Genomic DNA, 57,671 nt, shown 5'->3' with positions numbered 1-57,671 from the left:
TTTTTTTGATTTTTAAAGCTTAATAGCAGCTCCATTTAAGCGAGGGGATAGTAATTTTCATACATCTCAGTAACCAGAAGTATTGTTTTACAATGCAGAAAATTATTGAATCGTTTTGACTGCGTCCTGAAGTTTTTTATCTGACCATACCTCTGGTGTGGTTGGTGCTTTGCCTTTTTGTAACGTAGTGCCCATTCCCGGCTTTGAAATAATCACTCGTCCATGCTCATTCTCTACGACGATTGGGTGCTCACTGTCTAATAAAATGACATCAATCGTATCTTCGTCGTAGAGGTTTCCACCCCAAAAATCGGTGCCTCGTATGCCAATAGAACCCATTGGTGTTTTAATCTTAAAGTTTGGATTGGTCACTTTGGTTATTTCTCCCGTAACTATCCGAAACGCGCCAGAGATAAACTCAAAGCTAGCATCTGAGCTTTGCTGATACTCAAATTGATTAACAACAAATTGCGTTTGTTCTCCTAAGGACAAAATGGTTCCCTCCGAGAATCTCACTTGTGCGCGTGCGTTCTTACCCGTATGCAGAGCGTCCTCGATAAATATAGGGGATTTACGCGTGAGATTACGATGTTGACTGTCTGACTGAGCTGTGACCTGTTTTTTGGCAAGCATGACTTTTGCCACCTGATTATCTGCAAAACTGTACGTGCTTAAAATAAGCAAACTCAGTAACAAGGCTTTCATTAATCAACTCCAGAGGTTTTATATAAAAATAGAAGCAGAATCGCCGAGTGTCGAATGGTGTTGGAAGGATAAGGTTAATTCAAAATATCTAATCACAAAGTGGCTGACAGTGCGTCAGCACTATGAACAACACATCAGAACAGGTAATGAATTTGTGCAAGTGAGAGCAACTTCCGTTTATGCCAGTGAGCCCTTGGCGATCATGCGATCTGGGTCGTTACATTGGGCAACAATGCAGCTAAATAAAGCTCCGTATTTTACTAAATCTTTGTTACAGCAGCTAGGCCACTTTTATTTACCAGAGCCCGGTGTTCAAAATCATACGATTAAGGTTTTGAGTAGTGATAAATCGGGTGTTTTCAGTCTGGGTGGCGATTTGGCGAAATTAACAAACTGTGTAAAGCAACAAAATGAGCCTTGGCTCCGAGATTATGCTTTTAACTACATGACCTTGCTACATCGTATTTTGGCAGGTTCTCGGCATAATCTAACCAGCATCGTGTTGGTACAGGGCAGGGCTTATGGAGCTGGAATGGAAGTTGCTCTTTGTGCTGATTGTGTTGTTGCAGAAGAAGGGGCGGAATTTTTCTATCCACCTGTTGCCTTTAATCATGGGCTAGAGCACTTGCTGGTATCAAAGTTAAAGCACAAGGCGTCACGGTGTGCGTTGATGGAAGTCATGTATTCTAATTCGCGTTTTAGTGCTCGTGATTTATATGAACTGGGACTGGTCGACGTTTTGACAGAGTGTGGTAAGGGAGAGCAGAGCGTACGTAGTCTAGTTCAGCGGGCACAGGCCTGCGATATTGGTCATACAGTATTACAAAAATATCGACACCGAAAAGAAACACACTCTGTCAGTCAATTTGGCTCATTGGCAGAGGCTTGGGTTAAAAAAGCCGTCAAGGTTGACGAGAATCAGCAAAAATACCTGCGTAGACTTGGGCGCGTAAGGTATTGAATATAATACATGGCGATGAAGGCCGTATACGCGCAAGGAAGGGGTAGCGGCCTCATTTTTAGACAGACATTGAGAGAGTTTACTCAGTTGTCTGCTTGCGGTGTTTTTTAATGGCTTTGGCAATACGTTTAGCGGCGCGTTGCATTGTTTTTCGATTTGGATGTAAACCATCATCCATAGGTTCAAAGCCACGCCATATATCTAGAAAAATGGCATCAGGTACTTCATTTTTAAGGCGATTTAGCCTCAATTCTGAAAAAGTATCATAGTTATCTTTACTTATGATCCATGGCCAATTAAACCGTTGTCTAAGGGTTTCCCAATCAATGGCATCATAATCCGGCGCCTTAGAAAAAATAGGTGTGATCCCAGCAGCTAACGCTCTGTTGGCAACATTGACGAAGGTATCTATATAAGTGTGCATTTGTTCTAAAGTACATTCCGAAGTTTCAGACATTGGAATACCAAATGCGTCAGGGTGGTTGCAATCATTACCTCGAACAATAACGATGTATCGGGCGGATATTTCTCCTGAAAAAGAGGTCACTCTACTCAGTGCTTTAGTAAACTGCTTTTCATAGCCTTCCCAGCCGGGCCCCACACACTCAGGACCCGGAAAACACGTTAACCTATCAAATGTGGTTGCACCGGCTTGCCCTTCGTTGATGAGATGGCCAGACAGGCGAGGCTCTCTAATTAAGGCATTTCCAAGAGAAAGGTAGCGACCGGAATTAATGGCGATACCGTTGAGTGGTGCTTGTAGATTGTCAAAATAGGGCATTTTTGCATTGGCAAAAGAAGCGCCTATCAAAAGCAGTGGCGCTTCTTCCGATTTAGGTGCGGCATGCAAGTTTGATGTAAAAGATAAGCTGAGTCCCAACAACAGGGGTTTTATAGTTTGAGAAGTGAACATGATAATCCTTTTTGGTTTAGTTGTAGCCACTACACGTTAGGTGATGTGAATAAGTGAGTAAGTAAGACTTTGGTAGATTTATGAAAAGTGTTGTGATGAATGTAAAGCCGGTTTAACTGTATTCAAGAAGCAAAAAAGCGCCTTACGACGCTTTGGTAAACCTAAAAGTACTATTTTACACCACCGCAAGTCCAACCCATACCGCATGTCTTTGCTTCTCTATGGGTAAAGAACGGACAACCCCGGTCGTATTCTGTTTCACGACCAGGTCTACCACCAGCAATAGCGGGCGTTGCGTTTAAGTCAAGAGATTGATTATTAGAAAGATTTTTAATTTGTGACTTATTTAATTTTAATTTCATTTTAATTTCCTTTTATGTTCCTAGAGACTATAAATTAGCCACTGTTGTGAATATTGTCAACAATATATTGTATGCAAAATAAGTGTTCACCAAGCTAGTACTCATATTTATTCACGCTCCAATCCGATTAGTCGCACAGGAAAGCAAACTAAACAGCAATTATTTTTCACATCTGCCTGGCTCACGCGTTGTATGAGTAATAGTCCTCAATTTCATTAACACCATGTATAAATCGTAAATTCTGCACAGTATTGGTTTGAAAAGTCAGAGTAAATGAGTGTTGCTAGATGTTTAAGTATTTATTGGTGGTGTCAGGTAATAGCAATGATAAAAATTCTTAACGAAAGTACGGTTTTCAACTTACTGCTAGATAAAGGTGTTTTAGTTGTGCCAACCGCAGGGCCACTAGAGGTCGCATCTCAGGGAATGGTTTGTCATGGTGAGATAGCTGTTCAAGATGATATCGAAAAGTTTCTGACGAAAAAGGTCAATATGTCACCGTATATTAATGGTGCATATGCGGCAGGCGGTACCGTAACGTTCAGCGCTATCAATGACATTGTTTTATCGGAAGTTACTTTCAAAGGCGGGGCGCCAATTGTTCTCAAAGGAGACATTGTGTGTGCATTAAGTGTGATACCTGCACTCAATCCACAAGGAGTACCAGATCCTGGCCCACCTACTGAGCTCACTGTTAAATTTGAACCAACACAACCTATTGTTATTTCTAAATAATATGTGCTTTTTAAACGAGTGCATCAGGGGCATGTTCCCTTATATAAGTGGGTCATGAAAGGGTATCTGATGAATAATGTAAAACGTCGAATTTGTTTTTGCCTAGCGATTGTGGCGACAGTGCTTTCTGGTTGCTATAAAGAGGGGTTAATTAGAGGGAGCAATGAACTTTTGCTCAATGGCAGTCTTTTGAAAGGGCCATTGGCAAATGCTTTAATTACCATTAGTGATGTTAATCACTTAACTATCTGGCAAGGACAAAGCAATGAGCTAGCACAGTTCGAAAGCCAATTCAGCGTTCATGAAAATAGCTTATTTCATATCAAAATAGACCTCTTAGATAATACCACCATGGTATGCGATACCGCTGAGTGCTATGACCGTAACGGAAATTTAATCGCTAACTACCAAGAAATTGTGCCCGCGTCAGAACTGACAGGGTTGAGGCTCAGTCATTTGTCATCGTCCAACACCCAGCGTAATTCACTGCAAGTAAACGCGTTGACAACGTTAGTTTATGACCGGCTCGTCAATCAATTACAGGATGGTGTGAACCAAAGTGGGGTTGATTCGGCCTCACTTCAAGCAAGCCGATTAGTTTTGACCGCGCTGAACTTGAGCGAGGGTGATATCAACCTTTTGGACAGTACTTTGTCAGATGTTGAAAAGATAAGTGACTCTTCAGATCAAGCAATGACGACCTTAAGTCTCGTAAATGCGTCAATTGCAGAAAACATTACGCTAATAACCCCTTTGTCTTCAGCGATCAGCCAATTTGTTTCTGAGCCTGATAATCACCAAGTCCAAGATACTTTGTCTGACCTTAAAACGTCAGTTATGGCAAGTGCAGTTAAGCTTGCGCAAAGTGGGTTGGTCGAGGGCGTGCCAGCAACGGTAGAAGAGTCATTACATGAGGCGCAAATAAACACAATTGATTTTGAGTTGCTGCAAAGACAAAGTACCGAGCTACAGATGAAAATTCAGGCTGCCAACGCGGTGGCTTCTGTAACGGGGGCGACAGGTGCGAATGGCTAAAAAAAATCGAATTTCACGGCTAAGAAACGTGTATTGTCTCTCGCTAAGCTTAGTGGCGCTAATTTTCAGTTTGGACGTTGAAGCTCAACCGTTATTTGCGCTTAAGGAGAAACAAACCAGCAGCCAGCCTTGGTATAAAAAAGTAAATTACTTCGGCATTGTTTCAACTCGCAACCAGACTCTGTCTTTGTCGAAGTCACCGACAAATATAGCAATTGAAAGTGATAAATTTGATGGCGATTCACATACCCTCGAGGGTCGGTTTGCTTTGGGTGGTAAGTTATTTTCTCATGCGTCTATCTATGGGGAATTAACCTTGGATCAGACGGCGTTAAAAGGAAGAATAACGCGTAAAGGAGCAGCACACTTTTCTGATTCGGTCGATTATCGTAGATACAAATCAAGGTTTGAGCTTTTTTATGAATATGCACTGCCCCATGGATTCTCGAGCGGTGTAGATCTGTATTTTGGTTCTGAAAGATATCAATATCGAGAAAGTCATGTAACAGATAGAGAGTTTGGAGGTGCATTTTTACTGAGCCATGTATGGCATTTTCGCAGCGCTCACCTAGATTTTGACTATGTCATGAGTTATCGAAAACTCAATTTTGGCAGTGCTTCTCTGAACGACACAAGTCAGGTTAACCACGCATTGCTGGTTGAATATGGCTATCATTTTACTGAACATCTCAGCGGTTATTTTGGTGGGCGGTATTCAGTTTTTCCAAATCATAATAAACAGAGTTATTGGGGCAGTAGTGCACAGTTAGCTTTAATGTCAGAGATAGAGTATCGCTTAAATGCCAGCTCGGTATTGGCCTTCAAACTGGAAAAATTATGGCTGAGCAAAAGTCGCTACACCCATACGGTATCAGCCCAATACGAGTATAGATTTGGCAGTAAAAAAACTAAAAGGCGCAAAAGGAAATACAAAACGCCCAATTTGTTAATAAGGTAATTAGCCTTGGAAAACAAAGTAAATCTAAAAGTAGCAGTGTTTGGTGGCGCAGGGATTGGCCTTTTATTTGGTGTTGTTATGGGAACCAGCGTGACACCAACTGTGAGTATTTTACTTGGCACATTGACCACCATTTTAGGGGCAATTTTGGGGCTAAACGACCGTTACTTTAACGATGCGAAAGCTGCGCGGATCGGCGCATTTGGTATTGCATGTGTCATCGGCGCATATATAGGGATTTATGTACGGTCACATAATTTATTAGCGCCATCACTCGTTGAACTTAAAGCCCAATATGTATCCGCGGGCTATACCGAGCAACAGGCGTTGCAACTACTGACTTTGAAAGAGTTTGGAATGCGATTGGATAGCACATACGCTGGCGATGAAACGTCGGCCAAATCTGAGTTTAGCTTTTCTGAGCAGGCAGCCAATATCGCAAATCAGCACAATAGCTTGTTATTTAGTTCTAGTATCTCGGTGAATGGGTGTGATGAATTATCTTACACAGATAGTAGTTTAGAGCTTGACGAAATCGTTAATAACTTTGAGTTAACAGGCGGAGTGTGGGCGACCGTGAGCGAATCCATTGTTACTGAGTTTGAGGAGTCTGAGCAAAAGAAAATGTTACTGGCGATCCGCTATAGCGTATGTGCACAGCAACAAGATTTACCTTGTATTGGTAATTTACAGCTAACGGATTTGCTGACTTTCACGCAGGTAAAAAGCGTACTTGGGGCTCCTTGGTCACATATTTTCGCGCGATTTGATGAGGGAGGTTTATCGGAAAACAGCAAGTTACGTGGCGTTAAGTTAGTCCATCAAATACTTTGTTCTGGCTGATAATGGTACAGTGATGGGAAAATTGATATGTAGACTACACCTATTGATATGCTTGCTGGTATCGATTCAGACAGCGGCTGATATCAACCCCGAACAGCTGAGCTTGAGTACTGTTAGAGTGGTTGTCAAAAAGCCTAACAATGAAATGAATGTGGCATCGGGATTTTTGTGGCAGAAGCCTCAGTGGGTTGTTACTTCGTTGCATGTACTAGACGCACATGCAAAAAGTCGGATAATTATCGAGTTTGGCAAAAAGAAGCGCTTAGCTAAGGTGTCGCGAGTGTTGCCTGAGGCGGATTTAGTCTTGTTGGAAGTAATGAAGCCACCTAAAGGGTGGTCCCCTCTGACGTATTTCAAGCAATCAAGACCAAAGTATCGTGAGCATGTCACTGCATTGGGCTTTCATCATGGCGCTTTAGCAATGAGCACGAGAGAGCTACTAAAAGGGTACGCAAAACCCGAAATTTTAAAACAGTTTCTGCCACCTAATGCAGTAGAAACACTAAAGAAAACAAATATTCCAGATATTGAGTTTCCGATATATTATTTGGACGGTAGTTTACTTCCAGGCTTTTCAGGTGCACCGGTATTTGACAGGCAAGGCAAATTAGTAGGTATAGGTAATGGAGGTTTGGAAAATGGTGCGGCCAATGTGAGCTGGGTTATCCCGGCAACAAATCTAAGTAAATTGGTTAATTCAAAGCAAAGTACATTACCAAAGGGCTTGTACAAGACTTCAAAGTTATTCACCTTAGATAAAGTAGTACCACTGAAAAACCAACCAACACGTCACCTAGTTTTTAAACCATATGATGTATTAACTTGGCTATTCTCACCTGCCTATGCCGCTTCTGATGAGTGGGACTTTGGTAGTAGCCAATTGGTAGAGCCAAATGCCATTGAGTATCAAAATTTCGAATTTTATAAAATTAAAACGCGCAGTATGGCCGAGCTCATTTTAAGCAGTGCAACTCCCAATGAACTGCGCAGTATTCAACACCTATTCAAAGCAATATTCGGTGAATTTCGAATTGATTTCGAAGCGCCAAAATTTGATATTTACAGTGATGCCTATTTTGGGATCAACATAGTTGTTCCGGCTGGAGCCCAATTATATGTTGATGAGCAAGGGTATTTATTAGCTAAGAGTGCCAACATGTGCAGGCAGTGTTACTACGAGCTGCAGTACCATGCACGTATATTCAGCGATAAAAACCAAGGCGCTTTGGTTGAATCTCCCGTGGCTTTTTTTGGCGAAAAATTAACTCAGCATTGGCAGGAGCTTAATGACGAAGGAGAATTTGTAGAGTATGTTGATTTTCGGCATCTGACTATGTACGGCGGTAAACGATTTGTTGCTAATGCCCTTTACGCAAACTTTAATGAACCGCTGGTGGAGCGCTATGAAGTTAACTATTTGTCGATTGCGACAAACAGAGAAAGCTGGCTGCAAACACAGGCAATTAATAATCGGTTTGATGATGAATATATGCAGCAACTATCGACACATACGGGGCTAAATTGCCAACGCGTTAATTTGTCCAGTGAACAGGTTGAGTTATGTCAATCTCTCGTCTATGCATACACTTTACTTGCGAGTGTGCACTTAACCGGTTTTTCAAACCGTTTTTTCCCAATATAACCCGTTCTAATTCATGGCTATGTTTGTGTCGGATGACAATCCGACAGCTAATAGCCTCTAAGCTCGTTTAAAACATGGAAGGGTTGTTGCTCCATGTAACGACTTTTCACCTTCAATAAAAATTAAATATATAAAAATCATAAAATTAAAAAAAGATCAGATTAATTTTCACAGCTTCTTACCCATGGCGTCATAGCAGTACAAATTAATTAATAACACACATTGGTTGGGACTGATGTGGCGGAGCCGTGGAAACGCTCTTTGTTTTCGAGGCGCAGAGAAAAGGGTGGGTTTGTTCCCATTGATTTGCCACCTGAACTGTGATGACCGAGCAGCTCTGTGCCTCTTTTTCCCAAATTCTTGCCGAACCGGCTAATTAGAATGTAATTATCAACGTAAGGAAATATTATGCCTCAATATAAAACCCCAGACGTCTACGTCCAAGAGAAGTCAACACTGCCACCATCTGTTGCAGAAGTTGCAACCGCTATCCCTGCATTTATCGGTTATACAACTAAGCTAGATGATGAAGGTAACGTTGCTTATATGAATTCCCCTGTGCGCATTACTAGCATGGTTGAGTTTGAAGCTGTTTTTGGTGGTGCATACCAAGAAAGTTTCGCAGTTGCACCAAAAGCTTCAGGCGGCTTTAATGTCACGTCTGATGGTTCAAATTTAGCGGACGCATTCTTCTTTTTACACCAAGCGGTAAGTCATTTCTTTGCCAATGGTGGTGGCGCATGTTATGTGGTCAGTATTGGTCAAGCGAGTTCAACGCTTATTACAAACAGTGAACTTCAAAGTGCGCAAGCAGATCAATTTACCGCTGCAATTGCACTGTTGAATAAAGTTGATGAAGTAACCTTAATCTCTTGTCCAGAAGCCATTGGCCTGAGCACAGTTAAGCACTACGAAGTACAAAACAAAGCACTTGTTCATGCTGAAAAGAGAATGGACCGTTTTGCATTGGTTGACGTTCAAATGCAAGCAGACTCTATGAGCATTGACCCAATTTCTGATGATGCAAAAGCGCTAAGAGCTGGCGCAACGCTAGGTCTAAAATATGGTGCTGCGTACTACCCGTATTTAACAACTACAATGGCACGTACTTATGATGCTAAGCAAGTTGTTGTTAAATCACCATTGACGGCGCAAGTGCTTTGGCCAAAGGACGAAGCGACTCATACATTGGTTTCTTTGAACGCAAATGGTGAGTGGGAAGATATTGCTAAGGATTATTTATCTCCAAATAATGCACAGAGCAATTATGCTGATGAAGCAGTGTACGACCCTGCTGGCAAGCAATACCTGACTGCGGAAACTGTATTTATTGAAGCTGGTGACGGCGCTGCATATTACCGTCTAACTGATGGTAAAGAAGTTGTACTTGTTGAAGGTGAAATCAAAGACAAAGATCAAGGCGGTAGCGTTGTGATCAATGACGTATGTATGCTGTCTGATGTCACTTTACCTACTTTACAACTAGCTGCAATTGGCGACCCTGCTTATCCGTTCTCATCAGCAGATGTATACAACCAAGTAAAAGCTGAACTTGGTAAAAACTACCTAGACCTACCGCCTTCACCTGCTATCGCTGGTGTGATGGCAAAAACTGACAAAGATCGCGGTGTATGGAAAGCGCCAGCTAATGCGGCGCTTGCGCAAGTATTAATGCCAAAGCTGGCTATCGACAATACTGAGCAAGAAAACCTCAACGTAGATGCAACCTCTGGTAAGTCTATCAATGCTATCCGTACATTTGTTGGCAAAGGCACTTTGGTGTGGGGCGCTCGTACGCTTGCTGGTAATGACAACGAGTGGCGTTATGTTTCGGTTCGCCGTTTATTCAACATGGTTGAAGAGTCAGTACAAAAAGCAACGCACTTTGCGGTATTCGAACCGAATACACCGTTCACATGGTTAAAGCTCAAAACCATGATTGAAAGTTACCTAGAAAACCTTTGGCGTTCAGGTGCATTCTTTGGCGAAACGCCAGAGCAAGCATTCTTTGTCAATGTGGGCCTAGGTCAAACCATGACTGAGGACGACATCAATAATGGCTTAATGAATATTGAAATTGGCCTTGCGGCAGTACGCCCAGCTGAATTCATTGTTCTAACTTTCTCTCACAAGAGCCTAGAAGGTTAATAATCAACGCCTTTTTTGGGCAATTAGCTAATCAAACATGTCTATTTGACGCCTTTTTAGTGCGTCAGGTAGACCACAATTATCACTACAGCTTGGCTGTAAATACCGAATTTTTTGGAGTTATTACATGGCTACTACTAAAGCAGATATCGCAGCAGAATATCCAATTCCCGTCTATCGATTTGTTGTCAGCTTCGGCGAAGAAAGCATCCCGTTTTCAGAAGTGTCTGGTCTAGACATTGGTGTTGAAACTATCACTTACAAAGATGGTTATGGGAAAAAGCACATGCCTGGGCAACCAACTGATGTCAACATTACATTGAAGCGTGGTCTAGTTAAGCAGAAGAGCCAATTCTACGATTGGATTTCTTCTATCAGCTTAAATCTAGTCGACAAAAAAGACATCACGATCTCATTAACTAACGAAGACAGATCTCAGCCTATCGTTACTTGGAAAGTGATCAATGCGTTTCCTAAGAAACTCACAGCACCTAGCATCAATGGCGGCTCGAATGAAGCCAGTGTTGAGGCACTAGAAATGATGGCGGACGATATCAAGATCGAATTCCATTAATTTTTAATTTTCTTTTAGGGCACGTAAGTGCCCGCTTAGGTGGCTAATATGTTTCAAGATCCTAGAACACCTATGGTTGGGTATCGATTTTTGGTTGGTATCATGGCCGCCGGTGTGCCAAACCCCATTGATATTTTGTTTAAAGAAGTTAGCGGTCTTAAGATGAACCGCACTATTGAATATACCAATAACCGAGTCAGTATCGCCAACCAAAAACAAGCCAAAACATTAACTCTAAAAAGAGGTGTGTTTCAAGGTGGCAGCCTTTTGATGCTGCAAAACCTAGTTTTTGGCGATGCATGGAACACTTACTTAGTTAAAAACCACATTTTGATCACCACCTTAGATGATAACTACTTACCATCGCAAGCATGGCTTGTACAAAACGCATTTTTAGAAAGCTGGGAGTGGGAGGGGATTGATGCGAGCCGAAATGATGTACTTATTGAGTCTCTCAGTTTTAGTTATCGTGATTTGGTGGCAGTGCCTATTCCTGGCTTGCCAGTGTAAGGAGCCTCAAAGATGGAAATTAAGTGTAATCAAGTGCGGGTTAGGGCACGGATCCGTGCTGATCGCCCCGCCCAACCTGCAGAGCCAAGTTCAGGCGGTATGTCCAATGATGCGCAAAAGCAGGCGCCCCAAGCTGAGCACTTTAGCAATACAGTGAACCGGGTTGAACTGCAAGACTTATTGTGCCAGTTAGAGTCAGACATAAAACGACATATTGAATTTAGATTTGCGCGGCAAGGAAAAGAAAAAAGGCCCTGATTATGAACAAAGCGGACGGTATCAATGCAAGTGGTTTACCCCTTTGCAAAGTGACATTTTATAAAAAAATCGAGCGAGGAAATGGCAATAAATTGGGAGAATTAACCTTACCTTATGATCCCAAGTCACTCAATGTGACTCATCAAAATTACCTAATAGAATCAAAAGCGATTGGTTCTGAAAGTGGCTCAGCTCGCTATCAAAAATCTCCTACGTCAATTTTAACGATTAAGTTTTTGCTAGATGACACGATTATCGAAACGCCTGCGCAACTAGCAATGGGCATAAGTGGAGAGACCACAACTGAAGACAGTATTCAGCAAATGCTGCAGTATGGTCTTGCTGTTCAAGGAGAGACACACTTACCTGCGTTTGTCACTATTATGCCGTTGAACATGGTTCTTAATCATGGCGCAGATGGCGGCTTTCACGGCATGTTCAATGATATTAACGTGATCAGTGAACTGGTTAATGCCAAAGGCAACCGAGTTAAAGCCCAAGTGGAGTGTAACATCTCAGAGTGTTTATCTAACAAAGAAATTAAGCTCAGAACAGGTAAAAGCTCGCCAGATCTTACCCACGAGTTGCAGTTTAAAGATGGCGACAGCTTAGTATCAGAAGTGACATCCATTTACGGTAAAGCAAACTATGTACATCAAGTTGCCAGTGTAAATAGACTGCCTTCGATTCGTACCGCGTCGGTCGGAGAATACGTTATATATCCACCATTGGAGCGCTAACATGGATATTCGATATACGATCTTAGTGGATGGCAGTGAGAAAAAGTTAGAGGTCGGTGTGCGAGAGATTAGCACCCACCGTGGGCTCAATCAGGTTTCTGAGTTGTCGATTGTATTTGAAGATGGAGATATGGCCGAAGAAACCTATACACTGGATCTCAATAAAGACTTTCAGCCTGGTAAGGCTATTGAGGTAAAAGCCGGATTTGGTGAAGACCCACAAATTACGTTATTTGATGGTGTGATAACTGGTGGAAGGATTGGTTATTGCTGTGACCCGTATGTTGAAGTATTTGCTAAAGGTGAAGCAAATAAACTATGTCAATCTAAAATAAGTAAGCTCTACAAACCTGATTCTACCGATACAGATATCATCACTGACTTGCTCAAACCTTGTGCCGGCAAAAAAACCGTAGCAGACAGTAAAATAAAGCACTATCAGTACCTTATGGTTGAAAAAAAACCTTGGGAAGTGGTCATGAATCGGATCTTGACCAACGGTTTCGCACTCTACGAAGAGGAAGGGATCCAAATTGTTGATCTTACAAAGCATAAACCTGCTGCCACTGAGTTTAACGTTGCAATGGACGGGTGTACGGAATTTGAATTATGCCTAGACAATAGTTCTTACGCGCAAAAGGTTGATCACAGTGCTTGGGATATTAAAACGCAAGCCTTGTTATTAGAGACTTATGACTCGGGAGAGAAAAAAGAAGGAGCTGCGGCAGATGTTGTTATTAAATCTCAGATGCCTGTTGATAAGCTAGAGCTCGCAGCCAAAGCCAAAGCTGAGCAAGTTTATCGGTTGTTAGATACCAGCCAAGGTCGTATTCAAGTAGATATGTCCATTGCCACCACTTTACACAGTTTGAAGCTGCTAGATGCAATCAAGGTGTCAGGTGCTGGTGAAAACAACAAAGCAGATTATATAGTGACAGAAATTCATCATCATTTAAGCAACCAAGGCTGGTTTTGTGAATTTACACTGGGCTTATCTTTGACCAAGAGTGGCTGGTCTAAATGGGCTGAGTTGTCATCTACTCCCATGTTGGTAGGCACAGTTGCACCTTTTAAAGAAGATAAAGAGAAGCTGCATCGCATACCTGTCACTTTGAACACGTTAACGACTGAGCCTATTTGGGCAAGGTTGTTGACTACCTATGTAGGCAAAGAAGAGGGCTTATTCTTGCCGCCAAACCCTGACACCGAAGTGCTTGTCGATTTTATTGGTGGAGATGCTAGACACCCAGTTATTGTCGGTGCATGTCACAATCCAGTCGCGCCACCTCCGCTAGGCGGGTACAAAAAAGAATATGATGTTCGGGGGTTATTGTTTAAAGAGCAAGCAACCGCAATTAAGTTCACTTTCAAAGATCCGCACATCATTTTAGAGGGCAGCAAAGAGCACTCAATTTCACTGGGAGACAGCTCAGGTTATGCCTTGTCGCAAAAAGATAAAGCAGGTATGACGGCAAAAACAGATGTGGTTATAAAAACCCCTGATGACAGCCAAATTAAAATGGATAAGAGCATTACCATAGAAAGTGCAAAAGTGGTGGTTGCGACGGATAAGATGGAAATAGGATAACGAGGAGTTTTGTATGGATAATTCATTTCTTGGTCGGGGGTGGAGTTTTCCTCCGAAGTTTACAAACCCAGACGCAGGGCCTGAAATGGCTGAAGATGAAGAATTAGTAAAACAAGCGATTACTGTTGCATTAAATACTCTAAAGGGGGAGCGACCTTATTGGAGTGAGCTGGGTTCTGGTTTGTCTAACTTCGTTTTTGAAGATGCCAGTGAATCAGCGTTGGTGACGCTAAAGCAAGAGATATCTGCGGTGTTATTAAACTACGAACCTAGAATTATCTTAGAAGATATTTCATTCGATATGTCAGACGTTTACGAAGGTGCGCTGTTAATAGAACTGACTTATATGATCCGCAAAACCAATAGCCGAAGCAATATGGTGTTTCCTTTCTACCTTGCAGAGCAGTCAGTTTAAACCCGTTTTTAAACTTTTATTGAACACGTCCTTTTCTTCTTTACTAGCCAAGTATCAAGCAGAACCACGTCGCTTACTATTTAGCAATGGTCAATCAGGCCAAGTAGCGCATAGATGTGCTCATATATAACATTAATAAGGTACTCTCATGACTTTTAAGTCTCGTAGTCAATCACTTGATTCAAAGGAAATAAAGGGGTTAAGTCAAACTGCACGACAGATCCCAGAGCTTTCTAGTGAATTTTTTAACATAGAGCCGCGTACAGTAGAACAGTGGTTAAGTTACTTGTCGACGGTTGCACAGCATACTCAATTTATTGGTCAAGCAACTTGGCAGCCTGTTCAGACTTGGTACAAAGTGATCCCAGAGCCTGCCAAATTTGCGGCATTAGCGAAGCTAATCGTGTCAGACAGTGGCGATGAACTAATTAAGGGTTTAGCAAGTAGACCTGATTTGGCTTTATTGCTCACGTTTGTGGATTTATTGCAGCATACGCAGCAGCAATTTAACGGTTTTGTGCAGCGCCACTTAGATCACTACTATCGTGATGTTTTAGGTTTTGACCTGCTAGATGCGACACCAGATTCGGCGCATGTATTAATCGAACTCAATGAAGTTGATTCCTTGACCCTGCAACCAGGTACACAGTTTGATGGTGGAAAGGACGAGCAAGGACAAGACTTGGTTTACCAACTCTCTGAACCAAGCGCGATTAACCGTGCCGTGGTTGACAATGTCATCACGGTAAACAAAGCAGACAATGACTCAGGTATCAAAATTGGCCGAAATGTTTTGCTGGATACGGAACAAGGGGTAGAGCTTGAAAGTAGCGCAATGACTTTTGGCGATATAGAGCAAGCACACCTGCAGCCCCCCGTGGAAATCGGCTTTAAAATTGCTTCTCAAGATTTATTCTTGAGCAGTGGCAAACGGGTAATCGCACTGCGCTTTTCAACAGATGAGTTTGGTGAAACACCAATTGACTTAACCTTGTGGCTTGAAAGCTTTGACATTCAGGTGAGTACGGAAGACGGGCCTATTCAACTAGACGCGCAGCAAGTGTCTTTGAGTAACAATAATGAGCTGGTTATTCTTGTTGATGAACTGTTTGCGCCAATTGCGCCGGTAAAAGATGTGTTTATAGGTCGCGACAAAGTATTGCCCTACATTGCATTTGTGTTGAAGCAATCCAAGTATGATGCTCTGTATGCGCTTGATTTACAAAAAAGAGATGAGTTACTTGCGCAGTTAACACGCAGTGAGATCCAGGAAATTCAGCTGGCAGTTACGGTATTAGGTGCAGATGGCTTAATTGCGAATAATGGAATTGGTTTTTTGGATACCTCAAAGCCCTTTGAACCGTTTGGCTTTACGCCCCAGCTCGCAGAAAAGTTTGAGTTCACGCACCCCGAATTACTATGTAAACGGGTTACGCGAGCGAGTATCGAGTTTAACTGGGTAGGTAGACCAGAAGATTTTGATGCGCACTATCAGACGTACCTGCTTTACAAAAACGTTGTGACAAAACCTCCTGTCACTGCAACTGACAACAGCGAACCTCTTCCTTGGCCGAAAAACCAAGTGCTGATCTCGCAGTCTGATGTAGCTTATAGCAGTGAGCAAACGAAAAAGGTATCAGACCTTTTTTACAATGATCCGGCATGGCAAGTGTCAGGTGACGACGCGGGTTTTGAGTCATTGTCACTTGATGCTGCACAGCAGAGTGAAGCGCTACCAGAGCTGGTTAATAACGTTGCTACCAACCGCCTAGTATTTACCTATGACGATGATAATGGCGGAGCTGATTACTTATCTTTGCCTTTTAACTTAACTCAAGCGAAACAGTGGCCTAAGTGGTATACATTAGAGCTATCTAATCAGGATTTTGGGCACCCGCAATACACAAAAGTGTCTGAGTACTATGCTTTTCAAAATAGCATGAAGCTAGCTAATTGGGATCCCGACAATGGCGACTTTATTCCAACGCAAGTCCTTGAGCCATATACGCCATTATTAGATTCTGTAAAACTGCATTACCGAACACAAAGTACTTCTCGGGCGCAAAGAAATGCGATTGGCAATGCTATTTGGATAGAGCATATTTCACCAATCGGTCGTCAATTGCAGATTTTAGAAACCCAAAATAGCCTACATTTACTCCCTGAAATTGACGAACTTGGATATTTATACGTTGCGTTTGGTGCATTGCCAACACCAGGCCAGTGCAGTGTTTTGTTCCAGTTAGAGGCGGTGGATGGTTACAATTTTAGCGAGCCGCCGCAGTTTAAATGGGAGTACTACAATCAGGGAAAATGGCATCACTTTAGTCGTGATGATTCTCAGGGAAGTGACCAAGAAGGTAGGATCTTACAAGACAATACGTATGATTTACTTGATTCAGGGATCATCATTTTTTCACTGCCTGAGTTCGATTTAACGGACCAATTTAACCAAGATGGAAAAGTATGGATAAGGGCTGTGATTGACTCAGAAACGCGGGTGGATGACTACATTCAACCGATATATTCAAAATTGAAAGGGGTGTATTCACAGGCTGTACAAATCACCCTTAACTCAACAGAGCATGCGCAGTCTCATTATCTGAAACCTCTCGAAGCGGGCAGCATTGGTAAGTTGACGGTGACAGACCCTTCAATAGCGTCAGTTGTTCAGCCATTTGATAGCTTTGGTGCCAAAGTAAAAGAGGACGATAGCCGCTTGTACCGTAGAGTCAGTGAACGACTGAGACACAGAGATAGGCTTCTTACGGCGTGGGATTATGAACACTTCGTATTACAGGCATTTCCAGAGTTGCATTCAGTGACTGCATATCAAACCAAAGAGGGTGTCAATATAACGGTGATCCCGCTGAACCACGACACTGATATTTTACAACCTAAAGCTCCGCGATATTTGATGCGAAAAATACAGGAGGAAGTGGAAGCCCGCTCTGTTCCAGACCTTAAAGTGCGTGTAGAGGACCCCAAATATGTAGAAGTACAGCTTGAAATCATTATTCAGATCGATCCTAGATTCGATATTCAGACCACAGTCGTTGAACTTAATGCGCTGATTGTCGAGACGTTAACTCCCTGGAACAAACCTGACGCAGAGCTATCGAAAACGATTTTCTTAACCGATGTCGCACAAGCTTTGGAGGCGCACCAAGCAGTGAATATGGTCCAAGTTATCCGTGGTAAGCGCCTAGATGCACAAGCCAAAGAATATGCTCAGATCTCTCCTAACACTTGTTGTCCAGAGGGAAGCAGCCCTTCAGATGGCTGCCGCGAAATACTGGTCCCCACCCGGAACCATAAAATCTCTTTGACCAATGTAGATGGGGATGTTTTTGAAGGGATTGGTAAATGGAAAATTCAACATAACTTTGTTGTGCAGTGATCTCACTTACTTTCACTTGACGCTGAATTGAGAAAATCATTCACAGTTTAAATAATTCGGCGTCTTCTCCCATATCGAATTACTTTCCAAAGGAAAATCATGGAAATCAACGCACTGAAAATTGCTTCAGATGCCTCGCTACATTCTGGGCAGGACCTAGAAGAACTGCGTGCGCAAGGTATTGCGCAGTTGCAAAAGTTAGCGCCGGAAACCTGGAGCGACCACAACGTATTTGACCCAGGCATAACCTTGCTGGAAGTTTTGGCATATGTGTTATCGGATCTCAGTTACAAGCTCAATTATCCAGTGGAAGATTTGCTCAATGCTGAGTACGACGAGCAGTCGACCTTGACACAGTTTCTAACTTCAGAACAGGTGATGTTTAGTCACTGTGTTACTTTGGCTGATTATCGACGTTTGCTATTAGATATACCAGAGATTCAAAACCTCACAATCGACGTTCGCAACGATCGGGTTAATGGAGCAACTGTGCTCGACTTGGTTGTTCAGCCACATCAACATACGCAGGCTTCACATCAGAGCTTACAACAAGAAATCCATAAAACCTTTGCCAAAGCGCGCACAGTCTCGCACCAGCTTGGCAATATTGAGTTTTACCAGCCTGCGCCTGTGTATGTAGGGATGCACTTAGTGCTCAAAGATGCGCACGATTTGGTGCAAGTATTGGCGGATATTCTCACTAAAATTGCATTGGAAATATCGCCAAATCTGCCGCGCTACAATGCACAGCAGTTGTTGGAGCGGGGAATGAACATCGACGATATCTATGTCGGTCCGGCACTCAACAATGGTTTTATTTTGGATACCGATTTAGATAACACGCCAGTTAAAAAGCATCTCTATAGCTCTGATATTTTAGATGCACTTCGTGTACATCCAAACATAGAGCAAATTGAAGAATTTCGCTTCATCGTTGAGCATGGCGGACAGCCTGGGTATGAATATTGGCAGGTTGAAATTCAAGATCTAGACCCAAATTCAACAAACCTTGCGCCTGAGCTGGGCTTTTTGTCAGAACTGTTTTTTGATGGCATTACTTTGATGATTGAAGGCCAAAGCTACACATTAAACAGTGATGAAATAGCGTCGATTAAATCAGCTGTTAGCGAGAATATCATCAGTCAAGGTATGGATCCTTACGCTGAAGAATCAAATAGCTCACAGGCATTTTTACCTTTAAGCCAGTATCACTCATTGCAGCATGAACTACCAAAAACGTATGCAGTGACAGAGTTATCCCTAAGCCGGGAAATAGACTCAGCACAAAAAGCGCAACTACTTCAGTTCAAGGGATATTTGCACTTATTTGACCAGCTTCTAGCGGATCAGCATAAACAGATAGACGTTTTACCGCATATATTAGCTTTACCGCAATATATGCATTTTGAGCGACTTGGTCAGATCATGGACCTAATGCTCGCAAGTGAAGCTTTGTCATCACCTTTGCTCGATGAATTTTGGCAGCGTGTTGCTCTGCTACCACATACCCAGCTAAGCCAAGCTGTAAGCGGCATAAGTGGTATCAACCATTTGGTTAAGATGGCTATGGCAGAGTATCAGGAAAGTGGTTTACAGCAGCAACTTGAAGCTGATTTTTCGATTTCGCAACTGACTCGTTTGAATGACAGCCTAGCGCACTTGCTCGCACGTTTTGCGGTGAAATTACCTAATGCCAACTTACTAAAATACCGTGAAGTATTTGCTTTTTACGTCAATATTCTTGGCAACTGTCATCAGGATCCAAGCCATCAAGAGGATTTGTTGTCTCGACTCGTTTTATTGCGCCAGTACGTAGACAAATGCCGTTTGCTCAATGAGATGGGAATACTTGGCGAAAACCGATGTCGCGGTTTTAACTATTTGTCTAAAACTCCTAAAACAGCGCATCTAGCTAGCCTTGGTCGTTTAATAATGCGCAATCTTGGCTTTTCACATAACGGCCAGATGCCAATGGCAACACATAACCGTGAAAGCTTTTACTTGTTAGAAAGTGACTTACTCGGAAATACACATCAAGGCACTTTGTATTGCATTTTACCTAACTGGACAACGCGTATGCAAAGCGTTGAGTTTAGAGCCTTAGTAGAGAGTCAAATAACTAAGTTCAAACCTTTACATTTAAAAGTCCAGTGTATTTGGTTAGATCGGGAGCAAATGAGCTTATTCGAGCGTTTGTATTTCGGTTGGCTTAATTTCTATGGTCAGGCGCAACGAGAAAGGTTTACAGGTGAATATGAGCATATCTCAAATGTTGCTCAAGATATCGGTGGCTTACTCGAGAAAATAGTGGCTACCGAGCCACAGAATATCATCGAGAACATCATTGAATATGTGCTTGGCAAACCGCAAGGAATGGAAGTGCTCAACACATATTTGGTGCAAATATTGACCGAGTACGCCTGTGAGCCAAAACCAACGGATATTGAAATTGAAGGGCAAACTTATTCGCAGGTACTAAAAGCTGTCGAAATAGTAATTAATGATCACAGTGAGTTATACCCTGATGGTTTCAATGAACATCATGTAATTTACTTGGCAGCGCAGCTTTGTATCGATCACATTTGCACGCCTAATGCATTTGCGCAGCCAAATAGTACCAGGTTTACGGTTGGGTATTCACCCCTGCCATTTCTTAAACCGATTTTACCTGTGTCTTTTTCACAAATTAACTCAAACACCGCGGTGGTTTCGAAATTTATCGTGGCAACCAGCGTGCCAAATCGTATAGATCCTGAAGGAAACGAAGAATGAACAAAACCAGTGACCAAGAAGTGTTAGTCGAATGCGACCAACCATCTGTTGTAACCAAGCGCAGTCGCGCTGAATTAAATGATAAATTTGACGACCTCAAAACACCAACAGGGGATGATTTTGAATCGCTCATTCTATCCAGTTTTAACCAAATAGACGATCCAATTTCTGTTGTTAAGCAAGGTACGATTGACGAAATTGCAGTAACTTCGCCGCTTACGGTTAGCCCTGATGGTCATAAAGAACGTTTACGCGTAGATACGGAAGCGGTCAAGATTAGTCATGATGTCGTGGTGTCGAATGAAGATAGCGAAATCGACGTGCTATCCGCTGATGCACAAAGTGTCACTGTATACGACAAAGTTGCGGTTAACCCCAGCGCAGAAGATGTTTTGCGTGTAACAGGGAATGTGAGAGCAACGCAGGCTCTGAAGTCTCAAACGGCAAATATTAGCCAGCACCTACAAGCGTGTGAATTATCAGTTAGCAAAGGTGCTGTGAACACCTTAGATGCAGGTCTGGATGATGAAGGCAATCCGACTATTACAGCACATGGTCAGGTAGAAGCGAAACAAGACGTTGTAGTTGGTGGGCATACTCAAACCCAATCAATTACAGCGTCAGGGACAGCAGAATTTCAAGGCAGCACGTCTGCGCACATGCTCACAGTGGAAGAGCGTACTGAACTTAATGGCGTGCTAGAAGCGCAAGATGCGATTTTCGATGGGCATGTTGAAGTACCAATGATGGGAGTTGGCCTCGAACAAAATAGTACATCGGCAAAGCTTCACATTGGCAAGCGATCTTCAGATACGACTGATTTATTTCGAGTCGATGACTATAACAAGGATACGACGCCTTTTATCATTAATCCTGAAGGCAAGGTGGGTGTTGGAACTGATACGCCGCAGGCAAGTATGCACATTGCTCAAGATTTACTGGTAGGCCAAGGCGAAGCTCACGCACACATTGAACTAAATAGTAATGGTGATGCTGAGTTTTCCGGTACAGTAACCACTGAAAAGGCAATTAATGTTGGCACTGATATTTCTGTCAGCAGCAATGCTTACATAAGCCAAATGCTTGCCGTTGGCAATGAGACACCCAGTGCAAAAGTAGATATTCAAGCGAATAATGGAGATTTACTTCGTGTAGGTGACAACAGCTCAGCTTTTTTGAAAGTGACAAATACGCCGGGAGCAAAAGAGAGAAATGTGAACATCTTAACGGATGGTTATGTGTCGCAAAATCTCACTGTCGATAAGCAGATAAACGCAGAGACTGCGCAAATCGACGAAGCTTTGACTGCTGGTACAACAAGGGTAAGTGACATCAATGTACAAACTGATGCACAGATCAGTGGACAAACCCATACTCAGAAATTACGAGTAGGTAATCCGCCTAGCACGCCCACGAATGTTGGTGCGCTGATCAATACGACGCTTGATGTTCAAGATCATGCTGAATTCACAACAGTCCATGCAAATAATGACGTAACCATTGATACTAAGCTGACAGCTACGGACGCGGTGGTGAAGCATAATCTAACAGTCGGGGAAGCGACGACGAATGAAACAGCTACTTTTACTGTGAAAAGCACAGCGTCTGAGCGTACGTCGCTGCTAGTCGCTGATCAAGAAGGGAATTCGCTGTTAAATATCAATGATACTAAAACAGTGATGGGCAGTGCACAGCAGCCATATACTTTGCATGTAAAAGGCGACATTGTTACACCACAGCTTAACGTCACGGACCGCGCAGATTTTAGCGAACAAGTGAAAATTGCCTCACAGAGTGTACAAAGCGATTGGACAACGAGCGCCAAATTGGGCGTTTTGGCTCACAACGGCCAGCCTCAAAGTGTTGATATAAGCTATTTCAATGGTCTAAAAACCACTTCGCTTATCAACACGCAGGCAGAGCGAATAGGCTTGTTCAAGCGCAACCCTGAAGAAAGTCTTCACGTTGGTGAGCTGGCATTATTTGACAAGGACATAACGTCACTCTCGGGTGTACATGTTGTCAGTGATAGCAGTGAGAGTGGCGGGTTCAGAGCTACGCTCACGCACACTCAGATTGGTTCGAGTGACAAGTCTGCACTTTTCAATGTCTACGGTGATTCACATCTATTCGGTGAATTTACGATTACTGAGAATGAACTTACAGCAGTTGATTTTGCCAATAGCCAGTTTACATTAACTCAACTGTCAGAAAGCCCGGTATTTAGAATAACCAACATAGCAGAAGATGCAGAAATATTGGCAGCTGCTGGCCAGTTGGCGATAAACCAAACCCTGCCAAACAATGGTGCAAACCTTGCGGTAACAGGCCAGGCAGATATCAATGGTCAACTAAATATTTCAAACGCAGATTTGGCATTACACGTTGATGGTAAAACCAAGTTAATGGGACATGCTGAGCTCAAAAATGGTGTGCATGTAAGCGTTACAAATAACTCTGGGGATATACAAAGGGCAGCGCTTCATGTTGCAGGAAAGTCTCTGTTAGATGGTGAATTACACGTAACCCAAGAAGCTCAGTTTGATTCCCAATTGACAGTAGATGGTGATGCCGAAATCAAGTCAAGTCTCCAAGTTGGTCGCAATACACAAATTAACGAAACTTTGAGTGTCTCTGGCGAACATTATGCTGGTGGCAGTGTTGAGATCGAAGGCACAGAGGGGCGCGATGCACTGACGGTCAACAATGATGCTACGTTTAGAGCTGATGCAAATGTGGGTGGCAACTTGTCATTAGCCCCTTATCAGGCAACGGCAAGATTACATATTTGTGAAACAGATCAACAAGCTATTCGAGTTGATGACCCCAGTGGCAAAGCGCAGCTGGTATTTAGTCATGGCAACCTAGGTCTTGGCGTTGAGAGACCTGACTATGTGCTTGATGTCGGTGAAGATGCTTGTTTTAGAAGAGACTTGTCAGTGCAGGGCCGTGTTGAAGTCGACGACAGTTTACACGTCAATGAATACGCAAGCTTCAGAAGTAATATCAATATTTACGGCACCTCAGAACTTCAAGGTGAAACACGCATTGGTTTGGCGATGCACACCTCGGAAGAGGAAGAGTTATCAACCCGACGTAGTGCGCAAGTGAGTATTGAGCAAAACCATTTTGAGCATGCATTGGCGGTATATCACAAAGGGGTTAACCCAATTGTGTTCCAAAATGGCAAAGTGGGGATCCGCAATGACCAGCCAGATGCGGAGCTAGATATTGTCGGAGATGTGAAAGTTGAAGGTGATATTGAATTAAACGGCGTGTTGCGTGGTACAGGACAGCTAGAGTGCTTAGATGGCGCTAAAATTTTAGGTGATGTTGAGCTTCGTTCTGACTTGACGGTTTATGATGATGCATTATTTAAAGATACGGTGACCATTGAAGGTTTAACTACAATAGAACGTAAGTTGAACTTATTAGCTGATGCCAATTTTGCTAAGAGTTTGCTCATTGGAGAAGAGCTAACTGTAAGCGGTAACGCTTTCTTTAAAGAAGCCGTGCACTTTAGTAAAGATACCACAGTTCGCGGTAGCTTAGTTGTTGAGGGACTCGATGCAGCGAATCAAGTTGTATTCAAGCCTCACGTAGATATCCATAGTCATTTAGCGGTTAAAGGCGAATCAAACTTTGGCAGTGATACTCACGTCAAGGGCAACTCATATGTCAGTGGTTCAATTGAAGCAGCAAAACTAGCCTCGCAACATGGCATTCAAGTTGGTGAATCACTCAATGAGAGTGCCATGGTGGCTATCAATACCAGTGAAGGTGAAGCAGCTCTGAATGTTGCTGTGCGCGGAACTTCAGAATTCATTGTTGACGGAAATGCAAATGTAGGTGTTGGCTGTAAAATGCCGGAGCATAAACTTGATGTAAAAGGTGATGCTCGGGTTTCGGACAATTTAACCGTTGAAGGAGACTTAGTCCTCGCCAATACACTTAATTTAGAGCAAGGCGCAGAAATTATTGGCGACTGCTCTGTACAAGGCAAGGTTTCACCACAGCAATTACAACTCCCTGAAGGCCCACATATCGAGGCGATCTCACCGGATTGCGAGCTTGGTGGAGATACGGCGTCTGACAATGTGCTCGCGACTCAAGCTGCTGTAAAAGCCTATGTTGATGAACATGCATGGCGTTTTGGTCGCGGTAAAAAAGTTGTGGCGATACATAATCAGGAAGAATTTGATGATGTCTTCTCACGAGATTGTTTGAGCAATATGACGATTTTATTGTTCCCTCACAATGGTCATCGCCAGGTTTCAAGAGCTTATAAACTCAAAAAAGCTGTGGAAGTTGGCTCAAACCTAACGATTGTTGGCTTCAACGAGCGGGAAACGCGCATTGTTAAAGCGCATTCAGGTTGTCGCTTCTTAATTCGCGGAGACCGCGATGCAACGGTTAAACATGTAAGTATGCATGGTTTCACTTTTGATGGTGCTATTCATGAAGTTTCTAAAGAGCTTAGCGCCTATGAAGGCAATGGAGGCGCATTCAATCTACGTTACGCCGATCAAATCGAGTTAAACTGTGTAATTGAAAACCATGCGGTTAGTGGTGATGGCGGCGCAATTTATGGTGAAGATGTTACCAACATCGAAGCCAAAAATATCCGTAATTGCAGAGCCGGACGACAAGGTGGTGCTGCATACGGCCTGAGGTATGCCATGATCCATGCACAGTACTGCTCAGCTGAACGGGGTGGGGCAGTTGCTCATTGTGATGATAGCGAAGTGACCGCTTTAAACAACACTGCACAGCTACATGGCGGCGGCGCTTACAAGTGTCAAAACCTGATTTGTAAAGGTTTTTGGCGTCGCAATAATGCGCAACAAGGTGATGGAAACCATATATTCAGCATGGGCTGCTACCACCTTGAGGAGCAAGAGGAGCATCACGGTGAATTCTTATGGCATGCTCTATTCTTAGATAAGCCATTGAACCACTCTCGTTTCTTCTGGCGTAATGACCACGTTTAATCATGAACTTGTCGATTGAACATATCGGGGCTGAGCTTGAGGCCCCATCTCACTTAGTCGACTCAGGGCAGCATAGCATTGCTGACCTTGAGTCGCTATTTAAGAACTGGTTGCATAAGGAGATCAACTGCTTACAAATTGAAATTCCAAACATCAAGACATCTGTTGACTCACTGACTCTCAATGACATTGAGCTAGAGCTACCTGATATTGACTTACAAGCGTTAAAAGATAATCCAAGTGGATATTTCGCCCAAGTATTTAGTCCTGTTTTTTATGCGGCATTGGAACAGCAACTATACAGAAAAATAAATACGTTGGGAGTCGATGATTATGCGTTTGCATCGCCAGTTATCGATCACGTGTTGCAAAAACAACGTGGACATTTGAGTTCACGATTGTGGCAAGAACTAAAACGGGCGTGCGTGTACAGTTTGCACAACCAGCCGAAGATATTTTTAAAACTGCTCAATTCGCCAGAGTGGCCTAGTTTACGAACGCAACTGATACCAGCCCTATGTCAAGAGTCTTCAGATTTTAAAGCGCTGATCGTGGTCGTTTCAGCCGGGGCTATCAGTCAAAAAAGCGCTGGCTTCATTAGTAAACTCTCGGCGCAGGCGCGGATTGATTTATGGGCAGACATTGAATTATTGCACACAGCTTATGTGTTCGATGCCGAAATACCTAAACAACGAATGACGTTGCTTGCAAAAGCATATCAGTTTTATGCTGAGCAGAGCGCATTTGACAAGCGCACGCGCAAAGCTGTGCTTAAAACATTATCGAGCCGAGGAGCGGCTTTGAATGCGCTTACAACTTGGTTCGCCATCAAAGAAAAGTCTCAATTAACGTCTGCTGATTGTAACACTTTGACATGTTTGGCACGTAAAGCCTGTGATAAATCTATGCCCGAATTTATCACGAGTGTTGCAGCGCAACCGTATCAGCAAAGTGTACTCGCAGAGCTGTTGAGTGTGAGTGATGATGTAGCAGATCTAGGTGGAGAGGCTCAGCATCAGCCATTAAGATCAACTGAGTATTTAGTTGCTCAAGTCAGAACTCAGTTAGGCGGTGGATGTAGAAAGACGATCCGCGCTCTTGATGCCTTATTAAAGCTGCTCCAAAAGCATCTTGCACACGCGGATTTGCCGGCTATGAATCAGCTATGTTGGTTCCAGTACTTAGCACAGCATGATATAGACCAATACTTACCTTCGCCTATCCTAAAATCTTTGCAGCGCTTTTTGAACGAAGTATTACCAGAGCAGAAAGAGCAGTATTTACAATTACGAGCGATGGGTCGTGCGTTGACACTGATCGGTCGTGAAAAACGTATACAAAACCAATTGGCTAAACCACAGTATACGCTGCGTTATGCAAAACGAATTTTCGCCTTGTTGTGCCAAATTAAAAATATACCACAACAACTTATTGAAAACTTGAACACCATTTTACTGAATCAACTGGGTTCCAGAGAAGGGGTTGATTTACAGCGAGATATATCTGTATACCTCGAATCTTTATTAGCAATTGAAGCCTGGTTGGTTCGAGCTCGAACAGTCGCTGATCCGCTGCAAAATAAACAGCTAGTCAATGAGCAGCCCATAGTGGCATCGCAGATGCACCAAGGTGCCTTGACGGTCTCAAATAAAACAGAAGCTGACCGTGACACGGCGCAGGAAAAGTCTCGGCTTGCAAGGGCTGCGAATTTAGCACTGAGTAATGTGTGTACAACTGAGCCGTCAGCTCGATTTGTATTTCACAGTGGGCAGTTTGTGTACATGGAAAGTGTGCAACAGGCACAACAGAGACTCACATTGAGCGCTCTTTCATCGCAATTGAATATTCAGGCTAAGTACGAACTGAAACAAAAAATTGCTGGTTTAGGCATTACCGAGCTTGACCAATTTATACAAGAACATACAGCAAGCTTTTTGGTAGAACATACACAGCTCAGTAGCTATCAAAGCGATATGCATGATGATGAAGCAGCTTCAAAAAAACAAAGCCACCCCCTCATTTTGGACCTCGTTCAAATTTGTGCGTCGCTAGTTAAAGAGCTCGATGGGATTTTAAAATTGATCAATTCGGCGCAAACGCAGTGGACTCGGTCAACTCGTCAGGCTGATGATGGGTTTACAGCTAACCACTCAGAATATGTGGTAAAAAATGAAAGCCGAATTAATGCCGGTGTGGATCCCAAGTCAGAAAATGTTACGCAGCGCGTAGCAGTTGACAAATCACCTTCGCCTCATGCACAGCTTGATTTCGCACGCGAGTTGTTAGTGGTCTCACAGTTAAAACGTTATTGCATGGCGTTTCACCAAGCTATCAGTGTAAATAGGACTTTGTTTCAATTGCATGGTACGCATGATGTAACAGTGCAATTGATGGCGTATATCCAAAGCTGGCAAAGTATGTTTACTACATTAGAACAATCGCAACGTGTCACCGCTTTACACCGTGCGTTCACATTGAGCTTAACGGCGTTAAATACGCTTAGGCAAAGAGTTTATGCGTTGAACCCGTATATACAAAGTCAAGCTCAAAAGCACCAAATGTGGTGGTTAACGCTGTTAGATATTGTGCACACACCAGAAGAATTATCCACTAAATTAGCAAAAGAAAATCAACAGGTTGCTGAGCTTGAGACAAACGAAATAGCCTTGACTTCGCATGACAAAGCTAAATCCGTTGATACTGATAGTAGTTCCTCTAATGAGGTACCGTTATTTGATATTGGCGAATTGCAATCGGCTCAATCCTTGACTGAGGCAACAAAGCTGCTCAACACGTACAAAACACGCAACGGAACTGTCGCAACCAAAGTCAACTCGCTGCGCCACAGCATAGCGACGAAGACATATGATATAGCAAAAGAACAAGGCTTTGTCTCGGGCGTTGCTGATGTGGCGCTGGGCGAAAATAAATCACTAAACGCGTCGCTCGGTGACCGTTTTGAAAAAGTGGAAGGGGCCAGAGGGTCACTGCAACAGGACGCGTTAGGTGTCCTTAATGCGGGCGCAGTAGATAAGCATGTGAGCCGCGTCATTGCGAAAATGTCAGAGCAGGCCAATAAACAACAAAATATCATGTTGCGTTTGGGTATTGAATCTCTCAAGACCCATAGCGAACAGGTGGCTTCAGAACTAAAACATCATTACCAACAATCTTCAGAGCAATTGATCAGTGATGACGCTGGTGTGGTACTACTGTGGCCATTTTTTGAAATATTGTTCACAAAGATGTCACTCTTGGATAAGTCTCAATCAGAGCAAGTCACTTTTAAAGATGCGGCAGCCCAGCACAAAGCATATTCACTGCTTTGTTCATTGGCATCGCTAGAGCCAAATAGCACCGAAACCTATGTGATTAATGCTTTACTTGGCCTGCCTATTGAGTACGAATTTGAAGAGGTCGATTCGCTCAATGATGAAGAGCTAGATGAGTTACACACTTTAATTTCCGCAGCAATAGCCCGCTGGGAGGCGTTAAAAGGCATGCCTGTTGAATCGTTCAAGGCTATGTTTTTGCAACGCAGCGGAGAAGTGAAGCTCACAGCTAATGGCGTCAGTGTGGTCGTTGAAAGTAAACCACAAGACGTTCTGCTAATGAAGTTACCATGGGGGTTAGGCATTGTCCAACTACCTTGGTTGGGCAACGATTTAGTCAATATTGAGTGGCAATATGGATTCTAACGTATTTAGCAAAACCTACCTTATCTAAACCGAATAAAACTTAAAACAAGGGCGTATTGGTAGACCTATTTATGCGCCTTAAAACCCAAGACCAATTATCAAATGGGATAGCCAGTAATAAAGCTAACCGAAATTTAAAATGGAGAAGTGTATGCCTGTAAATAATCGTTCAAATCTACGCGCTTTAATTGAAGAACATCAAGTGCGTCAACAGCAGTATCAAGTTGCAGAAAACAAAGTGCAGTCCTACTTGGAGTACAACCGTCATTGTTTGCTCCAACATTTGAATAACTTATTTACAAAGAGGGTATTGCCACATTTAGAGCTAGCTAAGGCATTGCTAATGGAGCAAGGCTATCAAGCAGAAATTGAAGTTGAGAAGCAAACACTGCATGAAGAAAACTCTGCAATTGAGGTGATAACACAGGTATCGTTGCTTTTTTCCGGCAATCCAGACGATCAGGATGTCAGCCTTACACAAAATAGGTTATTGATTTTTACTAGGCCAAATCATGCGTTTATTTATGCAAAATACATTACGGATCTGGTAACAAGCCAAACACAGCCTCTGTTTTTTGCAGATGAATTTTACTATCAAAATATGCCGAATGTAGATGTTCAATTTCCGCATTTTCCGTTTCCTCCAAATTTTGATGATCACAGTGAATTTAAGTCTATGCTCTCGGATTTCTTAAGTATGGTGTTTTTACAAATTAGAGGAAAATTGAGTTAACGAAAAATTTAGTGCAAACCTTGGTTTTTTGTCACAAAGGGATTTCTTCTGCGTCAGTGATTAAAGCAACTAAGGAGAGACATTGTGGCAAATTATCAAGAGGCGTTTGCATATGCTTTTTCGCACCCTAGTGAATACTTGCGGGGCGATTACCCAATATGGCGTTGTTTGACGTTGAAGCCGCTTTTGTTAGCGGAAGGGTTTTCAGACGATGAACAATACACCTTATTTGAAAAGATATATGCACCAGAGCTTTGGCGTCAGTGCAAAGGGGATCAAATTACAGATCAAAAAGTAGCTGGTTTGTTATTACTGATCAATGCCAAAGGCTATTTGGCGACCATGCTTAAAGAGATGCAAAGTTATTTCAATATCACACCCACTAGTCAAATGTGCGAACGAACCCTATATCAATTAAATAGACTGCCCAAAAGTGCATTGCTAGATTGGCTTGATACAGGGTTACAGTATTTTTCACTGGTGCAAAATAAGCGACATGAATCGTATTTTCTCTGTGAGAATGGTTGAAATTTAAATTTATTACCCGATATAGGAAAATAAGATAATATCTGAATTCATAAACGTAGCTACGAGATGTGGGTACTAAAACGAACATTAGGGAAAGCACAATGACAATACAACTCCCCAATATTGGCCAGTTCACCTTTGAACAAGAAGGGCAAGAAGGAGGCCCTTATCACAGCCGTACACTGCATGTTCCTTCTCAAAGTTCAGGCCTCACAATAGGGCGTGGTTTTGATTTAAAACACCGTAGTGCCCAGCAGATAGTCGAGCAGTTATTACAAGCAGGTGTTGCGTTTGACGATGCGCATAAGCTCGCTAAAGCATCTGGCTTACATGGCTCTGAAGCAAAAAAATTTATAGCCGAGCACGGCCTCCAGGGGTTTGAGGTGAGCCCAAAAGAGCAAGTTAATTTGTTCGAACAAACGTATGAAGTGATGGCCAAAGATGTCAAACGCATTTGTGACAAAGCGGACTGTGTAGAAGTCTATGGTCCGGTCGACTGGGTAAATTTACATCACAAAATTAAAGATATCTTAATTGATTTAAGGTATCGAGGTGACTACACACCAGCAACGCGCAAACGGATCCAGCGCTATGTTGCTCAAAACGATCTGCAAGCTTTCAGCAAGGAGATGTCTGATAAAGAACTATGGCACAAAGTGCCAATAGAGCGTTTTAAACAGCGTTTAGCCTATTTAACGACGACTTAAAAAGCTGCTTATGCAGCTTTTTTTGTGAAGATTTTTCTTTTGTATCTCAAGCTGCCAGTGTGGATGTGAGAGAGAAGCTCTGCAAAAGTCGTAAGTGTTCAGACTATCTTAATTTTACCGTAAAAAGTGTCTCATTTACTGTGAGTATTTCCCATATTACTATCAGATTAAAAGTAACTTACCCAATGGGCAAGTTCGATTATTGTATGACTCAGAGAATAGTAATGAGATTCTAAAAATCACTCAAGGCAACAAGGTCATTGCACCACTTGCAAAGCTGGTACACATTCAAGGGTATGCTGATAATGTTTCTGCACTGATACCGTTGGGTTTAGTTATTATTTTTTTATCGCATGGCGGAGAGATGAGCGAAAATAGCAATCAGGTTGACATGTTATCAATAAGCATACTTAGAACTTCGTAAATACGACGTAATTAGAAATGCTACTATGCTTGCCAAATAGCATATTAATCATGAGTAGTGCCGAGGCATTTTATTTTTTCAATTTATTGCTTGAAGGGTGTGAATACCCGTCAATTTCCGGAGTGGAGAGTAAATAAGAATGAAAAGTAATAATACCGGTATTTCTGCGGATCCGCTCTGCCCAAAAAAAGCCGATGATTGAACCTAGCAGTACACATACAGCAGTTATGTGTATAGCTGTGCTTTGGTCAAAAAACTGTATTGATATCAACCCCAAAATACCCATAAAAAATATGGGCGATAAGACGATTTGTAGGTATAGCAGGGAAACTACCACAGAGCCCAAAAAGATCAGGTGCCACTCAAGTACTTTAGTGATCATACTTATAAATATATTCCGAGATTTCATGTATTAGTGCAGCAGTAACAAGAGACGTTATTTTAAATCATTTCTAAGTGGTTTAATACAGGTTAATAATTTGCACTGCAATAGATATTTTTCTATTGGCGTTAACCTAAAAAAATGAGCCAAATAGATGTTTATTGTGTCACTAATTTTTAATAAGAGTTTTGGGAATGCAGCTTAGCTTGCTGTTTGGCACATCTGATTTTTTTGAACAGTGAAAAAATGCAGCAGATTCTAATTAAGGGGTATGTATCTTAGGGCAATAAACTCAGTGCCACAATATATTTTGTGGCACAGCAATGATTGCGCACGCATAGGGTGCCTTTCATCAATTAGCGGTATGTATAATATTGATAAATATATACGCCGCCCGGTGCCCAACCACCTGGGCCAGCGATAGTCCAGCTTGGAGGACAGTTTTGCCAAGGCCTTACTGTTTTTGTTTCCCAAAGAGGCGCTGTTGAATCGTTATGAGCTGCAGTGAGCTTATAGTGACATACCTTATAGGTTGCACTTGAATTGATGTTTTCTGATGCATTGGCTGAATGGCCAAAAGTTACAGCCCCTGCCATTAGAGCTGAAAGCATTAAGGTTTTCTTATTCATCACATTTCCTTGATTATGTTCATTTAGTCGATGAAGATACTTAAATTCAATATGTCTTTAGCTTTGAATTAGACCCCATTACTTAAACACAATCTGAATAAAAAGTGAACGAGTGGAACTTGTTATATTTTCAAGCTGTGCAATAACGTAACAAGTGTAACGGAACGAATCCCTGAATCTGTGGATCATTTGCAGTCTGTGAGCTTCTAATCTATCTAGATTCGAGTTTTTTTCGATGGTGGCTGCGGTTGGAGATTCGATAACGACGGGGATTTATGGATGGTGCACTAAGAATTAACCTATTCTAACCTAATTCGTATCAGTTAAAGCTGCGATGGAAGTGACTTGAAAATGACACTCGGTGGACACATAACAGTAATTTATACAATCAAATTAACGTAAATTAGACTGTAATTTGCACAGCACTTGAAAAACACAAAATAAATCTACTTTATGAGTTGATAAGCGCTGTAAGTTCCCAAATTATTTTGTAATAATGCGTCAGTTAACAAGCTACAAATTCAGAGGAAAGACCTCCTATGGCGGATACAGAGAATCGCCCAACTAACTTCATCAGAAATATCATTGACGGAGATCTGGCAAGTGGCAAACACGCATCTACACATACGCGTTTCCCGCCAGAGCCAAATGGTTTTTTACACATAGGTCATGCAAAGTCTATCTGCCTAAACTTTGGCATTGCTCAAGACTACAAAGGCCTGTGTAACTTACGTTTCGACGATACTAACCCAGAAAAAGAAGATATCGATTACGTAAACTCAATTCAGAACGACGTTAAGTGGTTAGGTTTTGACTGGGATGGTGAGATTTGCTACTCATCAAACTACTTTGACAAGTTATATGGCTATGCGGTAGAGCTGATCGAAAAAGGCCTAGCGTATGTGTGTTTCTTGTCACCAGAGCAGGCGCGTGAATACCGTGGCACACTAACTGAGCCAGGTAAAAATAGTCCGCACAGAGATACATCGGTTGAAGAGAACTTGGCACTTTTTGAAAAAATGAAAAATGGCGAGTTTAAAGAAGGCGAGTGTGTATTACGTGCAAAGATCGACATGGCAAGCTCGTTCATGGTGCTTCGCGATCCGATTATTTATCGCATACGTTTTGTTCACCACCATCAAACAGGTGACAAGTGGTGCATTTATCCAATGTATGACTTTACACACTGTATTTCAGATGCGCTAGAAGGTATTACGCATTCATTGTGTACCCTTGAATTCCAAGACAACCGCCGTCTTTACGACTGGGTATTGGAAAACATAAGCATAGAATGTCAGCCTCAGCAGATCGAGTTTTCACGCTTAAACCTTGAATATACGGTCATGTCGAAGCGTAAGCTTAATGATCTTGTGGAAAACGGCCAAGTTGAAGGGTGGGATGACCCACGTATGCCAACAATTGCCGGTTTACGTCGTCGTGGTTATACGCCTGCATCTATTCGAGAGTTCTGTAAGCGCATCGGTATTACAAAACAAGATAATATGGTTGAAATGGGTATGCTTGAAGCGTGTATCCGTGATGACTTAAATGAGAATGCCCCTCGTGCGATGGCTGTTTTAGATCCAGTGAAGATTGTGATCGAAAACTATGATGCGGATAAAGTAGAAATGTTATCTGCACCCAACCATCCAACTTTAGAGATGGGCGAGCGTGAATTACCATTTACACGTGAAATTTTCATCGAGCGTGAAGACTTCCGTATTGAAGCGAATAAAAAGTTTAAGCGTTTAGTGTTAGGCAAAGAAGTGCGTCTGCGTAATGCCTATGTGATTAAAGCGGAGCGCATTGAAGAAGATGATGCTGGTAATATCACAACGATTTACTGTACATATGATGCAGAGACACTAGGTAAAAACCCAGCAGATGGCCGCAAGGTCAAGGGGGTTATTCACTGGGTGTCGGCTTCTCACTGCATTGAAGCGGAAGTACGTCAATATGATCGTTTATTTAACGTGCCAAATCCAGCGGCTGCAGATGATTTCACTGAAACATTGAACCCAGATTCATTGGTTATCATTGCAAATGCGAAGCTTGAGCCTTCACTGGCCAATGCAAATCCAGAGCAGGGTTTCCAGTTTGAGCGTTTAGGTTATTACAGCCGTGATAACAAGGCTGAAAGCTTAACATTCAACCAAACAGTAGGCCTTCGTGATTCATGGGCTAAGATAGAAAAAGCATAAGGCTTGGTCAAACCAAACTTTATTTTTCATAAAAAAGGTCGACATTTGTCGGCCTTTTTTTCAATATATTCATCAAATTAGTTTTAATAAGTCGCGCCGTGAGCAAACAGTCAATTCACAACTTCTACATTAATGAACAGCAATCGATTTATTTGCTATCTCACCACGATGCGAAAAAACATCGTCAATGGCTAAACATTTGTAAAAAGCAATTGTCGCTACTTGGGTATCAAGATGTCGAGTTGATCGGCTCTGGCGCATTTGGTTTTGTATTTGCTGGTGTTGAAGATAGCGGTGCGCAGTGGGTGTTTAAATTTTCAAGGATCACATTAGCGCAGAGCGTACGAGACAGACTCGAAGACGAAGCTTACATGTTATCTCAAATCAACAACCCTATGGTGCCTGAATTTTTTGCTTTTGAGCGAGTCAAGAAGCAAGGGATTTTAATGATGGCCCGTGCAAAAGGGGAGGATCTCGAGCAAATATCCTTAAAACAAGGGCGCTTAAAACCTCGAGACCTCGTTAATTTAGCGCTAAAACTTCGTAATGTCTTACTAGATTTACGTGAGCGAAAAAATGGTATGTCATTGCAACCTGTCGTTCATGGTGACATCAAGCCATCAAATATTGTTTGGGATCAACAATCAGATGCGTTTTCTTTGGTTGATTGGGGAAGCTCCGTTTACGCACAAATAGATGTGCATGGGGAGCCTGTTGCCAGTAATATTATGGATTTAATGTCGTCGGATATTGCCAGTACGAATGCGCGAATGGGAGATGTATACTTTATTGGCGACGAGCAAATGTCAGGGGCACGCTCTTCACCTCGCTTTGACGAGCAGGGGGTTGCTTCGACGATCTATGCGTTGGCGAGTGCTCAATCGTGCCGTTTTGGCGCGCAAGTCATTCCTGCTGCGAGTTTGGGTCTGCCAATAGAGTTTGCCCGTGTCATTGATGGTATGCTAAGCAAAGATAAAGTCACCAGAGACGCTGCTGGAGATTACTTTATTCGCAATATGCCTGCCATGGCAAAGGTATATCTTCCTGATATTTCTTTACCTCAAGCCAAGCCTTATATTCCATTTTGGACAGTACAGCAATCAGATTTGCCAGACACGGTTGTGTATAGTTCTCGAAAACAGTTTTTGCGCCGAGCAGATCATAATCAGCAGTTACTTGATGTGAATGACGCTCAGCTCGATAGATACTATAAAGAGTTCTTGTTTGATACTGGCGATACTGAAAAGGCATTTTTGGCGTCTATAAGCCGACTAGCAAAATATCCGGTAGTAGGCGGACTGAGCTTTCACTGGCAGCAAGAATCTCTATTTGTTGAGTCTAGTCTGATGTTGCACGACGAGGATTTGCAGGATGCATTTACCGACGCCGTCAACGCGACGGTGATGTTAGCCCAAGGCATAGAGCAAAAGGGGCTGTTTAAATGTTGCTTGTTTGACGCGCGGCAAACTATACAGTTAGAAAGAGATGAAACTGGCGCATATATCTTCGAGCAATTGCCTGAGCTGCAGTACAGTGTAAGCCACGTTGCGGCCTCTGAAGTGACGAGGCCTCATTCTTACTTTGAGGATGGAAAAGACCCCGATGAGCAGCTCCAGTTACCAAAAAAAATAATTCAGTGTGTGTTTGAGCTGAATAAAATTCACCATACGGGGTGTATTATTTTTGAATCACTCAGTGATCGTTTGAAAATACATTACTATTATCGATTACTGGACGCCGAGCAAGAAGCCGCGTTTTCAGCACTGTTGAGAGAAATCATCCAATATACGGTCAGCATTCAAGACTATGGGGTGGCGGGCTTTATGAAGCTTCCATATAAAAACACCCGCGAGTTTGAATTATGTACAACTCAACACGTGCAATATTATCCAAAAAACCCCAAACGCTAAAAACATATTGGACAGCTGAAGTGTGTTTAGTTATCTAGTAGCAAATGAACTAGTATATGACGAATTGTCAATTGAAATTCCGTGATGCATATAGCACCCTGTTACTTAGGAGGGCGCTATGGATAAACAAAAGAGACAGGAGATCTTAACCTTAAGTTGGGGGATCCATGATGACGTAGAGCAAGCCATTGCTCGACATGCAGCGGTAGAAGGGGATGAAAATTGGGTTGATAAACAACGCTTGCTTATCGCCGATATGTCGTTGCATCTATTGCAGACTGCACTTAAGCCAGAGCCGATCAGCCATGAAAAGCTTAAAAATAACTTGAATGCAATTTTAACCTTGTCTGATGACTTTGTTAGCGAAGTTGACCTAAAACGAGTGGCAGATGCCTTATATGGACTGGAAAAACTTTAAGCCAAATAGAGTGGTGAGTGGCTCAAATTGTATTTTTGCATGATGTGAGTCCAGTTAAAGTGGAGTCGTGTTTTTGGCTATATTGAATATAAAGTGTGCAAATCATATTTAATGCAATTGCTACAGATTTAGGTTTGGTTAAATCGTTGAGTTATGTAAATGGATGACTTGTTTAAAAGAGCAAAAAAAAGCCAGCTCTGGGCTGGCTTAATCAAAATTATACAATGTATTTTGTCATCAAGAGTCGTCAGATTCTGAAAACTTTTTACAAGCTTCTGCATCTTCACACTCACCGTAAAGGTATAGTGAGTGGTTAGTTAGCTTGATACCATTGCTCGCTGCAATTTCAAGCTGACGAGTTTCGATCACATCATCTTCAAATTCGATAACCTTACCACACTTCAAACAAACTAAGTGGTCATGGTGAGTGCTACCTGATAATTCAAAAACTGACTTGCCGCCTTCAAAGTGGTGGCGTGTCACAATACCAGCGTCATCAAATTGGTTTAATACACGATATACAGTTGCTAAACCAATCTCTTCGCCTTTATCTAGCAAAATTTTATAAACATCTTCTGCACTGATATGTTGGTTTTCAGGAGACTGTAATATCTCGAGAATTTTTATACGTGGTAAGGTGACTTTTAAGCCCGCCTTTTTAAGCTCTAAGTTGTGATCAGTCATTTAATCTGTCTCAATCTATTATCTTTTACTTCAATTCTTAAGAATAAGCACGACCATTTTCTTAAGAATAACGTGCACGGGCAACAAGTCAAAGCTTGTTTGATTAATTCAGAGAATTAATCTTCTAACTCGCTTAAGCACATTTCATCATGCACTTGCGCGCACCAATCTTTAATGCGCTTCTCAGTTAGCTCTGGCTGACGGTCTTCATCGATGCCTAAACCAACAAAGTGGTTGTCATCAACAAGGGCTTTAGAGGCCTCGAATTCATATCCTTCTGTTGACCAGTGACCAACCACAATTGCGCCACGTTCTGTTACGATGTCATTTACCATACCCATCGCGTCTAAGAAGTACTCAGCGTAATCTTCTTGGTCACCACAACCGAAAATTGCAACTAGCTTACCTTCGAAATCAATTTCTTCCAACTCTGGGAAGAAGTCGTCCCAATCACACTGTGCTTCACCGTAGTACCAAGTAGGGATACCAAATAAAATTAGGTCAAATTCTTCGATGTCTGCTTTGCTGCTTTTAGCAATGTCTTTTACATCAATTAATTTTTTACCAAGTTCTTTTTGGATCAGTTTAGCAACGTGCTCGGTGTTACCCGTATCACTGCCGAAAAAAATACCTACGCTTGCCATTAATTACTTACCTTTATCTATTAATCGCTAATTTCTCTTGCAAGATGGTTTCTATGAGCGCACTACGACTGATATTTTGTTCTTCAGCCATATCACTCAGTGCTTGGTAGAGTTCTGAAGAAACTTTGAACTCTACGCGCTTTAACCCTCTTGCTCTATCTCTTTTAATTTGATTACGCTTATTGATCTTGAGCTGCATTTCCCTAGGTAAGGGATTTGTTTTTGGCCGACCTGGGCGTTTTTCATTCTCAAATAAGTCGATAGTTGTTCTATCTAATTCAGACTTGGCCATTAACCAACACCCGCACCTTGCCAAAACACTTGGATAACTCCTTTGGCTATGAAACCTGAACAACCTAAAAACAACACCAGCCAAACGATGTATCGACCAAATTTAGGCACGTCACCTTTCTTTAAAACGTCCTGAATGGCCATTCCAATAAGAAAGAATATACATGCGAGAGCAAAGTAAAAACCAAGAGTTTCAAACTCATTTATGTATTGACTGATCATCTTTGCACTACTAAAACCTTAAACGGCGGCTACTATAGCATATCTAACGACAATAAATTAAGTTTCGCCGTATAAAAAAATCCGACAATTATTGAATAAAATCAATAATAGAACGATTGACAGCCTCGGGCTTTTCAGCATGCAGCCAATGACCAGCTCCTTGGATGATTTTTGCTCGTGCTTTTGCAAAAGCACTGACAATTGCACCTTTATGTTCTGGCAAAATATAGTCGGAGTTGTTTCCTTTAATAAACAGCGTATCACACAAACAGGTACGAGGTGTATCTATGTTCTCGATAATCTGGGAATAATTTTGTTCAATTATCGGTAAGTTAAAACGCCATTCAAGCGCACCCTGTTCGTTTTTAGCTAAGCTTTTCAACAAAAACTGTCTTACACCAAGCTCTTCAATATACTCAGACATCACTTTGTCTGCTTCGCTTCGACTCGTTGGTGTTTGCTGGCTGACTTGGTTAAGAGCGCGAATAATAGTGTCATGTCTTGAATGGTATTTTACTGGTGCGATATCCAAAACGACCAGCTTTTCTACTTTTTGCTCGTCAAGCATAGCTACTTGCATCGCTACTTTACCACCCATAGAATGGCCAACTAGAGTCGCCTTATTCAGCCCAAAGTGGTTTATCAGAGAGAGTATGTCCTCTGCCATAACTTGATAATTCATGTCATCGCTTTTGAACGATCGACCGTGATTACGAAGATCTACATTTATGACATTGAAATTTGACTCCAATGCTCTAGCAATCACATTTAGGTTTTCAAGGGAGCCAAATAAGCCGTGGAGCAAGATCACAGTTTTGGCGTTATTTTGGTCCAATCCACTTTGTTTAAAATTAAGTAACATACTACCTCCAAGTTTGCGCGGCTATTTTGCCAGTCTTAATTCAAAAATCAAAGCCGTAGAGGAAGAAGAAAAATTTAGATATAATCCCCCCAGATGCGGTAGATGTATAAAATGACAGGACAAGCATGAAAACAATAGAAATAGATGACGAGCTATATCAATACATTGCAAGCAATACGCAGAGTATTGGTGAGAGCGCCTCACAGATCCTGCGTCGTTTATTAGAATTAGAGCCAACTCAAGGCAATTCGGGAATCATTCAAACCGAAGTAAAAGAAGCAGAACCTGTTCAAATTGAGAACAAGGTAGAAGAGAAAATAGAACCAGTACGAGAGTCTGCAAACGTATTTAACATTCTAAATAAAGAAGAACTCGCTATGCAAAAAGGTGTAGTAGGGCGCTTTTTATTTATTTTGGCTGCATTTCACCGTACTCATAAAGCCCAGTTTAATAAGGTTCTTGAAATTAAAGGGCGAGACAGAATTTACTTCGCAACAAGTAAAGAGGCGTTGCTTGAAAGCGGGAGCAGTATGAACCCTAAAAATATCACTGAAAGTGAATATTGGGTCATGACCAATTCAAACACCACGCGTAAGAAAATGATGCTGCACGAAGTTGCGCTAATTTTAGGCTACACTCAGCAGCAAGCAGAAACCGTTCGAGACTACCTATAAGGAAATGTGATGGCAAACCATCCAAACGCAGGCAAAAAAGCTCCTAAGTCACAGCTCGCTAACATACCAAAGCTGGTTTCAGCTTATTATTTAAATGAGCCAGATCTTGAATCTAACCCGGAACAATGTGTTGCATTTGGCACGTCAGGTCACCGCGGGTGTTCGTACAACGTGAAATTTAACGAGTCACATATTTTAGCGATTACTCAAGCTATTTGTGATTATCGAAAGGCCAATAATATATTCGGTCCGCTTTTTCTTGGTAAAGATACACATGCACTTTCTGAAGCCGCTTTCAACTCAGCGATTGAAGTGCTTGTTGCTAATGAAGTACAGGTTATTACTCAAGAAAATGATGATTTCACGCCAACGCCGGTAGTAAGCCATGCTATTGTTTGCCACAATCGCACCCATCCCCATGAGTTGGCGGATGGCATCGTAGTAACTCCTTCGCATAATCCGCCAGAAGACGGTGGTTTTAAGTATAACCCTCCAAATGGAGGACCGGCTGATACCGATGTCACAAACTGGATTGAACAACGTGCGAATCAGTTGTTGCGTGAAGATTTAGTCGAGGTTCAGTTATTTCCTTATGCAAAAGCAAAGCGCTCTGGTTTTATCAAATATGAAGATTTGCTCTCGCCTTACGTTGAAGATTTAGCGAATGTCATAGATTTTGATGCCATATCAAAAGCAAACGTTAGTATTGGCATAGACCCACTAGGTGGTTCTGGGATTAATTTTTGGCCGGTGATTGCTAAGCGATATGGCTTAAATATGACCATTGTGAATGACGAAGTTGACCCTAGGTTTGCGTTTATGCCATTGGATAAAGATGGCAAAATAAGAATGGATTGCTCTTCACCTTTTGCAATGGCTAACTTAATTGCGCTAAAAGATGATTATGATATTGGCATTGGCAATGACCCAGACTATGACCGCCACGGTATTGTTACCAAAGATGGTTTGATGAATCCTAATCACTTTTTAGCTGTGGCAATTGATTATTTGCTACAAAATCGTGATTGGGCTGACGATATTAAAGTGGGCAAAACTTTGGTTTCGAGCGGTATGATTGACAAGGTTGTGCAAAGCCATGGTAATGAAGTGTACGAAGTACCAGTTGGTTTTAAGTGGTTTGTTGATGGACTTAGCGAAAAGTGGCTTGCGTTTGGCGGTGAAGAAAGTGCTGGGGCTTCATTTTTACGAAAGGATGGCGATGTTTGGAATACCGACAAAGATGGCTTTATTTTGGGGCTTTTGGCAGCTGAAATTTTAGCGGTTACAGGTAAGACACCCTCTGAACGATACAAAGAATTAGAGCAAGCGTTTGGTTCACCAAGTTACAAGCGAATCGATGCGCCAGCAAACGATGGGCAAAAAGCCAGATTAAAAGCACTCAGTGTAGATGATGTAAAAGCTGATACACTCGCTGGCGACAAAATTACAGACATTCTCACCCATGCACCTGGCAACGGCGCAGCGATAGGTGGGTTAAAAGTGGTAACAGAATCAGGTTGGTTTGCAGCCAGACCTTCTGGTACGGAAGATATCTATAAAATTTACCTTGAATCATTCAAAGGTGAAGCGCATTTAGCTGAACTTGAAAGTGCTGCGAAAGCACTAGTAGATAGCGTGATTAGCTAATTATCCAATTATTAAAGGCCATTTTAGATGGCCTTTTTCTTTTTTCACTTCTCTCATAAGGTGACAGTATGTACCTTGATACATTAAAAGCAACAGGGGACTTTTTAACCATAACTCGTGAAAATGAGTTTGAATTAGCACCAAGCCAATTTACATTGGAAAACGGTACTGAGGTTAAAGTATTAGACACCGGTGTTATCCAATTTACGCCTCAATGTGAAACACAGAAAGATTTTGTGTTTTCAAGTGCAGTCCACGGAAATGAAACAGCACCAATCGAAATTTGCGACGAGTTGATTAAGCAAATTATCCTCGGTGAACTTGAATTAAAGCAGCGAGTTCTCTTTATTTACGGTAATCCAAAGTCAATTAATATTGGTAAACGTTTTGTCGATGAAAATTTAAACCGTTTATTTAACGGTGCGCATGAAAACAAGTGTGATAACCCAGAACAAGTCCGTGCAGCGAACCTAGAAAAGTATGTACGAGAATTTTTCACCAGTGTTGAAGCTGGTCGTTATCGTGCCCATTATGATTTGCATACAGCGATCCGTGGCTCAAAAAATGAAAAGTTTGCAGTTTATCCTTTCTTACATGGCAAGCCTTGGAAAAAGTCACAATTGCAGTTCTTATTGTCTTGTGGTGTCAATACTGTGTTGATGATGAGCTCGGCAGCCACAACATTCAGCTACTTTTCGTCAAAGCAATTTGAAGCTGACGCGTTCACAGTGGAGCTCGGGCAAGTAAAACCGTTTGGGCAAAATAATATGGCGAGTTTTGAAGCAACAAAGCAAACGCTTAGTGCATTAATTAGCCAAAAAAACGTCAAATATAAAGATTTTGATGCAAAAGAATTTGAGCTGTTTACTGTTCACCGAACGATTAATCGGACATGTGAAGATTTTTCATTCCCTTTCCCTGATTCTGCGGTCAACTTCACTGGATTTGCAAAGGGTGAACTGCTTGCAACTGATGGAAATACTGAGATATTTGCAGAGGTAGAAGGCGAAGCAATTATCTTCCCAAATGCTAAAGTGGCGTTAGGGCAGCGTGCATTATTAACCGTAATCCCTATGGAAGTGAACGAAAACTTTGTTTAACCCACTGAAATAAAAGTTTTTTTGTAACCGTATCGAAATCTTTCCAGAATAAAAATGCAAATTATCGGTTATTCATCTAGGATTAGTTGAATAACCGTTTACGTTAACGTAAAGTGGCAAAAGCTTTAATTTAAGTAATTTGCATTTACCGCACTAATTATTCAAAAATCAATCCGCGGGCTTTATGTCAATGCTATTGGCTGCAAGTATTGCAAATTGGCGATGACAACAAGAGAAGGTAGGTTATGACTAACCCCAATAACATATCGTTAAATATAAGCCATGCACTCGAGTTTATCGATGGTCATGCGCTTAACATCCCAACATTGAAAATTTTAAGTGAGCAGGGAGATATCTTGGATGGCGCAACCAAGCCTGAATTAGATAAAGAAACTGCACTTAAAATATATAGCACGATGAGATTTATCCGTTTGTTGGATGAACGTATGCAGGCTGCTCAGCGCCAAGGCCGGATTAGCTTCTACATGCAGTGTTTAGGCGAAGAGGCGGCAATTACAGCCAGTGCTGCTGCGTTAAAACAAGATGATATGATCATGGCTCAGTACCGTGAGCAAGCAGCCCTCCACTACAGAGGCTTTACACTAGGACAGTTTATGAACCAGCTTTTCTCAAATGAAAAGGATTTGGGTAAGGGCCGCCAAATGCCTGTGCATTATGGCTCGAATGAACTGAATTACCTGACTATCTCATCACCTCTAGGCACGCAAATCCCTCAGGCAACGGGATATGCTTATGGTCAAAAGCTTAAGCATATTGATAAGGAGTCTGGTGAACTTAGCTCCGAAATCGACAACGTAACGATTTGCTATTTCGGTGAAGGCGCTGCTTCTGAAGGTGATTTCCACGCAGGCTTGAATATGGCTGCGGTCCACAAAGCGCCAGTAATATTCTTCGCGCGTAACAATGGTTACGCAATCTCGACTCCTGCAGACGAGCAGTTTAAAGGTGATGGCATTGCCGCTCGTGGTGTAGGCTACGGGATTAAAACAATTCGTGTAGACGGTGCTGATACACTGGCTGTTTACGAAGCAACTAAAAAAGCCCGTGAAATTGCAGTTTCGACAGGCGAGCCTGTATTAATTGAGTCAATTGCTTATCGTTTAGGCGCGCACTCTACATCTGATGACCCTTCAGGTTACCGCACAAAAGATGAAGAAGCTGAATTCAAAAACAGCTGTCCTGTGGCGAGGTTTAAAACTTGGTTGTTGAAGCAAGGTTGGTTAGATGAAAGTGAAGACGAAGCAATTAAAGATAAAATTCGTGAAGAGATCCTAGCCGCGCTGAAAGTAGCTGAAAAAGTACAAAAGCCAGCGCTTGAAGAGCTAGTGTCGGACGTCTACGACACGCCAATTCCAGCATTACAAAAACAATACGAAGAACTCAAAGAGCATATCAAGCAATATCCAGATGCCTATCCAGTGACAGCAGGGAGAATTAAATAATGGCTAAAATGAATATGTTACACGCCATTAATTCGGCGCTAGATATTAGTATGGCAGAACACCCTCAAGCATGTATTTTTGGGGAAGATGTGGGTTACTTTGGTGGTGTATTCCGTGCAACGTCTGGACTGCAAGAAAAATATGGCAAGCACCGTGTGTTTAACACACCGTTGACTGAACAAGGTATTCTAGGGTTTGCCAATGGTCTTGCCGCTTTCGGCGCTCCAGCATTAGCTGAAATTCAATTTGCAGACTATATCTTTCCGGCATTTGACCAGATCGTGAATGAATCAGCAAAATTCCGCTACCGTTCAGGTAATGAGTTCGACGTAGGCAATTTAACAATTCGCACCCCTTATGGTGGTGGCATTGCCGGTGGTTTGTATCATTCACAATCACCTGAAGCATATTTTGCGCATACACCAGGCTTGAAATTAGTTGTACCGCGTAACCCGTATCAAGCTAAAGGTTTATTGAGAGCATGTATCAAAGATGACAATCCGGTGATCTTCTTTGAACCGAAGCGTTTGTATCGCGCATCTGTTGGTGAAGTACCAGAAGAAGATTACAGCATTGAAATCGGCAAGGCTGAAGTGGTTAAAGAGGGCTCTGACATTACTGTACTTGCTTGGGGTGCACAAATGGAAATCATTGAGCAGGCTGCCATTAAAGCAGAAGAAGCTGGAATTAGCTGTGAAATCATCGATCTGCGCTCAATTTTACCGTGGGACGCTGAAACTTTAATTCAGTCAGTTACGAAGACAGGCCGATTGGTTATCAGCCACGAAGCTCCAATAACAAATGGCTTCGGTGCAGAAATTGCGGCGACTATTCAAAAAGAGTGTTTCTTACACTTAGAATCACCCATTGAGCGTGTTTGTGGTTTAGATACACCATATCCTTTAGCACTTGAAAAAGAGTATGTGCCCGATGCACTAAAAGTGTTTGAAGCAATTAAAAAGTCAGTGGAATTTTAAGGATAAGTCATGTCTAAAGAGTTTATTTTACCAGATATCGGCGAAGGCATTGTTGAATGTGAAGTTGTCGAGTGGTTAGTGGCAGTCGGCGAAACAGTTAAAGAAGATCAGCCAATCTGTGATGTTATGACTGACAAAGCCTTAGTACAAATTCCAGCGGTCCATGACGGTGTGATCACACAGCTACATTACGAAAAAGGCGACATCGCAAAAGTGCATGAGCCACTATTTGCAATGAATGTAGCAGGTGAGGCGCCACAAGAAGTGACGAACAATGCCGCTGAAGAGAGTGAGCAGGCAGTAAGCCCACAGGGTGACCACCTTGAAGACTTTATATTGCCAGATATTGGTGAAGGGATAGTTGAGTGTGAAATCGTTGAGTGGCTAGTAAGTGAAGGCGAGTCAATCAAAGAAGACCAAGCAGTTTGCGATGTGATGACTGATAAAGCGCTCGTCCAAATTCCTGCGAAGTATGATGGCGTTGTTGAAAAGCTTTACTACCAAAAGGGTGATATTGCTCAAGTACATAGCCCATTATTCCAAGTTCGTTTGGCGGACTCTGTTGGTGCTACATCAACACCTGCTAAATCAGTAGAAGCTGAGCTTGCTATACATAAACCTCAAGCTGTCGAAACACCTGCAGTTCAGACTCCAGTCGTCAATGGTAAAGCGGTCGCTTCTCCAGCGGTTAGACGCCGCGCCCGTGAAATGGATATTGATATTCGATTGGTTCCAGGCAGTGGCAAGAATGGTCGTGTCTATAAAGAAGACCTTGAGAAATTCCTAAAACAAGGTGCTGTGCCAGCTGTAGCGACAACTGAGCCTAAAAGTCCAGTTGCGCCTGTAGCGACGCCAAGTGTTGGTGGCACACGCGTTGAGCCTATTCGAGGCATGAAAGCTGCGATGGCCAAGCAAATGGTTGCATCTGTTTCTACGATTCCGCATTTTACTTACAGCGACGAAATTGATTTAACAGATTTAATCGCACTGAGGTTGTCTTTAAAAGAGCAGTATGCGAAGCAAGGTATTAAGTTGACTATGATGCCTTTCTTTATCAAAGCATTATCATTGGCTATCAAAGAGTTCCCAATTTTGAATTCTCAAGTGAATGATGACTGCACTGAAATCACCTATTTTGATGACCATAACATTGGTATGGCCGTCGACAGTAAGTTAGGTTTGTTGGTACCAAATATTAAAGGGTGCCAAAACAAGTCGATAGTCGATGTTGCCGAGGCGGTAACGAAGCTTACTGATGCGGCTAGAGAAGGGCGTGTATCTCCAGATGACTTAAAAGGTGGCACGATTTCAATATCTAATATTGGTGCTATCGGTGGTACGACTGCTACGCCAATTATTAACAAGCCAGAAGTGGCAATTGTAGCACTCGGTAAACTGCAACATTTACCAAGGTTTGATGCAAATGGTAACGTAGTATCACGCTCTATTATGCAAGTTAGCTGGTCTGGCGATCACCGTGTTATTGATGGCGGTACGATTGCTCGATTCAATAACTTATGGAAGTCATATTTGGAAGAGCCTGCAAAAATGATGATGGCTATGCGCTAGAATTGTTATTGTAAAGGTCCTTTACAAGCCTCAAAAACTCTGATTTTTGAGGCTTTTTTATGCCAGTAGAGCACTTTTTAGAAATGTAATTTGTTTATCTAAATTGATATGTTCCAACCTTATGTAAAAGCCCGTATAATTCACTCCTTAAAATTTTTACCCGTAGCAATTAAAAAGCCATCCGTTTTGGGCTTGAGAAGTCGTAATGAATCAGACAGACGATAGAAAAGAAATACTTGAATTTAATAAGTTGCAGAAAAAACTGCGCAGAAATGTAGGTAACGCAATTAAAGATTATAACATGATCGAAGAGGGTGATGTTGTAATGGCTTGTATTAGTGGTGGTAAAGATTCTTTTGCCATGCTAGATATCTTACTGAATTTGCAAAAAGCTGCGCCCATTAAATTTGAAGTCATCGCCGTAAACTTGGATCAAAAGCAACCAGGCTTTCCCGAGCATATTTTGCCGGAGTACTTCGAAACCTTGGATATTCCTTATTACATCGTCGATAAAGATACCTACTCAGTAGTGCGCGAGAAGGTACCTGAAGGAAAGACAACCTGCGGTCTTTGCTCTCGTTTACGCCGTGGTACCTTGTATTCATTTGCTGAAAAGATCGGGGCTACAAAGTTGGCGCTCGGCCATCACATGGATGATATTGTTGAGACAATGTTTTTAAACATGTTTCACGGCTCTCGATTAAAAGCAATGCCGCCAAAATTAAGGTCGGACGATGGCAGAAACGTCGTTATCAGGCCTTTAACCTATTGCCGAGAAAAAGACCTGATTAAGTATGCGGAACATAAAGATTTCCCAATCATTCCATGTAATCTGTGCGGTTCTCAGGAAAACTTACAGAGACAGAATATCAAGGCGATGCTTATCGAGTGGGATAAAAAAACACCTGGACGCGTTGACAGCATTTTCAAGTCTCTTCAAAACGTAAGCCCAAGCCAACTGGCAGATACCAATTTGTTTGACTTCGAAAACTTACCCATTGACAGAGAAGCTGAGCGCGATGAATATCAATTTAGTGAAGCGACAGTATCATCTACTAATATTGATGAGTCCTTGTTTATCGATGTAACGAATATCTAATCGGTGCCCCCAGATACAGAAAGACTCAGCATCTGGGTCATTCTGCTTTGGGGTTTTTCATCAGCGTACTGAGCTTGATGTTGAGGTAACTCGGCAGCCACTTTAGCATGATCTCTTTAAATGCCTGACTTTTCGCTACGTCGTTTAATATCCGATCAATTTCATTAATTATCTGCTTTCCAGACTCATTATTAGTGCATCCAACATACCCATATGCAATGGGTTGCACATCTTCAATTAGCAACTGAACCATTTCTTTTTGACCAGTTAATTGGTGTAAATAAAAGTGTTCACTTGGATAGCCTATGACGGCATCTACGCGACCTTTGCTTAACATGTGTGTCAAACTCTCCAACGCATCCTGACCGGGTCGAACAACAACTTGCCCTTTTGGCATTGAGTTAATAATTGCATCTAGTTGCTTTCCATATGAACGTTGCATCATCACGCCAAGTACTAGCTTGTGTTGCTCGATAAACTTTTTAAGTTTGATTTGCTCTAAATCCTTATAGCCCAATGCCTCTAATGTTTTTTTCGCCATGACAATTGTTGGGGAGAGGCCTACAGTGGTGTAATGATTACTAAATTGAATGAACTTTTGACGCTGTGGCGTTTTATGTAAAGAAAGCATACAAAATGTATGTCGCTTATCGCTGAGTGCTCTTATTGCACGACTGGCTGGAAAATATACTTTATTGTCACTGTATGCTGGTAAATATTGATGAAGTAAGTCAATGATCAATTCGTCTCTGCCCGTACCTTCATTGGCATCACTAATCATATAATAGGGCGGGAAGTCAGTGATAATCCAGTCTATGCTTTTACTTTCAGCTGCACAGGTCAACATTATTAATAGTAGCAACGCTTTGCGCACATCAAGCCCTCATGTTGTTGTTACTAATAAAGCTTAGCAACAAACTCCCTTGAATTGCCAATTCAAAACAGATTAATTGGTCATTATAGATGTATATTAATTGTAATTTGTTTTACAAATTATATGTATTTGCTACATTTAGATTCGTACACCAGCCTTAAAGCAAGTTAAAGCGGTGGCCAATGAGTTAATACAAGGATTGGTCTTGTTGTTGAGTATTAAAGAGTGTTCTACAAATCATACTTAAGGTAAAATACAAGGTTGGCGAGTTAAGTTAATTTCAATAATAAGAGAAAACTATGAATACGCTTATCGTCAGTGACATATTTGGACAAACGAAATGTTTAGAGAACTTCGTCAATGAGCTAGATGGAAATACCTCAATATGTTCTCCATACCCGTTTAGACAAGGGCATTTGAATAGAGATGAAGAAAGCGCCTATAAGCAATTTATAGGCTCCGTAGGTCATGATAAATATTTTCAAAAAGTGGTTGAGGCTATCTCAGACAAACAGCCAGATCTGATTATTGGCTTTTCAGCAGGTGCTGTTGCTAGCTGGCGTGCTCTTGCGGCAATGCCTATTAAAAGTACCACTAAACTTATCGCATTCTATCCAGGTCAAATTAGAAACTATTTGCAGCTTCATCCCAGATGTGATGTCGATATTTATTTCCCTTACCAAGAAAAGCATTTTGACATTAAACCTGTGATTCACCACTTGTCAGCAATGCCTGGTATACAATGCTATCGAACGCGGTATGAACATGGTTTTATGAACTCATTGTCTGCCCAATTTAATCCGTCTGCTTTACAGCACTTTACAGCGTTGTGTCAGTACAGTATTGAAGAAGCAATTAAGTTGAAATTAGCCAACCGAAGGATAAAAAGTGGACTAGAATTGACTATGTAAAACTTAATGAAAAGGAGTTATGTATGTCAGATCAGCCCCGTATTCCTTATAGACACTTCCCTGGTAACCCAATTGCTAAACCGCCATGCAGAATGCTTAACGCAATGATGTATGGCTTTTTTGTTAAAGGGGAGTTGGAAACTATTCAAAGTTACGTTGACTCCACGCTCAATAGTGTTCGAAGTGAAGCCATCGCGTTTAGGGCATTGTCATCGTACTGCCTCTTAACATTTACAGATATTGAAAATATTGCCTCAAAAGTACCGCCGTTTAGTGATTATGGCTATATGCAAGAGACGGATATTATCGTTTGGTTGCCTATTGCTCAGATCAATAAACAACAAAATAAAATGACTCATTTGTATTGGTACCCCGCATTTATTACAGTGAACAATATCAATGCATTGGTTAATGGTCGTGAAACTTGGGGGTACAACAAGTATTTGTGTAAGTACCAAATGCCAAGTAGCCAAGATAGGGCCGATCATTTTTCATTGAGCCTAGAGACATTTCAACCTTTTGAGCCAAACAAAAAAATGGCGTGGTATGAATTACTGTCAATCAATCGTGTTGCTGATGATGATACATGGTTTGAAGAAGCTATTGAGATTGGCAAAGAAGTGGCTGATTTGATCCACAGTAGTGTGCATGACTTGGGCGTCAGCATCGACTTTTTCAAACAACTGTTCACCGGTTTTACCAATCCACAACTCGCACAAATATTATTTAAACAGTTTCCCGATGGTTATGCTCAAAATAGCGTTTATAGTGCAGTTGTTCACTCTCCATCCACAGTGAAAAAAGTCCACAAGTTGGGTTTTTTGAAAGATGAATATAAGGTTACTTTTAACCAAGTAGACGCTTTCCCCTTACAAGAAATGTTTGGCATAAAGGTGGGTGAGCAATTCGCTAAGCTACCTTACTTTTTATGCATGGACTTTGATCAAGACGGTGCAAAAGAGATCGTCACGGCAGAGCTATAATACATAGTAAGGGAACAAAATGACTAAAGAACATATTGCTATTTTGGGGGGCGGCGTATCTGCAATGACGGCCGCGGTTTATCTAACCGAAAAAGAAAACTGGCAAGACCTTTATGACATCACAGTTTATCAGCTTGGGTGGCGTTTAGGTGGAAAAGGCGCTAGCGGCAGAAACGCACAATTAGGTGAGCGTATTGAAGAGCATGGCTTGCATGTTTGGTTTGGTGCTTATGTTAATTCGTTTCGTGCGATAGAGACTGTTTACAATGAACTGAATCGGCCATCGACAGTACCTATCCATACTTGGCAGCAAGCACTTAAACCCCACAGCTTTGTAGTGTTGCAAGAGTATATTGATAATCAGTGGGAAACGTGGCCAGTTGACTTCCCCCTAATTGATGGGAACCCAGCCGATGGCACACTTGATTTACATTTTTGGCAATTGATTGAACTGGTCGTTGCTTGGCTGCACAAATGGATTGATGAACTGGAAGAAGCTATTGAGGCGTCTAATCGGCAAACTCGGCTACAGACGCGTAAGCAGCGTGACAGAAGTCTACTACAACATTTGGCGGGTGAAATTTCCGATGCTTTTGACAGTGTGGAAGACAAGGTCAAATCATTCTTTGACAGCGCCATTGATGAGGCTCAGGACATTTTGTCCACACCAAAACTGCTTATATCTCAGTTACATGATTTAATGAGTTTAAGAGCAAAAGACAAAAAATTATCAAATTCCAAAGACCGATTAGTCACTTGGTATATTGTTAGAAAGTTAAAACGCTGGCTGAGATCAGAGGCGCTTGAGTTAATTGATGATAACCCCAATGTTCGACGCGCGTATATATGTGCCGATTTGGCAATTGCAATGACAGTAGGGATGATCAGAGATAGAGTACATGCCAAAGGCTTTGGTGTGCTTAATCAATACGATTTTAAGTACTGGTTGGCGCGAAATGGCGCTGACAAAGAATATGCAGTGGAATCTGCTCCGGTTCGAGGTTTTTACGACCTTGTTTTTGGCTATGTAGATGGTGATTTTGAGCGAGGTGATGTTGAGGCCGGTGTCGCATCTTTGGCGATGTTGCGAATTATGCTTTGCTATAAAGGCGGTGTAATGTGGAAAATGCAAGCTGGCATGGGAGACATCATTTTCTCACCAATTTATGAGTTGCTGAGCGAGCGAGGGGTCAAATTTGAGTTCTTTAATCAGGTCGAACACCTCAAGCCAGGACAAGATGAAAACGGAAATTATGTTGTCGATGAAATTTCGATTATTGAGCAAGTAGAGCTTAAAAATGGCGCGTATCAACCTTTTGTTGATGTCAAAGGCCTACCATGCTGGCCGGCAAAACCTAACCTTGATCAAATTGTCGATGAACAGGCAGAGCTCATTCGCGCAAATAACATTAATTTGGAGTCGTTTTGGAGTGACTGGCCAAGTGTATATGAGCAGCACTATCAAAGACCCTTGCCAAGAAAAACACTCAAACGTATGCGTGACTTCGACAAAGTCGTATTTGGTATTTCGGTTGGTTCTTTGGAGCATCTCTGCCCTGAATTATTGTCACTTGATTACGGGTTTGAACAACAAAGCACAAAAGTAAAAACGGTTGCAACGCAAGCGTTTCAAGTGTGGCTAAATAAAACTGACGAGCAGCTTGGGTTTAACTATACACCGCCAAGTGAAGAGCGACCAATACTCAGTGCTTTTTCACAGCCATTTGATACTTGGGCTGCTATGTCAAACTTATTGGCCGTTGAAGAATGGCCCGCGAGTGGTCCATGCAACATAGCATATTTTTGTAGTGCATTTACATGCGATTATTACCCACCTGAAAGTGAGCACACATTTCCAATAGAGCAAACCGCTAAGGTGAAAGCGAATGCAGTGGAAAAGCTTAATAGAGAAATGAAGCCTTTGTGGCCATCAGCTTATGATGCCACTGGTCAATTTATTTGGGACGTTGTTTATGACCCCGGAAGCGCGCCGACAGAGCAAAGGTTTGATTCACAATATTGGCGTGTCAATGTTGATCCAAGTGAACGCTATGTGTTGTCAGTCACCGGTAGCAGTGACTTTCGCTTAGCCACTGATGGCACAATATTTAAAAACCTATTCATAACAGGTGATTGGATCAAAACAGGAGTCAATGCTGGGTGTGTCGAAGCTGCGGTGATGGCTGGTATGCAAACCTCTAGAGCAATTTGTGGACTACCAAACGAAATCAGCGGAGAAAATGGCTTTGAGCCAGATGGTACTTAAGAGATAATATGAGGTAAGTAACAGAAAAGACCTGCAATTTTATTGGAGGTCTTTTCATTTGGGCTATACTGAGTAGTGCAAGGTGAATACTGCAAAAACTAACGAGAACGGACATGTTTAAACTCTCTGTCATATCAATATCTTTAATGCCTGTACTTTTAAGTTCATATACAACACATGCAACCGATGACTCAATGGAAGTCATTGAGGTATATGCCCAAAAACGTAAACAAAATATCGAGGATGTGAGTGTCTCGATCTCCACTATCAGTGCTGAGCGAATTACACAACAAGGGATCAAAGATGCCACAGAGCTTGGTCATTATGTAGCAAATCTGAAGATCAGCCAAAATGCAGCTGAAGGTACGCCACCAGCAATCAATATCCGAGGTATTGGCCTACTGGACTACAACACAGCAAATACCTCGCCAGTTGCTATGTATGTTGACGGTTTATCTGTTGGTTCTGCAAACAATCAAATTGCAAACTTGTTTGATATTGAACAAGTGGAAGTGCTAAAGGGGCCACAAGGTACTTTGTTTGGCCGAAATAGTACAGGAGGGGCACTACTGGTAAGATCAAAACGCCCTGACGATGGCAATTATGGCTATGTGAAAGTCGGAGCAGGGACAGATGATTGGCGTAGAGCCCAAGGTGCCTATAATGCGACTATTAATGACGAAAGCGCTGTCCGATTTGCCTTTAATCACACGGATTACGAATACACAAGTTACAACTTGTTAGAATCTTCCCCTGAAGCGGGTCTAACGCAAAGCGATCTCAGAGTCAGTTACCTTGGTGAATGGGATAACTGGAGCGCATATATTAAAGGTTATTACGGGCATTGGGATGGTATAGTGCAACCCGTTGGAAATATCGGTATATACAAAGACCCCAATCCTGTAAATCCGATAAAGTGTTCACCAAAAGAAGCTGGAAGTGCAGGGTGTGTTGACAGTTTTGGTTTTAATGATGGCAGCGAAGATTTTTGGGCTGTCAGTGTAAACAACAATTCTCCGCACCTAAGTATATATAAAGGGTGGGGACTTGAGCTCCAGTGGGAAGTGCAGCAAGACGCTTACTTGACCTATTTAAATGGCTTTAATCGACTAGACAGAGACCACGCGTTTAATTGCGATGGTAGTCCAGCGCGTTTATGTGAAGGGGAGCTCGGGCTGAAAAGTGAACTGGTTACAAATGAGCTAAGATATCAAAGCCAGCTAGGCCAAAACCACTGGACATTGGGCATATTCCAACTTGAGGAGCGGATCTATCAAAATAACCACAATGATATTTTGCGAGATTTGAGAGGTGTCTTAGCACCGACCTTAACGACGACATTTTTTTATGACAATGAAATAATATCTAAGTCACTTGCGCTATTTTCTCAGTACGAATGGCGACTCGATAAGAAGCACATGTTCACTATAGGTGCACGATTTTCTGATGAATCCGTAGAGTATGACTCTGTTTCTAGATTAAACTTCATCACTACCCCTGGTGAATTGGATGGCACTATTATTCCGTTTTATACGGTTAAAGGTGAAGTTGAAGATGATGGGATATCAGGAAAGCTTGCATGGAATTACACACCCAAAGACAACTTGTTGATATATTACTCACTTGCTAATGGCACTAAAAGCGGCGGATATAATGGAGGTTTGCTCTCGTCTGCCGAACAGGCAAGGTTAGCTGATTATGGCCCTGAAGAGACTCTAGCGCATGAAGTTGGCTTTAAATTAAATGAAGACGGACTATTTTTCCTCTCTGGTGCGATGTTTTATTATGACTACAAAGACCAGCAAGTGTTTATGAACCAAGCGTCTTCTACGCCAAATGCGCCTCCTTTACAGCTGCTAGAAAATGTAGGTGAGTCAACAATTTATGGAGCAGAGTTAGAGCTCGAATATGTATTTATTGATAACTTAACAACACGTCTGGCAATTGGCTATATTCCAGAAGCAAACTTTGAAGAATTTACAGATCCATTAGGTAATAAATTGACGGACAACCGCCTTCCCTTTACCTCCGAGTGGAATATTGGTGCTGAACTGGCGTATTCATATCCTATAAATAGCGGAGAGTTAAATACGGTGATTGGTGTAGACTATCAATCTGAGTATTACTTTGACCAAAACCAAAATCCTTACGCAATGCAACCAAGTTACGCGCTGTGGAGAGCAAATGTTACGTATCAATATCAAAGCTGGCAATTTGGTCTTTGGGGCAAGAACTTGTTTGATAAAGAATATAGCCACTTAAAATTTGATTTAAGCTCATTTTTAGGAATGCTGGAAGACTTTAAAGGAGAGGGGCAAAGAGTTGGTATCGATGTTACATATAACTTTTAGAGTATTGTTAGCTCATCTTAATGGGTTGTCAGGCCGATAATGTATCGAATTAGATTAATACTTAGTTTTATAGTTTTGTTGATATCGTACTCTGTGAGTGCTCAGCAGTATGTCTATGATGGCATAGAAACGGGGGTTAATTTGCACGACAGGGGCTTGGTCCTTGCCGCAAAAGATGATACTCGTTTCCCCGATTCATTTGAAAATGTAGCAAGCTGGGCTAGTGGGCTTGAAGCGCAACGTGATCGTGCACTATTTTCAGGACGCTATTGGCTTGTCACTAAAATAAAGAATATATCCAACTACGAGCAGCTCGTACTTTATCCGTATAATACAGTATTATCCAATATAGAAACTCGGATCTATTCTAAAAACGATGTAAAGCGTTATTACTCTGGTGGCATGGTACAAAATGAATTTGCGTTTCATTACGGAAATACTATCGAGCTGTTGCCAAATCAAGACTATTACATCGTCACTTTGTTCGAAAGCGACTATTTCTATACTCCGATTAAGCTAGAATTGGTACCTGTTAAAGACTTTAAAGAGCAAGTTGTGATTGATAATTTAATCATGATGATATGCTTTAGCGTTGGTATCGTATTGGGTCTATACAATTTACTTATCTACATCGGCTCAAAAGATTTAACTCACCTATATTATGCGATTTTTGCGGCGACCATGGTGTTTGCATGGAGTCATTTCTTTCATATTTCGGACCAATTATTTGGTTTTTATTCCGCTCACTTACATTGGCTTGGCTTTACATTATCGCCAATAAGCAATGCGTTGTTTTATAATTGTCTGTTGAAACTCAAAGAAAAACACCCAAACCTTTCTTCTGCGTCAATTTGGGTTGGTGTTATCGCAGCTATAGGAACACCATTTAGTATTCTGTTCCCTGGTTTTGGCTTTTTATGGGCGACCATGTCCACGGGGGTCGCATTGTGCCTAGGCGTTTATATCGGGATTTTGCGCATCTCAGAAGGGTTTAAGCCTGCCAGATATTTCATCCTAGCCTATGTATGTATGGCAGTGCCAAATATGATTGGCAATTTTACCAATCTCGGCTTGTTACCACCAATTGCTGTCAATTTGTATTTACTCGGACTCATTGGTGTCGCATTAGATGCAATGTTTTTAGCATTTGCTGTAGCGGATAAGGTCCGCTTGACCAGCGAAGAAAATATTGAGCTGAATAAAAACCTAGAAGCGAAAGTGCTTAAGCGCACTTATGAATTGGAGCAGCTTGCTTCGGAATTGCGTGACGCCAGTGAAGCTAAAAGTCGATTCTTGGCAAATATGAGCCATGAAATTAGAACACCAATGACCTCTATTATAGGTTATGCCGATGGCATCATATTGGGCGACATTAAGCCGCACGAAAGAAATCATGCCATCACTGTTATTTTGCAAAACTCACGACATGTGCTGGGGCTGATAAACGACATTTTAGATATGTCTAAGATTGAGGCTAATCGCCTTGAAGTAGAGCTTATTGAAGCAAACTTGTTTCAATCAATAGCTCATGTTGAGTCTCTACTCGGTAAACAAATACGTGATAAAGGGCTCGAGTTTGAGCTCAATTATCAATTTCCTCTGCCCGATTATGTTGTGATTGACCCGACTAGATTAAGGCAAATATTACTTAATTTAACCTCGAATGCATTGAAGTTTACATCGGTAGGAAAAATTTCAATTGAAGTTAGTTGTAAAGATGAAAGGCTTTACATCAGTGTTAAAGACACTGGAATTGGTATGACGTCAGAAGAGCAAAAAGAATTGTTTAGCGCGTTCTATCAAGCTGACTCCTCAACAACCCGTAAATATGGAGGCACTGGACTTGGGCTAAATATCTCTAAAAGTTTGGCACA

At 42.0% G+C, this 57,671-nt stretch carries 46 protein-coding genes (1 of these 46 running past the window's edge); 35 read left to right on the top strand and 11 right to left on the bottom strand.

The genetic code is table 11. The features are described 5' to 3' along the window. Nucleotides 1-102 precede the first annotated feature (102 nt). On the bottom strand, nt 103-705 hold the full coding sequence (locus QNM18_RS01775) for a FecR family protein (protein WP_284136132.1): 603 nt from the start codon (nt 703-705) through the stop codon (nt 103-105). A gap of 109 nt (nt 706-814) precedes the next feature. Here QNM18_RS01775 and QNM18_RS01770 point away from each other — a divergent pair, with 109 nt between their 5' ends. Further along, on the top strand, nt 815-1,666 hold the full coding sequence (locus tag QNM18_RS01770) for an enoyl-CoA hydratase-related protein (protein WP_284136131.1): 852 nt from the start codon (nt 815-817) through the stop codon (nt 1,664-1,666). Nucleotides 1,667-1,745: 79 nt separating this feature from the next. Here the strand turns inward: QNM18_RS01770 and QNM18_RS01765 are convergent, their stop codons facing one another. Further along, complete coding sequence (locus tag QNM18_RS01765) at nt 1,746-2,579, bottom strand: SGNH/GDSL hydrolase family protein (RefSeq protein ID WP_284136130.1); 834 nt, start codon at nt 2,577-2,579, stop codon at nt 1,746-1,748. Nucleotides 2,580-2,749: 170 nt separating this feature from the next. Beyond that, a complete protein-coding gene (locus QNM18_RS01760; protein ID WP_211013111.1) occupies nt 2,750-2,941 on the bottom strand; it encodes a hypothetical protein in 192 nt (63 codons plus the stop codon). Nucleotides 2,942-3,265: 324 nt separating this feature from the next. Here QNM18_RS01760 and QNM18_RS01755 point away from each other — a divergent pair, with 324 nt between their 5' ends. The 19 genes from QNM18_RS01755 (at nt 3,266) to QNM18_RS01665 (ending at nt 31,216) form a co-directional block, all read left to right on the top strand. Beyond that, a complete protein-coding gene (locus QNM18_RS01755; protein WP_284136129.1) occupies nt 3,266-3,676 on the top strand; it encodes a hypothetical protein in 411 nt (136 codons plus the stop codon). Between the two features lie 69 nt (nt 3,677-3,745). Further along, complete coding sequence (locus QNM18_RS01750) at nt 3,746-4,711, top strand: hypothetical protein (RefSeq protein WP_284136128.1); 966 nt, start codon at nt 3,746-3,748, stop codon at nt 4,709-4,711. Beyond that, nucleotides 4,704-5,669, top strand: coding sequence for a TonB-dependent receptor (locus QNM18_RS01745; protein ID WP_284136127.1), 966 nt, complete (start codon nt 4,704-4,706; stop codon nt 5,667-5,669). Before QNM18_RS01750 ends, QNM18_RS01745 begins: the two co-directional genes overlap by 8 nt. Before the next feature lie 6 nt (nt 5,670-5,675). After that, nucleotides 5,676-6,512, top strand: a complete 837-nt coding sequence (locus QNM18_RS01740; protein WP_284136126.1) for a hypothetical protein — start codon at nt 5,676-5,678, stop codon at nt 6,510-6,512. A 13-nt stretch (nt 6,513-6,525) separates the two neighbouring features. Continuing rightward, nucleotides 6,526-8,154, top strand: coding sequence for a S1 family peptidase (locus QNM18_RS01735; RefSeq protein ID WP_284136125.1), 1,629 nt, complete (start codon nt 6,526-6,528; stop codon nt 8,152-8,154). A 408-nt stretch (nt 8,155-8,562) separates the two neighbouring features. Then, nucleotides 8,563-10,302, top strand: coding sequence for a phage tail sheath family protein (locus tag QNM18_RS01730; protein ID WP_284136124.1), 1,740 nt, complete (start codon nt 8,563-8,565; stop codon nt 10,300-10,302). A 127-nt stretch (nt 10,303-10,429) separates the two neighbouring features. Next, the gene (locus QNM18_RS01725; RefSeq protein ID WP_023399363.1) at nt 10,430-10,876 is read left to right on the top strand and encodes a phage tail protein; all 447 of its coding nucleotides are present in this window, start codon (nt 10,430-10,432) and stop codon (nt 10,874-10,876) included. 48 nt (nt 10,877-10,924) lie between these two features. Further along, nucleotides 10,925-11,386 (top strand): phage tail protein, encoded by a 462-nt coding sequence (locus QNM18_RS01720; RefSeq protein ID WP_023399364.1) that lies wholly within the window; start codon nt 10,925-10,927, stop codon nt 11,384-11,386. Nucleotides 11,387-11,398: 12 nt separating this feature from the next. Next, nucleotides 11,399-11,644 carry a hypothetical protein gene (locus tag QNM18_RS01715; RefSeq protein WP_211013118.1) on the top strand — a complete coding sequence of 82 codons (246 nt, stop codon included), beginning with the start codon at nt 11,399-11,401 and terminating at the stop codon, nt 11,642-11,644. Nucleotides 11,645-11,646: 2 nt separating this feature from the next. Beyond that, nucleotides 11,647-12,384, top strand: a complete 738-nt coding sequence (locus QNM18_RS01710; RefSeq protein WP_211013119.1) for a CIS tube protein — start codon at nt 11,647-11,649, stop codon at nt 12,382-12,384. 1 nt (nt 12,385) lies between these two features. Then, on the top strand, nt 12,386-13,972 hold the full coding sequence (locus QNM18_RS01705) for a phage baseplate assembly protein V (protein WP_284136123.1): 1,587 nt from the start codon (nt 12,386-12,388) through the stop codon (nt 13,970-13,972). Nucleotides 13,973-13,985: 13 nt separating this feature from the next. Next, complete coding sequence (locus tag QNM18_RS01700) at nt 13,986-14,387, top strand: GPW/gp25 family protein (protein WP_284136122.1); 402 nt, start codon at nt 13,986-13,988, stop codon at nt 14,385-14,387. A 148-nt stretch (nt 14,388-14,535) separates the two neighbouring features. Next, the gene (locus QNM18_RS01695; protein ID WP_284136121.1) at nt 14,536-17,787 is read left to right on the top strand and encodes a hypothetical protein; all 3,252 of its coding nucleotides are present in this window, start codon (nt 14,536-14,538) and stop codon (nt 17,785-17,787) included. Nucleotides 17,788-17,886: 99 nt separating this feature from the next. Continuing rightward, nucleotides 17,887-20,559, top strand: coding sequence for a hypothetical protein (locus QNM18_RS01690; RefSeq protein WP_284136120.1), 2,673 nt, complete (start codon nt 17,887-17,889; stop codon nt 20,557-20,559). After that, nucleotides 20,556-25,550 (top strand): hypothetical protein, encoded by a 4,995-nt coding sequence (locus QNM18_RS01685; protein ID WP_284136119.1) that lies wholly within the window; start codon nt 20,556-20,558, stop codon nt 25,548-25,550. The genes QNM18_RS01690 and QNM18_RS01685 overlap by 4 nt, the downstream gene beginning before the upstream one ends. Before the next feature lie 2 nt (nt 25,551-25,552). Next, nucleotides 25,553-29,248 (top strand): contractile injection system tape measure protein, encoded by a 3,696-nt coding sequence (locus tag QNM18_RS01680; RefSeq protein WP_284136118.1) that lies wholly within the window; start codon nt 25,553-25,555, stop codon nt 29,246-29,248. A gap of 151 nt (nt 29,249-29,399) precedes the next feature. After that, entirely contained in the window at nt 29,400-29,981 is a 582-nt protein-coding gene (locus QNM18_RS01675; protein ID WP_023399374.1) for a hypothetical protein, read from the top strand. 84 nt (nt 29,982-30,065) lie between these two features. After that, a complete protein-coding gene (locus QNM18_RS01670; RefSeq protein WP_211013126.1) occupies nt 30,066-30,509 on the top strand; it encodes a hypothetical protein in 444 nt (147 codons plus the stop codon). 101 nt (nt 30,510-30,610) lie between these two features. Next, the gene (locus QNM18_RS01665) at nt 30,611-31,216 is read left to right on the top strand and encodes a lysozyme family protein (RefSeq protein ID WP_284136117.1); all 606 of its coding nucleotides are present in this window, start codon (nt 30,611-30,613) and stop codon (nt 31,214-31,216) included. 494 nt (nt 31,217-31,710) lie between these two features. Here the strand turns inward: QNM18_RS01665 and QNM18_RS01660 are convergent, their stop codons facing one another. Further along, nucleotides 31,711-32,022 (bottom strand): hypothetical protein, encoded by a 312-nt coding sequence (locus tag QNM18_RS01660; RefSeq protein WP_211013128.1) that lies wholly within the window; start codon nt 32,020-32,022, stop codon nt 31,711-31,713. A 356-nt stretch (nt 32,023-32,378) separates the two neighbouring features. Then, on the bottom strand, nt 32,379-32,651 hold the full coding sequence (locus QNM18_RS01655) for a hypothetical protein (protein ID WP_211013129.1): 273 nt from the start codon (nt 32,649-32,651) through the stop codon (nt 32,379-32,381). 539 nt (nt 32,652-33,190) lie between these two features. On the opposite strand from QNM18_RS01655, the gene glnS reads away from it, so the two are divergent. The 3 genes from glnS (at nt 33,191) to QNM18_RS01640 (ending at nt 37,180) form a co-directional block, all read left to right on the top strand. Beyond that, nucleotides 33,191-34,852 carry a glutamine--tRNA ligase gene (glnS, locus tag QNM18_RS01650; RefSeq protein WP_211013130.1) on the top strand — a complete coding sequence of 554 codons (1,662 nt, stop codon included), beginning with the start codon at nt 33,191-33,193 and terminating at the stop codon, nt 34,850-34,852. A 98-nt stretch (nt 34,853-34,950) separates the two neighbouring features. After that, on the top strand, nt 34,951-36,762 hold the full coding sequence (locus QNM18_RS01645) for a protein kinase domain-containing protein (protein WP_284136116.1): 1,812 nt from the start codon (nt 34,951-34,953) through the stop codon (nt 36,760-36,762). Nucleotides 36,763-36,880: 118 nt separating this feature from the next. Then, nucleotides 36,881-37,180 carry a hypothetical protein gene (locus tag QNM18_RS01640; protein ID WP_211013132.1) on the top strand — a complete coding sequence of 100 codons (300 nt, stop codon included), beginning with the start codon at nt 36,881-36,883 and terminating at the stop codon, nt 37,178-37,180. Nucleotides 37,181-37,417: 237 nt separating this feature from the next. Here the strand turns inward: QNM18_RS01640 and fur are convergent, their stop codons facing one another. The 5 genes from fur to QNM18_RS01615 form a co-directional block, all read right to left on the bottom strand. Next, nucleotides 37,418-37,864 carry a ferric iron uptake transcriptional regulator gene (gene fur, locus QNM18_RS01635; RefSeq protein WP_211013133.1) on the bottom strand — a complete coding sequence of 149 codons (447 nt, stop codon included), beginning with the start codon at nt 37,862-37,864 and terminating at the stop codon, nt 37,418-37,420. A 116-nt stretch (nt 37,865-37,980) separates the two neighbouring features. Continuing rightward, complete coding sequence (gene fldA / locus QNM18_RS01630) at nt 37,981-38,508, bottom strand: flavodoxin FldA (protein WP_023399384.1); 528 nt, start codon at nt 38,506-38,508, stop codon at nt 37,981-37,983. Nucleotides 38,509-38,521: 13 nt separating this feature from the next. Next, complete coding sequence (ybfE, locus tag QNM18_RS01625; protein WP_023399385.1) at nt 38,522-38,800, bottom strand: LexA regulated protein; 279 nt, start codon at nt 38,798-38,800, stop codon at nt 38,522-38,524. Next, complete coding sequence (locus QNM18_RS01620) at nt 38,800-39,021, bottom strand: DUF2788 domain-containing protein (protein ID WP_023399386.1); 222 nt, start codon at nt 39,019-39,021, stop codon at nt 38,800-38,802. Before QNM18_RS01620 ends, ybfE begins: the two co-directional genes overlap by 1 nt. An 88-nt stretch (nt 39,022-39,109) precedes the next feature. Next, nucleotides 39,110-39,883 (bottom strand): alpha/beta fold hydrolase, encoded by a 774-nt coding sequence (locus QNM18_RS01615; protein ID WP_284136115.1) that lies wholly within the window; start codon nt 39,881-39,883, stop codon nt 39,110-39,112. A gap of 125 nt (nt 39,884-40,008) precedes the next feature. Here QNM18_RS01615 and seqA point away from each other — a divergent pair, with 125 nt between their 5' ends. The 7 genes from seqA to ttcA all read left to right on the top strand — a co-directional run bounded on the left by seqA (nt 40,009) and on the right by ttcA (nt 48,412). Beyond that, nucleotides 40,009-40,557 (top strand): replication initiation negative regulator SeqA, encoded by a 549-nt coding sequence (seqA, locus tag QNM18_RS01610; RefSeq protein ID WP_211013135.1) that lies wholly within the window; start codon nt 40,009-40,011, stop codon nt 40,555-40,557. Nucleotides 40,558-40,566: 9 nt separating this feature from the next. After that, nucleotides 40,567-42,204 (top strand): phosphoglucomutase (alpha-D-glucose-1,6-bisphosphate-dependent), encoded by a 1,638-nt coding sequence (gene pgm, locus QNM18_RS01605; protein WP_284136114.1) that lies wholly within the window; start codon nt 40,567-40,569, stop codon nt 42,202-42,204. A 68-nt stretch (nt 42,205-42,272) separates the two neighbouring features. Then, the gene (gene astE, locus QNM18_RS01600) at nt 42,273-43,304 is read left to right on the top strand and encodes a succinylglutamate desuccinylase (RefSeq protein ID WP_284136113.1); all 1,032 of its coding nucleotides are present in this window, start codon (nt 42,273-42,275) and stop codon (nt 43,302-43,304) included. A 245-nt stretch (nt 43,305-43,549) separates the two neighbouring features. Beyond that, nucleotides 43,550-44,767 (top strand): thiamine pyrophosphate-dependent dehydrogenase E1 component subunit alpha, encoded by a 1,218-nt coding sequence (locus tag QNM18_RS01595; RefSeq protein WP_284136112.1) that lies wholly within the window; start codon nt 43,550-43,552, stop codon nt 44,765-44,767. Continuing rightward, nucleotides 44,767-45,744 carry an alpha-ketoacid dehydrogenase subunit beta gene (locus tag QNM18_RS01590; RefSeq protein ID WP_284136111.1) on the top strand — a complete coding sequence of 326 codons (978 nt, stop codon included), beginning with the start codon at nt 44,767-44,769 and terminating at the stop codon, nt 45,742-45,744. Before QNM18_RS01595 ends, QNM18_RS01590 begins: the two co-directional genes overlap by 1 nt. Nucleotides 45,745-45,753: 9 nt before the next feature. After that, nucleotides 45,754-47,313, top strand: a complete 1,560-nt coding sequence (locus QNM18_RS01585) for a dihydrolipoyllysine-residue acetyltransferase (RefSeq protein ID WP_284136110.1) — start codon at nt 45,754-45,756, stop codon at nt 47,311-47,313. Between the two features lie 205 nt (nt 47,314-47,518). Further along, nucleotides 47,519-48,412 (top strand): tRNA 2-thiocytidine(32) synthetase TtcA, encoded by an 894-nt coding sequence (gene ttcA / locus QNM18_RS01580; protein ID WP_211013141.1) that lies wholly within the window; start codon nt 47,519-47,521, stop codon nt 48,410-48,412. Nucleotides 48,413-48,449: 37 nt separating this feature from the next. On the opposite strand, the gene QNM18_RS01575 is transcribed toward ttcA, so the two are convergent. Beyond that, nucleotides 48,450-49,286 (bottom strand): TIGR02285 family protein, encoded by an 837-nt coding sequence (locus QNM18_RS01575; RefSeq protein WP_211013142.1) that lies wholly within the window; start codon nt 49,284-49,286, stop codon nt 48,450-48,452. Between the two features lie 299 nt (nt 49,287-49,585). Here QNM18_RS01575 and QNM18_RS01570 point away from each other — a divergent pair, with 299 nt between their 5' ends. From QNM18_RS01570 to QNM18_RS01550, 5 genes are all read left to right on the top strand, one after another. Beyond that, nucleotides 49,586-50,197: a hypothetical protein gene (locus QNM18_RS01570; RefSeq protein WP_211013143.1), complete on the top strand. Its 612-nt coding sequence runs from the start codon at nt 49,586-49,588 to the stop codon at nt 50,195-50,197. 23 nt (nt 50,198-50,220) lie between these two features. Continuing rightward, nucleotides 50,221-51,180 (top strand): acetoacetate decarboxylase, encoded by a 960-nt coding sequence (locus tag QNM18_RS01565; RefSeq protein ID WP_284136109.1) that lies wholly within the window; start codon nt 50,221-50,223, stop codon nt 51,178-51,180. A 19-nt stretch (nt 51,181-51,199) separates the two neighbouring features. After that, entirely contained in the window at nt 51,200-53,446 is a 2,247-nt protein-coding gene (locus tag QNM18_RS01560) for an NAD(P)-binding protein (protein WP_284136108.1), read from the top strand. Between the two features lie 113 nt (nt 53,447-53,559). After that, entirely contained in the window at nt 53,560-55,797 is a 2,238-nt protein-coding gene (locus QNM18_RS01555) for a TonB-dependent receptor (protein WP_284136107.1), read from the top strand. A gap of 39 nt (nt 55,798-55,836) precedes the next feature. Beyond that, a protein-coding gene (locus QNM18_RS01550; RefSeq protein WP_417714760.1) for an ATP-binding protein crosses the window boundary here: on the top strand, nt 55,837-57,671 show its 5' portion. It continues 850 nt past the right edge of the window; the window shows 1,835 of its 2,685 coding nt (coding positions 1-1,835); its start codon is at nt 55,837-55,839; its stop codon lies off the right edge, out of view.

The organism is Pseudoalteromonas obscura, from assembly GCF_030135505.1.
GTDB lineage: Bacteria > Pseudomonadota > Gammaproteobacteria > Enterobacterales > Alteromonadaceae > Pseudoalteromonas > Pseudoalteromonas obscura.
Note: the sequence above shows the minus strand (reverse complement) of the source record. Positions and strands in the feature narration are given on the sequence as shown.

Excerpts from the sequence above, each read along its gene's own strand:
- pgm (WP_284136114.1), top strand. The coding sequence starts at position 40,567 with ATGGCAAACCATCCAAACGCAGGCAAAAAAGCTCCTAAGTCACAGCTC.
- QNM18_RS01590 (WP_284136111.1), top strand. The coding sequence starts at position 44,767 with ATGGCTAAAATGAATATGTTACACGCCATTAATTCGGCGCTAGATATT.
- ttcA (WP_211013141.1), top strand. The coding sequence starts at position 47,519 with ATGAATCAGACAGACGATAGAAAAGAAATACTTGAATTTAATAAGTTG.
- QNM18_RS01660 (WP_211013128.1), bottom strand. The coding sequence starts at position 32,022 with ATGATCACTAAAGTACTTGAGTGGCACCTGATCTTTTTGGGCTCTGTG.
- QNM18_RS01570 (WP_211013143.1), top strand. The coding sequence starts at position 49,586 with ATGAATACGCTTATCGTCAGTGACATATTTGGACAAACGAAATGTTTA.
- QNM18_RS01710 (WP_211013119.1), top strand. The coding sequence starts at position 11,647 with ATGAACAAAGCGGACGGTATCAATGCAAGTGGTTTACCCCTTTGCAAA.
- QNM18_RS01665 (WP_284136117.1), top strand. The coding sequence starts at position 30,611 with ATGACAATACAACTCCCCAATATTGGCCAGTTCACCTTTGAACAAGAA.
- QNM18_RS01560 (WP_284136108.1), top strand. The coding sequence starts at position 51,200 with ATGACTAAAGAACATATTGCTATTTTGGGGGGCGGCGTATCTGCAATG.
- QNM18_RS01685 (WP_284136119.1), top strand. The coding sequence starts at position 20,556 with ATGAACAAAACCAGTGACCAAGAAGTGTTAGTCGAATGCGACCAACCA.
- QNM18_RS01760 (WP_211013111.1), bottom strand. The coding sequence starts at position 2,941 with ATGAAATTAAAATTAAATAAGTCACAAATTAAAAATCTTTCTAATAAT.
- fur (WP_211013133.1), bottom strand. The coding sequence starts at position 37,864 with ATGACTGATCACAACTTAGAGCTTAAAAAGGCGGGCTTAAAAGTCACC.
- QNM18_RS01690 (WP_284136120.1), top strand. The coding sequence starts at position 17,887 with ATGGAAATCAACGCACTGAAAATTGCTTCAGATGCCTCGCTACATTCT.
- QNM18_RS01695 (WP_284136121.1), top strand. The coding sequence starts at position 14,536 with ATGACTTTTAAGTCTCGTAGTCAATCACTTGATTCAAAGGAAATAAAG.
- fldA (WP_023399384.1), bottom strand. The coding sequence starts at position 38,508 with ATGGCAAGCGTAGGTATTTTTTTCGGCAGTGATACGGGTAACACCGAG.
- QNM18_RS01705 (WP_284136123.1), top strand. The coding sequence starts at position 12,386 with ATGGATATTCGATATACGATCTTAGTGGATGGCAGTGAGAAAAAGTTA.
- QNM18_RS01775 (WP_284136132.1), bottom strand. The coding sequence starts at position 705 with ATGAAAGCCTTGTTACTGAGTTTGCTTATTTTAAGCACGTACAGTTTT.
- QNM18_RS01720 (WP_023399364.1), top strand. The coding sequence starts at position 10,925 with ATGTTTCAAGATCCTAGAACACCTATGGTTGGGTATCGATTTTTGGTT.
- QNM18_RS01730 (WP_284136124.1), top strand. The coding sequence starts at position 8,563 with ATGCCTCAATATAAAACCCCAGACGTCTACGTCCAAGAGAAGTCAACA.
- QNM18_RS01745 (WP_284136127.1), top strand. The coding sequence starts at position 4,704 with ATGGCTAAAAAAAATCGAATTTCACGGCTAAGAAACGTGTATTGTCTC.
- QNM18_RS01640 (WP_211013132.1), top strand. The coding sequence starts at position 36,881 with ATGGATAAACAAAAGAGACAGGAGATCTTAACCTTAAGTTGGGGGATC.
- QNM18_RS01755 (WP_284136129.1), top strand. The coding sequence starts at position 3,266 with ATGATAAAAATTCTTAACGAAAGTACGGTTTTCAACTTACTGCTAGAT.
- QNM18_RS01750 (WP_284136128.1), top strand. The coding sequence starts at position 3,746 with ATGAATAATGTAAAACGTCGAATTTGTTTTTGCCTAGCGATTGTGGCG.
- QNM18_RS01620 (WP_023399386.1), bottom strand. The coding sequence starts at position 39,021 with ATGATCAGTCAATACATAAATGAGTTTGAAACTCTTGGTTTTTACTTT.
- QNM18_RS01765 (WP_284136130.1), bottom strand. The coding sequence starts at position 2,579 with ATGTTCACTTCTCAAACTATAAAACCCCTGTTGTTGGGACTCAGCTTA.
- QNM18_RS01725 (WP_023399363.1), top strand. The coding sequence starts at position 10,430 with ATGGCTACTACTAAAGCAGATATCGCAGCAGAATATCCAATTCCCGTC.
- QNM18_RS01565 (WP_284136109.1), top strand. The coding sequence starts at position 50,221 with ATGTCAGATCAGCCCCGTATTCCTTATAGACACTTCCCTGGTAACCCA.
- QNM18_RS01585 (WP_284136110.1), top strand. The coding sequence starts at position 45,754 with ATGTCTAAAGAGTTTATTTTACCAGATATCGGCGAAGGCATTGTTGAA.
- QNM18_RS01615 (WP_284136115.1), bottom strand. The coding sequence starts at position 39,883 with ATGTTACTTAATTTTAAACAAAGTGGATTGGACCAAAATAACGCCAAA.
- glnS (WP_211013130.1), top strand. The coding sequence starts at position 33,191 with ATGGCGGATACAGAGAATCGCCCAACTAACTTCATCAGAAATATCATT.
- QNM18_RS01595 (WP_284136112.1), top strand. The coding sequence starts at position 43,550 with ATGACTAACCCCAATAACATATCGTTAAATATAAGCCATGCACTCGAG.
- QNM18_RS01700 (WP_284136122.1), top strand. The coding sequence starts at position 13,986 with ATGGATAATTCATTTCTTGGTCGGGGGTGGAGTTTTCCTCCGAAGTTT.
- QNM18_RS01555 (WP_284136107.1), top strand. The coding sequence starts at position 53,560 with ATGTTTAAACTCTCTGTCATATCAATATCTTTAATGCCTGTACTTTTA.
- QNM18_RS01715 (WP_211013118.1), top strand. The coding sequence starts at position 11,399 with ATGGAAATTAAGTGTAATCAAGTGCGGGTTAGGGCACGGATCCGTGCT.
- QNM18_RS01735 (WP_284136125.1), top strand. The coding sequence starts at position 6,526 with ATGGGAAAATTGATATGTAGACTACACCTATTGATATGCTTGCTGGTA.
- astE (WP_284136113.1), top strand. The coding sequence starts at position 42,273 with ATGTACCTTGATACATTAAAAGCAACAGGGGACTTTTTAACCATAACT.
- ybfE (WP_023399385.1), bottom strand. The coding sequence starts at position 38,800 with ATGGCCAAGTCTGAATTAGATAGAACAACTATCGACTTATTTGAGAAT.
- QNM18_RS01675 (WP_023399374.1), top strand. The coding sequence starts at position 29,400 with ATGCCTGTAAATAATCGTTCAAATCTACGCGCTTTAATTGAAGAACAT.
- seqA (WP_211013135.1), top strand. The coding sequence starts at position 40,009 with ATGAAAACAATAGAAATAGATGACGAGCTATATCAATACATTGCAAGC.
- QNM18_RS01655 (WP_211013129.1), bottom strand. The coding sequence starts at position 32,651 with ATGAATAAGAAAACCTTAATGCTTTCAGCTCTAATGGCAGGGGCTGTA.
- QNM18_RS01680 (WP_284136118.1), top strand. The coding sequence starts at position 25,553 with ATGAACTTGTCGATTGAACATATCGGGGCTGAGCTTGAGGCCCCATCT.